Origin of the sequence: Acinetobacter entericus (genome assembly GCF_026168575.1) — a bacterium.
GTDB classification, from domain to species: domain Bacteria; phylum Pseudomonadota; class Gammaproteobacteria; order Pseudomonadales; family Moraxellaceae; genus Acinetobacter; species Acinetobacter bouvetii.
Map to the genome: position 1 here is coordinate 1 of NZ_JAPEQW010000025.1, position 48679 is coordinate 48679.

General features: G+C 39.4%; 44 protein-coding genes and 3 pseudogenes. 26 read left to right on the forward strand and 21 right to left on the reverse strand.

Going from position 1 to position 48679, the window contains the following annotated elements; all coding sequences use genetic code 11:
* The first annotated feature begins 524 nt into the window (after positions 1-524).
* The 4 genes and pseudogenes from OKC24_RS15655 to OKC24_RS15670 form a co-directional block, all read left to right on the forward strand.
* Positions 525-1034, forward strand: a complete 510-nt coding sequence (locus tag OKC24_RS15655; protein WP_067670051.1) for a cytochrome b — start codon at positions 525-527, stop codon at positions 1032-1034.
* A 19-nt stretch (positions 1035-1053) separates the two neighbouring features.
* Complete coding sequence (locus tag OKC24_RS15660; protein WP_067670053.1) at positions 1054-1938, forward strand: cation diffusion facilitator family transporter; 885 nt, start codon at positions 1054-1056, stop codon at positions 1936-1938.
* A 527-nt stretch (positions 1939-2465) separates the two neighbouring features.
* Positions 2466-3345, forward strand: a pseudogene (locus OKC24_RS15665) (IS982 family transposase).
* Between the two features lie 77 nt (positions 3346-3422).
* Positions 3423-4458: pseudogene (locus tag OKC24_RS15670) on the forward strand (beta-barrel domain-containing protein); the annotation flags it as partial.
* Between the two features lie 154 nt (positions 4459-4612).
* On the opposite strand, the gene thrS reads toward OKC24_RS15670, so the two are convergent.
* From thrS to cysS, 7 genes are all read right to left on the reverse strand, one after another.
* Positions 4613-6529 carry a threonine--tRNA ligase gene (gene thrS, locus OKC24_RS15675; RefSeq protein WP_130144973.1) on the reverse strand — a complete coding sequence of 639 codons (1917 nt, stop codon included), beginning with the start codon at positions 6527-6529 and terminating at the stop codon, positions 4613-4615.
* Between the two features lie 36 nt (positions 6530-6565).
* Complete coding sequence (locus OKC24_RS15680) at positions 6566-7921, reverse strand: dihydroorotase (protein WP_067670057.1); 1356 nt, start codon at positions 7919-7921, stop codon at positions 6566-6568.
* Positions 7911-8471, reverse strand: a complete 561-nt coding sequence (locus OKC24_RS15685; protein WP_130144971.1) for a gamma carbonic anhydrase family protein — start codon at positions 8469-8471, stop codon at positions 7911-7913. Before OKC24_RS15685 ends, OKC24_RS15680 begins: the two co-directional genes overlap by 11 nt.
* A gap of 29 nt (positions 8472-8500) precedes the next feature.
* The gene (gene hisI, locus OKC24_RS15690) at positions 8501-8920 is read right to left on the reverse strand and encodes a phosphoribosyl-AMP cyclohydrolase (RefSeq protein WP_067670086.1); all 420 of its coding nucleotides are present in this window, start codon (positions 8918-8920) and stop codon (positions 8501-8503) included.
* The gene (gene folE2 / locus OKC24_RS15695; RefSeq protein ID WP_130144969.1) at positions 8914-9819 is read right to left on the reverse strand and encodes a GTP cyclohydrolase FolE2; all 906 of its coding nucleotides are present in this window, start codon (positions 9817-9819) and stop codon (positions 8914-8916) included. The genes hisI and folE2 overlap by 7 nt, the downstream gene beginning before the upstream one ends.
* Before the next feature lie 101 nt (positions 9820-9920).
* Positions 9921-10337 carry a ferric iron uptake transcriptional regulator gene (fur, locus tag OKC24_RS15700; protein ID WP_067670062.1) on the reverse strand — a complete coding sequence of 139 codons (417 nt, stop codon included), beginning with the start codon at positions 10335-10337 and terminating at the stop codon, positions 9921-9923.
* 61 nt (positions 10338-10398) lie between these two features.
* Positions 10399-11832 (reverse strand): cysteine--tRNA ligase, encoded by a 1434-nt coding sequence (cysS, locus tag OKC24_RS15705; protein ID WP_067671817.1) that lies wholly within the window; start codon positions 11830-11832, stop codon positions 10399-10401.
* A gap of 189 nt (positions 11833-12021) precedes the next feature.
* Here cysS and OKC24_RS15710 point away from each other — a divergent pair, with 189 nt between their 5' ends.
* Genes OKC24_RS15710 through zigA form a run of 3 tightly spaced genes read left to right on the forward strand, consistent with a single transcriptional unit; the run spans position 12022 to position 14417 of the window.
* On the forward strand, positions 12022-12768 hold the full coding sequence (locus tag OKC24_RS15710; RefSeq protein WP_067671820.1) for a D-Ala-D-Ala carboxypeptidase family metallohydrolase: 747 nt from the start codon (positions 12022-12024) through the stop codon (positions 12766-12768).
* Entirely contained in the window at positions 12761-13192 is a 432-nt protein-coding gene (locus OKC24_RS15715) for a Fur family transcriptional regulator (RefSeq protein ID WP_067671823.1), read from the forward strand. The genes OKC24_RS15710 and OKC24_RS15715 overlap by 8 nt, the downstream gene beginning before the upstream one ends.
* A complete protein-coding gene (gene zigA / locus OKC24_RS15720) occupies positions 13185-14417 on the forward strand; it encodes a zinc metallochaperone GTPase ZigA (protein WP_067671826.1) in 1233 nt (410 codons plus the stop codon). Before OKC24_RS15715 ends, zigA begins: the two co-directional genes overlap by 8 nt.
* 91 nt (positions 14418-14508) lie before the next feature.
* Here the strand turns inward: zigA and OKC24_RS15725 are convergent, their stop codons facing one another.
* Positions 14509-14835: an ArsR/SmtB family transcription factor gene (locus tag OKC24_RS15725; RefSeq protein WP_067671829.1), complete on the reverse strand. Its 327-nt coding sequence runs from the start codon at positions 14833-14835 to the stop codon at positions 14509-14511.
* Positions 14836-14946: 111 nt separating this feature from the next.
* Between OKC24_RS15725 and OKC24_RS15730 the strand changes: the two genes are divergently transcribed.
* The 8 genes from OKC24_RS15730 to OKC24_RS15765 all read left to right on the forward strand — a co-directional run bounded on the left by OKC24_RS15730 (position 14947) and on the right by OKC24_RS15765 (position 19844).
* Positions 14947-15363, forward strand: coding sequence for a YeeE/YedE family protein (locus OKC24_RS15730; RefSeq protein WP_067671832.1), 417 nt, complete (start codon positions 14947-14949; stop codon positions 15361-15363).
* A complete protein-coding gene (locus tag OKC24_RS15735) occupies positions 15364-15780 on the forward strand; it encodes a DUF6691 family protein (RefSeq protein ID WP_067671835.1) in 417 nt (138 codons plus the stop codon).
* 2 nt (positions 15781-15782) lie between these two features.
* The gene (locus tag OKC24_RS15740; protein ID WP_067671838.1) at positions 15783-16655 is read left to right on the forward strand and encodes an MBL fold metallo-hydrolase; all 873 of its coding nucleotides are present in this window, start codon (positions 15783-15785) and stop codon (positions 16653-16655) included.
* Positions 16656-16720: 65 nt separating this feature from the next.
* A complete protein-coding gene (locus OKC24_RS15745; protein WP_130144965.1) occupies positions 16721-17503 on the forward strand; it encodes a sulfite exporter TauE/SafE family protein in 783 nt (260 codons plus the stop codon).
* Positions 17504-17603: 100 nt separating this feature from the next.
* The gene (locus OKC24_RS15750) at positions 17604-17999 is read left to right on the forward strand and encodes a rhodanese-like domain-containing protein (protein ID WP_004859470.1); all 396 of its coding nucleotides are present in this window, start codon (positions 17604-17606) and stop codon (positions 17997-17999) included.
* Positions 18000-18054: 55 nt separating this feature from the next.
* A complete protein-coding gene (locus tag OKC24_RS15755; protein WP_067671848.1) occupies positions 18055-18390 on the forward strand; it encodes a carboxymuconolactone decarboxylase family protein in 336 nt (111 codons plus the stop codon).
* Positions 18391-18414: 24 nt separating this feature from the next.
* Positions 18415-19035 (forward strand): methyltransferase domain-containing protein, encoded by a 621-nt coding sequence (locus tag OKC24_RS15760; RefSeq protein WP_067671851.1) that lies wholly within the window; start codon positions 18415-18417, stop codon positions 19033-19035.
* A gap of 65 nt (positions 19036-19100) precedes the next feature.
* The gene (locus OKC24_RS15765; RefSeq protein WP_111885211.1) at positions 19101-19844 is read left to right on the forward strand and encodes an SDR family NAD(P)-dependent oxidoreductase; all 744 of its coding nucleotides are present in this window, start codon (positions 19101-19103) and stop codon (positions 19842-19844) included.
* A 78-nt stretch (positions 19845-19922) separates the two neighbouring features.
* Here the strand turns inward: OKC24_RS15765 and OKC24_RS15770 are convergent, their stop codons facing one another.
* The 5 genes from OKC24_RS15770 to OKC24_RS15790 form a co-directional block, all read right to left on the reverse strand.
* Entirely contained in the window at positions 19923-20231 is a 309-nt protein-coding gene (locus OKC24_RS15770; protein ID WP_130144963.1) for a NifB/NifX family molybdenum-iron cluster-binding protein, read from the reverse strand.
* Between the two features lie 105 nt (positions 20232-20336).
* Positions 20337-20594: a helix-turn-helix domain-containing protein gene (locus OKC24_RS15775; protein WP_034586664.1), complete on the reverse strand. Its 258-nt coding sequence runs from the start codon at positions 20592-20594 to the stop codon at positions 20337-20339.
* A gap of 142 nt (positions 20595-20736) precedes the next feature.
* Positions 20737-21741 carry a cytochrome d ubiquinol oxidase subunit II gene (cydB, locus tag OKC24_RS15780; protein WP_265465994.1) on the reverse strand — a complete coding sequence of 335 codons (1005 nt, stop codon included), beginning with the start codon at positions 21739-21741 and terminating at the stop codon, positions 20737-20739.
* Positions 21738-23171 carry a cytochrome ubiquinol oxidase subunit I gene (locus OKC24_RS15785; RefSeq protein ID WP_130144959.1) on the reverse strand — a complete coding sequence of 478 codons (1434 nt, stop codon included), beginning with the start codon at positions 23169-23171 and terminating at the stop codon, positions 21738-21740. Before OKC24_RS15785 ends, cydB begins: the two co-directional genes overlap by 4 nt.
* A gap of 152 nt (positions 23172-23323) precedes the next feature.
* Positions 23324-23791, reverse strand: coding sequence for a DUF2946 family protein (locus tag OKC24_RS15790; RefSeq protein WP_067665599.1), 468 nt, complete (start codon positions 23789-23791; stop codon positions 23324-23326).
* A 460-nt stretch (positions 23792-24251) separates the two neighbouring features.
* On the opposite strand from OKC24_RS15790, the gene OKC24_RS15795 reads away from it, so the two are divergent.
* The 4 genes from OKC24_RS15795 (at position 24252) to OKC24_RS15810 (ending at position 29672) form a co-directional block, all read left to right on the forward strand.
* Positions 24252-24635 (forward strand): DUF2946 domain-containing protein, encoded by a 384-nt coding sequence (locus tag OKC24_RS15795; protein WP_130145090.1) that lies wholly within the window; start codon positions 24252-24254, stop codon positions 24633-24635.
* 72 nt (positions 24636-24707) lie between these two features.
* Positions 24708-26990, forward strand: coding sequence for a TonB-dependent receptor (locus OKC24_RS15800; protein WP_130144957.1), 2283 nt, complete (start codon positions 24708-24710; stop codon positions 26988-26990).
* A gap of 50 nt (positions 26991-27040) precedes the next feature.
* Complete coding sequence (locus OKC24_RS15805) at positions 27041-29146, forward strand: TonB-dependent receptor (protein ID WP_130144955.1); 2106 nt, start codon at positions 27041-27043, stop codon at positions 29144-29146.
* Positions 29147-29216: 70 nt separating this feature from the next.
* Positions 29217-29672, forward strand: a complete 456-nt coding sequence (locus OKC24_RS15810) for a copper resistance protein NlpE N-terminal domain-containing protein (protein WP_067665608.1) — start codon at positions 29217-29219, stop codon at positions 29670-29672.
* 47 nt (positions 29673-29719) lie between these two features.
* Here the strand turns inward: OKC24_RS15810 and OKC24_RS15815 are convergent, their stop codons facing one another.
* The 3 genes and pseudogenes from OKC24_RS15815 to OKC24_RS20075 all read right to left on the reverse strand — a co-directional run bounded on the left by OKC24_RS15815 (position 29720) and on the right by OKC24_RS20075 (position 32126).
* Complete coding sequence (locus OKC24_RS15815) at positions 29720-31057, reverse strand: PepSY-associated TM helix domain-containing protein (RefSeq protein WP_130144953.1); 1338 nt, start codon at positions 31055-31057, stop codon at positions 29720-29722.
* A gap of 367 nt (positions 31058-31424) precedes the next feature.
* Positions 31425-31907 (reverse strand): annotated as a pseudogene (locus OKC24_RS15820) (transposase family protein).
* 3 nt (positions 31908-31910) lie between these two features.
* Entirely contained in the window at positions 31911-32126 is a 216-nt protein-coding gene (locus OKC24_RS20075) for a helix-turn-helix domain-containing protein (RefSeq protein ID WP_106386913.1), read from the reverse strand.
* 246 nt (positions 32127-32372) lie between these two features.
* On the opposite strand from OKC24_RS20075, the gene OKC24_RS15825 reads away from it, so the two are divergent.
* Positions 32373-32957: a TetR/AcrR family transcriptional regulator gene (locus OKC24_RS15825; RefSeq protein ID WP_067665613.1), complete on the forward strand. Its 585-nt coding sequence runs from the start codon at positions 32373-32375 to the stop codon at positions 32955-32957.
* Positions 32958-32968: 11 nt separating this feature from the next.
* Here the strand turns inward: OKC24_RS15825 and OKC24_RS15830 are convergent, their stop codons facing one another.
* Positions 32969-33325 carry a MarR family winged helix-turn-helix transcriptional regulator gene (locus tag OKC24_RS15830; protein WP_227509759.1) on the reverse strand — a complete coding sequence of 119 codons (357 nt, stop codon included), beginning with the start codon at positions 33323-33325 and terminating at the stop codon, positions 32969-32971.
* Between the two features lie 225 nt (positions 33326-33550).
* On the opposite strand from OKC24_RS15830, the gene mhpT reads away from it, so the two are divergent.
* The 6 genes from mhpT to OKC24_RS15860 all read left to right on the forward strand — a co-directional run bounded on the left by mhpT (position 33551) and on the right by OKC24_RS15860 (position 42391).
* A complete protein-coding gene (gene mhpT, locus OKC24_RS15835) occupies positions 33551-34765 on the forward strand; it encodes a 3-(3-hydroxy-phenyl)propionate transporter MhpT (RefSeq protein ID WP_067665619.1) in 1215 nt (404 codons plus the stop codon).
* A 69-nt stretch (positions 34766-34834) separates the two neighbouring features.
* Entirely contained in the window at positions 34835-36907 is a 2073-nt protein-coding gene (locus OKC24_RS15840) for a 3-hydroxyacyl-CoA dehydrogenase NAD-binding domain-containing protein (protein ID WP_165381157.1), read from the forward strand.
* A gap of 77 nt (positions 36908-36984) precedes the next feature.
* Positions 36985-38640, forward strand: coding sequence for a long-chain-fatty-acid--CoA ligase (locus OKC24_RS15845; RefSeq protein WP_265465995.1), 1656 nt, complete (start codon positions 36985-36987; stop codon positions 38638-38640).
* Positions 38637-40427: an acyl-CoA dehydrogenase gene (locus tag OKC24_RS15850; RefSeq protein ID WP_130144947.1), complete on the forward strand. Its 1791-nt coding sequence runs from the start codon at positions 38637-38639 to the stop codon at positions 40425-40427. The genes OKC24_RS15845 and OKC24_RS15850 overlap by 4 nt, the downstream gene beginning before the upstream one ends.
* A 20-nt stretch (positions 40428-40447) precedes the next feature.
* A complete protein-coding gene (locus OKC24_RS15855) occupies positions 40448-40849 on the forward strand; it encodes a PaaI family thioesterase (RefSeq protein WP_067665630.1) in 402 nt (133 codons plus the stop codon).
* Between the two features lie 282 nt (positions 40850-41131).
* Positions 41132-42391 (forward strand): OprD family outer membrane porin, encoded by a 1260-nt coding sequence (locus OKC24_RS15860; RefSeq protein WP_130144945.1) that lies wholly within the window; start codon positions 41132-41134, stop codon positions 42389-42391.
* 1143 nt (positions 42392-43534) lie between these two features.
* Here OKC24_RS15860 and OKC24_RS15865 read toward each other — a convergent pair.
* The 4 genes from OKC24_RS15865 to OKC24_RS15880 all read right to left on the reverse strand — a co-directional run bounded on the left by OKC24_RS15865 (position 43535) and on the right by OKC24_RS15880 (position 48383).
* Positions 43535-44740: an amino acid aminotransferase gene (locus OKC24_RS15865; RefSeq protein ID WP_130146581.1), complete on the reverse strand. Its 1206-nt coding sequence runs from the start codon at positions 44738-44740 to the stop codon at positions 43535-43537.
* 35 nt (positions 44741-44775) lie between these two features.
* A complete protein-coding gene (locus OKC24_RS15870; RefSeq protein ID WP_131277160.1) occupies positions 44776-46176 on the reverse strand; it encodes an amino acid permease in 1401 nt (466 codons plus the stop codon).
* 189 nt (positions 46177-46365) lie between these two features.
* Positions 46366-47427, reverse strand: a complete 1062-nt coding sequence (gene hppD, locus OKC24_RS15875; protein ID WP_130146577.1) for a 4-hydroxyphenylpyruvate dioxygenase — start codon at positions 47425-47427, stop codon at positions 46366-46368.
* 500 nt (positions 47428-47927) lie between these two features.
* Positions 47928-48383, reverse strand: a complete 456-nt coding sequence (locus tag OKC24_RS15880; RefSeq protein WP_130146575.1) for a very short patch repair endonuclease — start codon at positions 48381-48383, stop codon at positions 47928-47930.
* Positions 48384-48679 lie beyond the last annotated feature (296 nt).

Sequence of the window (48679 nt, forward strand, 5' to 3'; positions counted from 1 at the left end):
GAGTATCACTTATAGGAGTTGTTCAAATTTCCGGATCCATCTCTAACGATTTCATGTCAGTATACCTATATAAATAGGAGGATCCTTGTCGAAGTTTGTCTCAAGCAAAAATAAATGAGGTTGGCTTATTTGAAGATAAACTTAAGTGTAGGATTTTTAAAGTTAGGATTAATGAGATATATATTTTTGTTTTAAATAGATGGAGAGGATTAGGTAGACTTTATTCCTCCATTTTTCATAAAAAAGAAAAACGGTAAGTATATTTATTTTATGAATTTTATACATAAAAGCTACATGTGAAATATTTTTCGGATTGAATGGAATAGAATCCTTAAAATTTACTCGAGTCTGATATTTATTTTATAGGGTAAGATTAATGTAATTAAGAATGATTATTTTTATTGGGTGCTGGATGGTATTTTTTAGCATTTGATTTTTTAAATATTTTAAAAAATTAATTTAAATTTAAGGTTACTTTTATAATGTAATAATATCAATTTATATTTTTGAATTTTGGGGTTGTTATGAAAAATAAATATCCTTTTCCAATAATGATTATGCATTGGATTACACTTTGCCTTGTGGTGTTGGCGTATCTCACAGGTGGAGACCCAACCGTACATCTAAAAAGCGGAGAACTCCATGTTTTCGCTGGGATATCCGTATTTTTGCTATTTTTTATCAGAATTATAATGATTTTTACTTATAGAAAAGATATTCCGCTGAACAAGCCGATGAATAAATATCAAAGAACTTTATTTTTGATGGTGAAATACACACTTTATTCATTGTTGTTTTTAATTCCTGTACTGGGCTGGGTTACTTTATCAGGTTTAACAGAGAGTTATCAGTTTTCTGGAATGAGTTTACCTCTCATAAGTAATTCATGGGATGTTGAAAAAATTGGAGAAATCCATGAATTTCTAGGTAATTCTTTCATGGTGCTGATAGGCTTTCATGCATTGGCTGCATTAATTCATCATTATGTATTTAAAGATAACGTTTTGAAAAGTATGCTTTATTTTAAAAAGTGAACCAAGAGCTTGAAAGATTATGATTGAATCAAATATTGATCTTGAGTTAAGGGCGAAAGCTGCTTCAAAGTCAACGTGGATCAGTGTTGCTGTGAATATTTTCTTATCGATTGGGCAGATATGGATTGGTCTGTTTTCTAAATCACAAGGTTTAGTTGCAGATGGTATTCATACTTTAAGTGATTTAGTTGCGGACTTTATTGTATTAGTGGCCAATCGTCATAGTCAAAAAGCACCAGATGACGTTCATCCTTATGGTTATCTTCGTTTTGAAAATGCAGCATCTTTTATACTGGGTTTAATTTTACTGTCCGTTGGGGGCGGAATGCTATGGACAGCAACCCATAAAATTCTTCATCCTGAGCAAATTTCCCAAGTTCATAGCATAGCACTTTGGGTAGCAATAACTGCATTGATCTGTAAGGAAATTTTGTTCCGCTATATGCTCTCTATTGCCAAAAAAGTAAAATCGAGTTTATTGATTGCGAATGCTTGGCACGCACGTTCAGATGCGGCATCTTCTTTTGTTGTAGCATTAGGGATTATAGGGAATCTTGCGGGATACCCAATTCTTGATCCAATCGCGGCGTTAATTGTCGGTTTGATGATTGCTAAAATGGGTTTTGACTTTAGCTGGACGGGCTTACATGATTTGATGGACAAGTCGGCAAATGAAGATGAGATTGCTGCTATTAAAGAAACCTTATTGAATAAAGAGGGGATATTGGGCTTACATCAACTCAGAACCCGTAAAATGGGTGATATGATTATTGTAGATGTTCATTTAGAAGTCAGTGGTGAGCAAAGTGTAAGAGAAGGACATAAAATTGCAGTAGATGCCAGAAATGAAGTCCTCAAAAACCATAATGTGATTGATGTGGTTACTCACATTGACCCGATATAATTTGAAAGTGGACATAAATAGGCATCAAGAATAAATAAGATTCAAGATACCTGAATTTAAAAAGATTTATTGAAAATTTCCAATGAGTTCATTTGTTTCAATTAAGCTTTGAATTCGTATTTTTTTAATCACATTTAAATAAAATTCTTTTGTATTACCTCAATATTTCAATCACATTGTTATCACGAAAAGTTTAAGCTCAATTGCTTAAAAAGTTTTCGATCAATTGGAATACTTTTCAGCACAAATTTCATTTTTAATATCCGTACATTGCCTTTTATAGCATTAGATATATGTCCTAAGAGCAACAAGTTCTAGTGTAAATTTTTACAGTGAAGAGAGCGTATGAGGTCGATTTAATTGTTAATGGTTGTGAATATAACCACAGCATTGAATTTATTCTACTTCATCATACATAGCATCATTTTCATAGGTAACCCGAATCTCAGATAAGAAATTGACTTGAAAAATAAGAGAACTAGAGCCATCAGTTGAGTTACCACACCAAACCTAAAGCTCTAGTCCTAATGTTCAATAGTACCGAATTACTCTGTGTAATCGATGATTTCTTTCTTAAATTTGAAGCAACTTATTGGAAGTTTCTCAAACAAATCCGCCACTCTTTAAGAATCAGAACTGCACAGCTGACCATCTCGGAAATTAGCTTTATTGCCATTTGGTATAAGTGTTCTCATATCAACAATTTCAAAGCATTCTTTTCATGGTTGAAACAGGATAAAAATCATTTATTTAAAAATTTACCCTACTACCAACGGATGATTCACCTCATCAATATGCATCAATATGCATCAATTGGCACTACATGCTTTACATGTCGCCTTAATGAAAGGCCAACGTAGCCAATATTTATGGGTTGATTCAACCACTTTACCTGTCTGTAAAAATCAACGCATCCAACGCCATAAATCATTAGCCAAAATTGCATCACGTGGTAAAAGTTCGATGGGCTGGTTTTATGGTTGTAAATTACATATCGCGATGAATCAATTGGGTGAAATCGCTTGTTCTGCTTTATCTAATGGACATGTGTCTGACATCAAAATGGTTGAACATTTGGTTGAAGGCTTAGAAGCAAAGCTTTATGCGGATCGTGGCTATATCAGCCAAGATTTAAAAAGCAAGTTAAAGAATCAAGGTATTGATTTAATTACCTATCATCGAAAGAATATGCGGACTGTTCAACTCTGTGAACAAGATGAATATCACTTAAAATAACGTAATAAGATAGAAACGTTATTTAGCTTATTGAAAGGTCAATACAATTTAGTGACGAGTAAAGCACGTAGTATTCATGGATTTCTAAGTGGGATTTACGTATCGTTATGCGTATATCAATTAACTCAACGAAATAAGCCAAAAATTCAAATTATGGAATCCTTGGCTTAAACAGGATTCGGGTTATTTATTGTCAAAACTTATGCACGGATTACGGCTTTCTTCTTTTGTGGATGATAGCGGAAGTTGGAGAGGTCTCAACAGGAACTGGCAAAGTTATTCCATCTTCTAAAGAGCAAGTTATTCAGTCTCTTGAAGGTGGTATCTTAACGAAGCTCTATGTGCATGAGGGCGAAATTATCGAAAAAGGGCAAATACTGGCTCCGCTTGATCCGACTCGTTTTGCATCAAATGTTGGTGAATCAGCATCCTTACTTCTTACTTCTCAAGCAACTGCAGCGCGACTACGCGCAGAAGTAAATGGGAATGCTTTAGTATTTCCAAGTGAAGTATTAAAAGAGCGTAGTTTAGTTGAGGAAGAAACAGCGCTGTATCATTCGCGTCGATCTAATTTGGAAGAATCCTTAGCTGGATTGAAGCAGGCACTTACTTTAGTTGAACAAGAGCCACAAATGACTGAGCCTTTGGTTGCGAAAGGTGCAGCAAGTGAAGTGGAAGTTTTAAGACTTAAACGTCAAGCGACTGATTTGCGCAATCAAATGAGTGATGTGCGAAACCAATATTCAGTAAAAGCTCGTGAAGAACTAGCAAAAGCAAATACAGACATTGAAACTCAGTCTCAGGTCGTAAAAGGGAAGTCGGACTCTATTTAAGTCACTAGTGAGAGGGATTGTAAAAGAAATTGATGTTATGACTATTGGTGGTGTGATTTCTCAGAATGGAAAGCTGATGACTATTGTTCCACTTGATGAAAAACTTTTGGTTGAAGCGCGTATTTCGCCTAGAGATATTGCCTTTATTCATTCTGGACAAGAAGCACTCGTAAAAATCACTGCATTTGACTATTCTATCTATGGTGGATTGAAAGGGAAAGTTTCTATTATTTCACCAGATACATTGAGAGATGAAGTTAAGCAAGATCAATTTTATTATCGAGTTTATATTCGGACTGATTCAGACAAGTTGATCAATAAAGAAGGGCAGAAGTTTAATATCACACCTGGAATGGTTGCAACGGTAGATATTAAAACAGGTGAAAAAACGGTGTTGGATTATTTAATCAAACCATTTAATAAGGCGCAAGAGGCATTAAGGGAGCGGTAATAATTATTGTTTCCTAGCATAAATTTATGATTACTAGCTCAACACAGCAAAACAAATTCCCAAGATCCATTGCAAAATAGGTTCTCAGGTTAAAAATCTTCTTTTCCTGCCGTAAATTTTTAACCTGATTATGTGTTTGATGCCACATAAGCAATCAATTCACAAAATTTGCTTGAGTCGTAAAGAAATCATGCAGATCTGTAGTCAGGATATCCCCAAAATCCTGCCCATTTTGCGCACGTATTCGAACAGATGATTGTTGCATTTCTTGCTCCCCAACAATGATCAGATAAGGTATTTTTTGTAGCGTATTTTCACGGATTTTATAGTTCAATTTTGATTGACTTAAATCTAATGTTGCCCTAAAGCCATTCTGTTTAAGTGATTCTTGGACTTGTTTGGCGTAATCATGTTGTACATCTGTAATCGGTAAAATTGCGATTTGGACAGGTGCAAGCCAAAATGGGAAGTGCCCCATATAATGCTCGATCAAAATACCAATAAAGCGCTCAAGAGATCCAAATAAAGCACGGTGCAACATCACAGGCCGTTGTTTTTCATTATTTTCATCAATGTAATGAATATCAAAACGTTCTGGTAAATTTAAATCAACCTGAATTGTTCCGCATTGCCATTCACGACCAATGGCATCTTTTAAGGTAAATTCAAGTTTAGGGCCATAAAATGCACCTTCACCGATATTTAATGTATAAGGAATATTAAGCTGTTCGAGAGATTGTTTTAGTGTATTTTCTAAGAAATCCCAAATTTCTTCCGTGCCGACACGATGATCAGGCCTTGTCGATAATTTAAGCGAAACTTCATTAAAGCCAAATTGCTCATAAATTTTATAAATGAGGGCAATTGTATTTTTACATTCAGATAAAAGCTGGCTGTTAGTACAAAAAATATGGGCGTCATCTTGGGTAAAATGACGAACACGCATTAATCCATGTAAAGATCCAGATGGCTCATAGCGATGAACTTTACCAAATTCCGCCATACGTAATGGTAAGTCACGATAACTTCTTAATTCATGTGCATATAGACAAACTGCGCCAGGACAACTCATAGGCTTAAGTGCATAACTTCGCTGATCTTCAGTGACGGTGGTAAACATATGCTGCTGATAGTTTTGCCAGTGTCCCGAAATTTCCCAAAGTTCACGATCCATGACATCGGGAGTATTAACTTCGATATAACCCGCATCATCTTGTTGCTGGCGTAAATAATCTGATAATAACTGAAATAATTTCCATCCTTTCGCGTGCCAGAACACGGCACCTGGTGCTTTATCATCAAAATGTAGTAAATCAAGTTGTTGTGCTAATTTACGATGATCTCGTTTTGCGGCTTCTTCAACTTGCTTTAAATGTTTTTTTAATTGTTTTTGGTCAGCCCAACATGTGACATAAATCCGCTGTAACATCGGTTGTGTAGCGTCGCCTTGCCAATATGCACCAGAAACATGAGTCACTTTAAAATATTCTAAAAATTCAGTATTTGGAACAAGTGGATATAAGTAAACGTCTGAGAAATCATTATTTTGATGGAAAAATAAGTCGCTTGATTTACTCGTATTTTTTAAGTATTGATACTTAAAATCCAAATCTTGCTGTTTAAAAAAATTAGCTGCTTGATCGGCTGTAATCTTTTCAGTACGAATATCTAAATGTTGTTGTACCCACTCATGCATTTTCAGTTCAATTTGTTGTAAATCATTCTGATTAAAATACGACGTATCGGCGAAATCATAATAAATACCTTGATTGGTAATTTGATATTCTACAGGTTGAGCAGCAGGGTATAACTGATAGACAGCCTGTGCCAATAAATAAGCATAGGAGTGTCGCAGTAGAATTAAATTATTGTCATCGTTCAGACTGAAAAGTTCGATGTGACAGTCATGTTGGATGACATGATGCAAATCAACGAAATGAGCATCAATTTTGGCGAGAAAAGCTTTTTTATAGCCTTGAATTTTGAAACGGGACAAGGTTTCAAAAATCGACATTGGTTGCTCAAGTTGAAGATGCTGTGTTGAACCAAGGAAATTAAGCTGGATATTCATGTAGAGTCGTCTAAATACAGGTTGGGTTATTGCAGATTAGCGGTCAATTTCTAAGGCTTGACCCTGACAGTTAAGATAAGGTTGTTGTTGGTGCCATGCGAGTTGACCAGAAATGATGGTTGTGTCCACCAGATAGCGGAACGTTTTCTCTTGGAATGGTGTCCAGCCGCAACGCATAAAATTAGTCTGTTCAGCTACTGATTGTTTTTTTTGATTTTCGCGGACGAGGACTAAATCAGCCCAATAGCCTTCGCGGATATAGCCTCGATCTTTAATACGGAATAAATCGGCAACCTGATGAGAAGATTTTCTTACCAGCGTTTCAATTGATAGTTTCTGATCTGCCACTAATTCTAATAATGCGGGTAAGGCATGCTGAACTAGCGGTAACCCTGAAGGGGCATTAAAATAAGTTTGCTGTTTTTCTTGCCAAGTATGCGGCGCATGGTCTGTGCCAATAATATCTAAACGCTCACTATTGGCGACAGCATCAATGAGGGTATGCTTGTCACTGGCAGTTTTTATTGCTGGATTACATTTAATTAAATGTCCTAAATCTGCATAATCAGACTCATCAAAAGTTAAGTGATGTATACATACTTCAGCAGTAATATGCTTTTTATCCAATGGTAAATTTTTAAATAAGCAAAGCTCTTTTGCTGTCGTCAGATGCAATACATGTAGCTGTGTACCAAATTCTTCAGCGAGTGATACGGCTAATCGAGAGCTTTCAAAACAGGCTTGTTTATCCCTAATTTTAGGATGTAAGTTTGCTGGAATATCTTCGCCATATTTATCACGATAAAACTCTTCCAGCTGTTTGATCCGGGGCGTGGATTCGCAATGTGCTAATAAAATAGTGGGCACATTAGCAAATAAGCGCTCTAAAATTTTTGGATCATCAACCAACATATTACCCGTTGATGCTCCCATAAAAACTTTCACGCCGCTAACCAATTTAGGATCAAGCGCTTCAACAATCTCTAAATTTTGTGCACTTACCCCAAAGTGAAATGCATAATTGGCTATGCTATGTTGAGCTGCAATTGCTTTTTTATCGTGTAGTGCAGTTAAGTCCAATGTAGCAGGATTGGTATTGGGCATATCCATAAAGCTGGTAATTCCACCTATTGCAGCTGCCAAAGATTCTGAGGCAAAACTCCCTTTTTGTGGTGAGCCTGGGTCGCGGAAGTGGACTTGATCATCAATCATGCCTGGGAGTAACCATGCGCCATCAGCCTCGATGCTCTTGGCATTGTGGATACCCGTTATATTAGATTGTATTTTACGAATACGGCCTTGCTGAATAAGGACATCACCGATTTGTTGCTGCCCCTCATTAACCATATTCGCATTACGTATGATTAGATTTGGGAGTTGTCTAAAATTCATTTTGTAATGCCTTATAACCTTGTACTAACTCAATATTGGTGCTCACCACACTTTCAGAAAATTCACTGATAGAAATATCGATCGGTTGGTACTGGCTTAAGTCGGTTCGGGCATTGATATAGCTCATCGCAGGGACATAAAATGATTTAGGCAAATCTCGGCCATCGACCACGGCATTGTGACGGACGGCACTATGATCACCGACCTTACAATTAAATAAGACACTGTTAAAACCAACGAATACATGATTACCAATTACACAAGGGCCATGAATAATTGAACGGTGGGCAATCGATGAATTTTTCCCAATAGTGACTTGCGCACCTGCTTTTGAATGGATAACAACGCCATCTTGAATATTCGAGTTTTCACCGATGATAATCGGTTGCATCTCACCATTTTCATCCACTTCATCTGCACGGATCACCGCATAAGGACCGACAAATACGTTAGCTTCAATAATGACTTTTCCACAAATAATTGCGGTCTGATCAATATAAGCGGTTTGGTCAATGACAGGGAGATGACCAGTTGGATTTTTACGAATCATGGTAATGTCTTCAATGTTATATAAATTAGCTAAATGATGGGCTGAGTTAAAATTGTGGCGTGTTGTGTGTTTAATCCAAGATAAAAACAACTGGGACGATTAGTGTGGCAGGCTGGTCCAGCTTGCTCGACCAAAAAAAGGATGCTGTCACCGTCACAATCAAGTCTGGCTTCAATGAGTTTTTGACGATGTCCTGAACTTTCGCCTTTTCGCCATAAGCATTTCCGCGAGCGAGACCAATAGCAAACCTGTCTTGTATTTAGGGTTTCAAGTAGTGCATCACGGTTAATCCAAGCAAGCATTAAGACATCTTTACTTTGTCCATCTTGGGCAATGGCAGTGATTAGTCCATCCTTGTTCCAGGGAATGGCATCAATAATGCTTTTCAGTTCATAACATTGCCCCATCTTTCCTTGTTCAATGTCTAGAAAAACTGTTGAACCTACCATTGCCATGATCCCTGAGCGACTGCATCGTGAGCATGTAGACTTTCAGCATGAATGACTTTGAAGTTAAATCCTGAAATACCTGAGTAGTTGACAAATGCGTGGTATAAGCGGCGTAAAGCATCTTCACAGAACATTAAATTTTGACCATTTGCTAATGCGAATGCTTGCTCATCTACGCGTTTGACAGCTGTCTGAACAGGTGTTGTCAAGGCTTGTTCTGCATGTGAAATGAATTGCCGAATTGGAATGGACTGTAAACAAGGGGCTAATTTAAAACGTAGCTGAGCAAAACTTCTTTGGCTGTGTGGAGTTGCTACAATCGCATCTGTTGTACCTAACCACGCCATAACTTCATCGGTGTTTTGTGGATTTATTTTTTTTGTATCAATGGCATCTTGAAAGCTTTTTTGAATGAGGTCACGTACTAAAGCAGCAGAACAAGGACACGTTGAGGAATAGGTGATTTCTATTGCTAATTCTGCTTCAAAAGTATGCTCACTTAACTTACAGGATAAGTTAAATGGATAACTTTTCCAGCCCGATAGTGCGCTGACTAAAGCAGGTTGTTCTAAATTAAACTCCGCTTGAATATCAAGGCGGGCTTGTTGAGAGAGCTCAGTATGGCTCGCTAAAAAATCTTGAAGCGCTTGATAAATTTTACTTAAAGTTAGGTCAGGTAGGGCATGGAGTTCCAACAGTCGAGTATACAGTCTAGACATATGAATGCCTTTAGCCTGAGGATCATCTAAGCTGACATAGGCATTCACTTTACTTGCGCACAGTGTATTTTGAATTTGAATAGGTAAGGCGATATTCTCCATTCCGACCCAATCGAGAGGATAGGCATGCATATTCAGAAAAGGTTCAGATGAGACATCTGGGAGCTGCAAGGCATTCATAATTGAAAGTATCTGTTAAATGTTATGTTATAACATAACATTTAACAGATATTGTTTCTAGTATGCTTTTGATAAGAACTGATAAATAGTCGATTTTTATTTTACTTAGTTGAATTTCTACAATATCCAAATAAGATCAGAGAATGTCCTGTGAGTTGAAAATCATGCTTTGTTGCAATATCTAGAAGTAATTTTTCAATTTCCTCATTCTTAAACTCAATGATTTGGTTTGTTTCTTGACAGACAAGATGATCGTGCGAAGTATCTTGCTTTATCTCAAATACAGCATGATTGTGATCAAAGTTATGGCGTTGAATAATACCTGCCATTTCAAATTGAGTTAAGACACGATAGACCGTTGCTAGTCCAACATCCTCATCTTGCTCCAATAGTTTTTTATAAATATCCTCCGCACTCAGATGGTGAGGAATTGAGTTTTCCAATATTTCTAAAATTTTTATTCGCGGAAGAGTGACTTTTAGTCCTGCTTTTCTCAGGTCTTGATTGCTAATCGCCATATGTGTAATCCGTATTTGATAAAGATGGGGAGGATGAATCTTAATAAGTAAACATCATTCATTATTGATTGAGTCTCCAAATTGTTTGTGTCTGGGTATCCTCTAAAAGGATGCCACTTTTAAGTAATTTCTGTCGAATTTGATCTGCTAAAGCATATTGTTTATTGCTTCGTGCTGTATTTCTTGCCAGAATCGCTTCTTGGATTTCCTGCTCGGAAAGGGGAGAATCTTGTTCACTAGCTGAGTGCTTTAATATTTTCTCAGGATCATACTGAAAAATATTTAGAATATTGCCGATCCAAAGAAGTAACTGATAATTTTTAATAACGTTTTCTTGGTTCTCTTCTTTTAAGGCTATGTTCAGCTGCTTCAATAAGTCAAAACAAACAACTAAAGCTTCTGGAGTATTAAAGTCATCGTTCATGGCTTGATTAAATTTTTGTATAAAAGGATTACTATTTAGTTCTGTTTTAATAGCATCATCTTTTGATGTGATAAAGGGTTGTGCGTGGTAAATTGCTTGATAGAATCGAGACAATACTTTTTGTGTATCTTTTAAAATATGATCAGAGAAATCAATCGGATTACGGTAATGCGAACTGATCACCAGTAAGCGAATGACTTCAGGATGATAATCCTTGAGCGCATCACGTATGGTAAGAAAATTACCTAATGATTTCGACATTTTTTCTCCATTGACATTGATGAAGCCTGTATGCAACCAGTAATTCACATATTTTTCTCCAGTTGCAGCTTCACTCTGTGCTATTTCATTTTCATGATGTGGGAAAATTAAATCACCCCCACCGCCATGAATATCGAAATGGTTGCCAAGATGACACATTGACATTGCCGAACATTCAATATGCCAACCTGGTCGACCATTTCCCCAAGGCGATTGCCAAAAAGGTTCATTGGGTTTTGAAGCTTTCCAGAGTACAAAATCAAAAGGATGACGTTTTTCTGTTTCTAAACTGACACGTTGGCTCGCACCAGCTTGCATATCTGCTAATTTTCGACCAGATAATCGTCCATAGTCAGGATAGCTTTCAACAGAAAAATAAATATCGCCATTTGATGTTTGATAGGCGTATTTTTTTTGGAATAAGGTTTGAATAATAGTTTGAATATTTTGAATAGAATCAGTTGCTTTAGGCTCTGCATCAGGAGAGAGGCAGCCTAATGTATGAAAATCTATATGCATTGCTTGAATAAAGCGATCCGTCAATTTGCCGATGGATTCGTGGTTGTCTTGTGCTTTATGAATAATCTTGTTATCGATATCCGTAATATTACGAATGTATTTTACTTTCCAGCCCTGTGATCTCAAAAAGCGAACAATAAAGTCAAAGGCGACCATGGTTCGTGCATGTCCAATATGACAATAATCATAAACGGTGATTCCACAGACATAGAGTTTGATTTCGTTTGTTATGATAGGTTTGAAGCGCTCTTTGGATCGAGTTTCAGCATTATAAACATACAAATCAGACATTGTTTTTCCCAGTTAGCGCTCTATTAATTGCACAGCAGAATCAAATCAAAAACCAATGTTCTTCTTTGAATTTGAGATAAAGAAGAACTTTTAAATATTTAAGTTATGTTATAACATTACATTATAGGTGGCAAACTTATTAAAATTGCCCATTAGGCGTTTTAAGATTCGAGATTGAAATAAGTGGCTATGAAACATTTTTTAATTATTGGTTTACTGTTCTGTCTTACAGCATGCAGTCAGAAACAAACGGGGCAATTGATTTACTCATCAAATGCTTCGGGACAACATAACAATGTAAAACGTAAATCTGTACAGCCGAAACGATCGTATCCAAAAAATGCCCCAATAGAGTATCAGCATTGGATTTCGCAACCTTCACATAAAGCTCAAGTGAATCGTTATCAAACATTTTTAAAAAAATATAATTTACTGGGTGTTGTACCTGAATTTGAACTATTTCAAACAGCACGAGATTGGCAAAACTGCCATGCATCAGAATATGAAATTCCACCGCAAGAAATTTGGAACAATATCGTACCGACTTTAAATATTTTTAAGGAATTAATTAATGACAATGTGATTGATGATTTTACAGTCACTTCTGTTTACCGTAACTCTGCCCTAAATCGCTGTGCGAAAGGAGCAGATTCTTCCAAACATGTTTTTAATGCTGCACTTGATTTTAGGATTGGTCCAGAACAGCCAATACTAGAAGAACTTACAATGATTCAGCAAACAAAAACAAATTTGTGTCAATTTTGGGTCAAAAATGGTGATCGCTTGAATATGGGACTCGGAGTCTATGCTTCTGGTCAAATTCATATTGATAGTGCTGGATATCGCACATGGGGACCCGATCATAAAAGTACCTCATCTCCCTGTATCACTCAGCTTTTGTCTAATCGAAATGATAAAGGAAATGTAGATGAGTGAATTAAAACTTAGTGCGATACAGCAAAGGGTATTAACAATTTTGCAAAATGAGCAGAAGGCAATAAGTGCTTATGCTTTATTGGAAAAGGTAAAACCTTACGGCTTGCAATCTCCAGTACAAATTTATCGTATTTTAAAAAAACTATCAGGCCATGGCTTAATACTTAGACTTGATACATTGAACAAATATTTAGCATATGAATTGAGAAATAAGAAAAATTACTTACTCGTCACAATTTGTACAGAGTGTCAGACAGTTCAAATTCTTGATTCACCTCAGTTTACTCAAGTGATTGAACAGTCACTTGTTCATCAGGATTTTAGCCCTAAGCATCATTGTTTAGAGCTATTAGGTCAATGTGCTTTATGTTTTTCCAAACGTAACAAGCCTTTTATTAAGATAAGTGAGAAAGCCAATGGATAATTCTTTAGCCACTCCAGCCAAATTACCTGTAACTGTGCTGTCGGGATTCCTCGGTGCAGGTAAGACGACGTTACTCAATCATATTTTAAATAACCGCGAAGGTCGTCGTATCGCGGTCATTGTTAATGATATGTCGGAGGTAAATATTGATGCTGCTTTAGTACGAGATGGTGGTGCAGAACTTTCCCGTACTGATGAAAAACTGGTAGAAATGAGTAATGGTTGTATCTGCTGTACTTTGCGGGAAGATTTACTGGTGGAAGTTCGTCGCCTCGCTCAAGAGTATCGTTTTGATCAATTAGTCATTGAGTCAACGGGAATTTCTGAGCCATTACCCGTAGCCGAAACTTTTACTTTTGAAGATGAAAATGGTGTGTCACTGAATGAGTTTGCACGACTTGATACCATGGTGACGGTTGTAGATGCCTTTAATTTTTTAAAAGATTACAGCTCGTATGATAGTTTGCAACAACGCGGAGAGTCGTTGGGTGAACAAGATGAGCGTACTGTGGTTGACCTATTGATTGATCAAATTGAGTTTTGTGATGTCATCATCTTAAATAAAGTAGATCTGATCAATGAGGATGATAAACAACGTTTATTTGCAATTTTAAATAAACTTAATCCACGAGCAAAAATTGAAATTTCTGAATTTGGTAAAGTCAATTTAGATAAAGTTTTAAATACAGGGCTTTTTGATTTTAACGAAGCTTCTCAAGCTCCAGGTTGGCTGAAAGAATTGCGTGGTGAACACACACCTGAAACAGAAGAATATGGGATTAAAAGTTTTGTATATCGTGCGAGACGTCCATTTCATCCACAACGTTTTTATGATTTCATCAATTCCGAATGGAAAGGTGTGGTTCGTTCGAAAGGCTATTTTTGGTTGGCTTCAAACCCTGAGTTTGCTGCTTCTTGGTCACAAGCGGGTGCAATGGCTAGACATGGTGTTGCCGGCTATTGGTGGGCAACGGTTCCTGACGAGCATTGGCCAGAGGATCAGCAAAGCCGTGATGAAATCATCAGAAATTGGGATGAGCGTACTGGGGATGCACGACAGGAAATTGTAATGATTGGAATGGATATAGATGAACAGGGTTTAATTCAACAGTTTGACCAATGTTTACTGACGGATGTGGAAATGGCCGGAGGACCTGAGCAGTGGAAGCTTATGGTTAATCCATTTCCTGAGTGGGAGAACTTAGAGCAATCTTCAGATAATTGATTTGAAAAAAAGTAACAGACTTTTTTGCTTGAAAAGTGAGCATAAGAGTCTGTTATTCCAAATGTGAAATATTTTTAGGGAGTTAACATTTCTAGTTCGAGTCCATGTCATTCATACAATATAAGCCGTATAGGGTCTGCATGATTTGTAATATTCTCATATCACTAAATTGATAAAAGATTTGTTTGCCTTCACGGCGTGTCGATACCATTTTACTTTTTCTGAGTATCGTTAGTTGTTGTGATAATGTTGGTTGGCATACCTGAGCGGTTTTTTCAATTTGTTGAACATTCAGCTCACTATCAATTAAGACACATAAAATTTTAAGACGATCAGGATTCGATAAGACTTTTAGACAATCAGTGACAAGGTTGACTTTTGAAAGATCTATTTTCATTTTTAATTCATTGGTTTTCATAAGCGTATCCTAAAAATCATCTTATTATTATACAAAAAAATAAAGTAATACTTGTATATTATTTAATTATATAATATTAATAAGTATATTGTTTGGCGTGATTTGAATTGTATGTATGACTATTTGATTTCCTTTATGGGTGGATTATTGCTAGGTGCAGCTGTAGTTGGCTACCTATATGTACATGGTCGTATTGCTGGAGTTAGTGGATTAGTTGCACAAATTCTAAACCCTCAAACGATATTTAAGACACCTGCTATTTGGTTTATGTCAGGTTTGATCATTATACCCTTCATTTATGGGCGATTTGTTCAGCCAGAAATTGAATTGAATGCCAGTCCGTTGATGATGATTATTGCTGGGCTATTAGTGGGTTTTGGGACACGCTTAGGTTCAGGCTGTACCAGCGGTCATGGCATTTGTGGGATCAGTCGCTTATCTAAACGTTCTATTCTAGCCACCATGAGTTTTATGTTCGCTGGATTTGTTACGGTTTACATGATTCGCCATGTCACAGGAGCTTTCTAAATGAAGAATTTTCTTGCTTTCATTTTCGGCGGTTTATTTTCTATAGGTTTGATGCTTTCAGGGATGTCCAATCCAGAAAAAGTTCTAAACTTCTTAGATTTGTTTGGTGATTGGGATGCGAGTCTAGCTTTCGTAATGATTGGAGCGATTATGGTTGCAATTATTCCTTTTCAAAAGGTGGTACGCAGTCAGGCACCCAAAACCGTATTTAATGAACCAATTGAATTACCAAGTAATCATAAAATTGATCCTAAACTGATCTCGGGCAGCCTTTTATTTGGTATTGGTTGGGGGATTGCTGGGATATGTCCTGCGCCTAGTTTTACCTTGATTGGTCTTGGGCATTATCAAGTTCTGTATTTTATTGTCGCGATGCTTGCAGGCGTTTTGCTTCACCGTAAGTGGACAGGAGCTTAATCATGTTAAATTCCCCTGTTGTAAAAGATTTTTTTCACGAAGATACGAATACTTTCAGTTACGTGGTGAGTGATCCCGCTACCAAGTCATGTGCAATTATTGACAGTGTACTGGACTATGATGCTGCATCAGCCACAACATCTACCACACATGCCGATCAGATCATTACCTATGTCAAAGCGCAGGGTTTAACAGTCGGGTGGATTTTAGAAACTCATGTTCATGCCGATCATTTAACTGCTGCACAATATCTCAAAACCAAATTAGGCGGAAAAATCGCCATGAGCCAGAGAATTGCTGTAGTACAAGAGACCTTTTCTGCGATCTATCATTTGGATATCAAACAGTGGAATACCCAACAATTATTTGATTACCTGTTTGATGATCATGAGCAATTTCTAATTGGTTCAATCGAAGCATATAACATTCCCACCCCAGGACATACGCCTGCTTGCCTGAGTTATGTCATCGGTGATGCCGTGTTTGTGGGTGATACCTTATTCATGCCAGATTATGGAACAGCGCGCTGTGATTTCCCGAAGGGAAGCGCATCAATACTTTTTGATTCAATACAAAGTTTGTATCAACTGCCTGAGAAAACACATGTATTTCTCTGCCATGATTATTTGCCAGAAAAGCGCGATACCTATATGTGTGAAACGGATATTCAGACTCAAAAAAATCAGAATATCCATATTCACGACGGCACGACCAAAGATGATTTTGTTGAAATGCGTAATAAGCGCGATGCGGGTTTAAGTATGCCCAAACTGATTTTACCTTCGATACAGATCAATATGAAAGCAGGACAATTCCCTGAACCCGAAGAGAATGGTGTTTCTTATTTAAAACTTCCACTGAATTACTTCAAATAGGCAAATTTTAAGATTAAACAACAAGTTTTGTTTAATTGGTTTGGTAATAGAGGGGGGCAGTAGCGATGTGGATGCTAATACTTGAAGGACTGACCATCGGTGGTTTGCTTGGGTTAACCGGTGCTGGTGGTGGCATTCTGGCCGTACCCGCACTGATGGCAAGTCAAGGGTGGACGGTCGCACAAGCTGCACCTGTTGGCTTGCTTGCAGTCACTTTATCTGCCTTGGTTGGAACATTTGAAGGCTTATTTAAGAAGATAGTACGCTATCGGGCTGCGCTTTGGATTGCACTGATCAGCATTCCTTCAGCACGTTATGGTGTGCATCTGGGAGGAATAATTTCTCCTGTATGGCTTACCTTAGCATTCAGTTTAGTCATGCTCGTGGTTGCTTACCGGATTTTTTTTAAAAAAGTGAATGACCATACAGGTGTGCTGTGTAAAGTTAACCAAACAACTGGTCGTCTGATTTGGAACATGAAAACTGCATTGTCTCTCGGCGCCATTGGTGTCGTGGCAGGTTTATTGACTGGTTTGCTTGGGGTAGGTGGGGGATTCGTGATTGTTCCAGCACTGAGTAAAGTAACTGATCTTGATATGCGCAGTATTGTTGCGACCTCGTTGATGATTATTTTCCTGATAGGTGGTGTCAGCATTTCAGCTCATATTTTAGATGGTTTTCAATACCCCGTTTCGGTCACGCTGACTTTCGTTTTAGCTTGCATGGCTGGGATGTTGATTGGTCGAAGTTTGATGCCTTTAGTTAAGAATAGTCAAATCCAAAAGGTTTTTGCCATAACTGTCATAAGCGTAGCATTTTATTTAATTTCTACAGTCATCATAACTTAATACAAGCAAGAGATTAGAGCCAAATTTAAAAACTGCATTTTAAAGACATGAATATTTAATCAGAGACCAGATTTCTAAAGATCGGAAGAGGTAAAGAGTAATGAAAACAGCAGAACAATTAATTTCAATGGCAAAAAACCGAATTCAAGAAGTGACGGTCGCAGACTTACTTGAAGCCATGAAAAACCATAAAACCATTCTGATTGATGTTCGGGAACCAGATGAATTTCAGGCGGCAGCGATAGACCGAGCCGTGAATTATCCTCGTGGTGTTTTAGAAATGAGAATTCACCAGCATCCTGTGGCGAGCCATCATTGCGATACCTTGCAAGCACTAGAACATCTTAAAGATCAGCCGATTTATTTGATTTGTGGGACGGGTGGCCGATCAGCTCTGGCTACAGATACTTTACAGAATATGGGATTTACTCAGGTGAAATCTGTTCAGGGTGGATTCCAAGCATGGCTAGAGCAGGGTTATCCAGTAGAGAAATAACTAGATTTCTATTTTAAGTCTAACTTAAGTTTATGGACATTCAAGTGAGAAAATCATGAAGTACAAAGAATTAACTCAAAATATTTCAGGCAGTTTAAAGACATTAGCGCAGGATTCTCCTGATTTAATGAAAAGTTTTAATCAATTGTCACAAGTTGCAATGCGAGATGGTGTTATTGATCCTAAAATAAAAGAACTGATTGCCTTAGCGATTGGTGTTGCAGCACGATGTGATGGATGTATCGGTTTTCATGTCAGAACCCTAGTCAAAATGGGAATGACATTGCAAGAATTAGAGGAAGTGCTTGGTGTTGCAGTTTATATGGGGGGCGGTCCTTCATTGATGTATGCCGCTAATGCATTGGAAGCATTTAAAGAATTCACAGCTTAATTTTTTCAATCATTGGGAAACGATATGAATCAGCACTGGGATAATCTTTATTCGCAAACACAGGATCTGTATGGCATTTCGCCCAATCATTTTATTCAACAGATAGCAGATCAGGTTCCAATTGTGGGAAAAACTCTTGCTATAGCAGAGGGTGAGGGGAGGAATATCCTTTATTTGGCTAATAAAGCGAAACAGCAAAATGATTCATTTTCAGCAGAAATATGGGATTACTCAAAAGTTGCTTTGCAACACTTATCTGCAAAAGCCCAACAAGCTGGTTTTGACTTCACACTTAGAAATATTGATCTCAATGATGTCGAATGGCCAAGAGAGTGTTATCAAAATGTGATGTGTGTGTATGGGCATTTTGACGAAAATACTCAATTCAATGTTCTCACTGGGATACGTCAAGCATTGACAAACAATGGCTGGTTTATTGGAGAGCTTTATTCTAAAGAGCAGATTGATTATCAAACCGGTGGTCCGAAAGATATTAACTATTTGTACGATCCAATGTCGTTTCTTTCAGTATTTAAAAATGATCATCTTTATCATTTTTATGTGGGAGAACAAGAACGTCATGAAGGCAAGTTACATAACGGAAAATGTCATGTAGTTCAATTTGCAATTCAAGTGCAGAAATAGGGTCTAAAACGTTTCAAGCACGAGTATGGCTCACATGCTCATTTTATAAAAAAGAGAGGTTTACGATGTCAACACGTTTTAATAATAAAGTGGCTTTAGTTACAGGTGCAGGTTCGGGTATTGGGCGAAGTACAGCGCTGCTTCTTGCTCAACAAGGGGCAAAAGTTGTTGTTTCAGATATTAATCTTGATGCGGCTGAGAAAGTTGCAGCTGAAATTATAGCTGCTGGCGGCCATGCTGTTGCTAATAAAACAGATACATCTCATCCAGAAGAAATGAAGCAAGCTGTTGAGTTTGCCGTGGAAAGCTTTGGGGCTCTGCATTTAGCATTTAATAATGCGGGTATTTTAGGTGAAGTCAATCCGATTGCTGAGTTGAGTATTGACGCTTGGCGTAGAGTCATCGATATTAATTTGAATGCTGTTTTCTATGGGCTGCATTATCAGATTCCAGCAATACTTAAGTCAGGTGGTGGAGCAATTGTTAATACCGCATCAATCTTAGGTTTAGTCGGGACAAAGAACATTTCAGGATATGTTGCAGCGAAGCATGGTGTGACTGGTCTAACAAAGACTGCTTCATTAGAGTATGCTGATCAAGGTATACGTATTAATTCCGTTCACCCTGGTTATATCCAAACCCCATTAATTGGAGAATTTGAGGAATCAGAATTAGTGAAACTTCATCCAGTTGGTCGATTGGGTAAGCCAGAAGAAGTTGCTCAGGTAGTGGCTTTTCTATTATCTGATGAAGCTTCATTTGTGACCGGCAGTCAATATACTGTTGATGGTTCTTATACTTCACAATAATAAATTAAATAAGAAAACCCTGCATCTGCAGGGTTTTCTTATTTTGTTCATGATAAATTACAGCTTCTATCCAGACTTTTATTTGGTTGAAATTAAACTGCAGATAAATTGTTCTGGTTCAATTTCTGCTGTTACCATGACATGAACACCAATATTTCTGAGTTTTTCTCGTAATCGATCGCCCATTCCCGTAGTTACGAATATATCCATAGGCAGCAGTTTTTCGAGTACTTCACCAGACTGGGAAAAGGATTGCTCCTTTTCAACTTCAATAAGTTGCTTGTCAGTCACTTCTCCATCTTTTAATTCATATTTCCAGAATTTCCGACATTTTCCCGCATGGGGAGTAATATGACGTCGGTTTTGTGATGTAATAACAATTATCATAAATATTTCTCCAAACCGATACGACCACTTTTTATGGTCATGTATCGGTTCATAATGATTTATAAGTTACTAATAAAAGCTATTCACAAATCTAGCTAATTGTTTTCAAGCAAGATTTTCCAATACAAACTGAGGTGACTTTATAAACAATTTTATTAAAGCTTGCGCCGAACTTGAAGGATGCCGAACACCTCTTTCCCAACTTTCTAGCGTTCTTGGAGATATGCCAAGTTTAGATGCTAATTGTTGTTGAGAGATATTCATTTTTTTGCGAGCTCTAATGATTTCCTGAGCTAATGTTAAATTAACGATATATGGGAAGTCATGATTAAAATTCACATGGTGCTGTTGAAGTAGATGCATAATATCCTCTTCTTTCCAAGTACCTAATAAGCAAGTTGAAGTAAGAATCTAAAGCTCATAGCAATAACCAATAAACTTAAGAAACCGGCTAGCCATAACAAGATGAACCATTGAAATTTAGATAATTTCATTAGGAATTCCTTTAATGATAACCTTCATCCCCAACACGAACTTTATCTCTAAATACCCAGTATGAAAGGGCGGTATAGACAAGTATGATTGGAATCAAGATCAGTGCCCCAATCAGTGCGAAAAGCTGGCTATTGGCAGGTGCAGCAGCATCCCAAATGGTAATTGAGGGCGGGATAATGTAAGGAAAAATACTGATACAGAATCCTGTGTAAGCCAGAAATACGAGTCCTAAGGTATATAAAAAGGGCATAGCTTGATTTTGCTTGATACATGAGCGCACCGCTAAAATGGTACAAACTAGAACAAGCAAAGGGACTGGGCTAAAATAAATCAATTGAGTGGGATTAAACCAGCGCTCAGCAATTTGTGGATGTGCGATTGGCGTATAGATACTGACAGCAATGAAAATAACCAACAAGCTAATCAAAAGCTTGGGCATTAATTTATACATATGCTTTTGTAGTACGTCATCAGTCTTCATGATGAGCCAACCACATCCCAATGCTGCATAAACGACTACAACACCCAAACCTGTAAGTAATGAAAAAGGTGTTAACCAGTCAAAGCCACCACCAGCGTAGCGATTATCAACAATATCAATACCCTGAATATAAGCTCCTAAGATTACCCCTTGTAAGAAACTGGCAACAATAGAGCCCCAAATAAATGCATTATCCCAAATGTACTTTGTTCGATTGGCTTTGAAACGGAACTCAAAAGCCACGCCTCTAAAAATCAAAGCTATTACCATCAAGATGATAGGTAAATATAAGGCTGACAGAACCGCTGAATAGACAATAGGGAAAGCCGCAAAAAGACCAGCACCACCTAAAACCATCCATGTCTCATTACCATCCCAAACAGGGGCAACGGTGTTCATCATGACATCACGTTCTTGCTGATTTTTAATAAAGGGGAATAAAATCCCGATACCTAAATCAAAGCCATCAAGTACAACGTAAATAAAAACACCAACTGTAATAATGACAATCCAGATTAAAGATAAATCAATCATGAAGATGCTCCTTGATCCTGATCATCAATTTTTTCATCAATGGCGCTCAGAGGTCGCATTGGTGTTTTGAAATGGCCAACACCTCCAATTTCTTCTGGTGCGTTATGTAAAAACTCAGGTCCTTTATGCATGAGTTTGAGCATGTAATAAATGCCCACACCAAAGACAATGAAATACACGATCACAAAAATAATCAGAGTTAATCCAACCTGTTCCGCCGAAACAGGAGAAAGGGCATCTTTAGTCCTCATAACGCCATAGATAATCCATGGCTGACGTCCTACTTCTGTGGTGAACCAACCTGCGAGTAAGGCGATGAAGCCTGAAGGGCCCATCAGGATTGCAAAGCGATGAAACCACTTACTCTCATAGAGGCTGCCTTTTTTTCTGAGCCATAGGGCAGTGACTGCAAGGAAGAGCATAAGCATACCTAGCCCAACCATGATACGGAAACTCCAAAATACTATTGTTGAATTTGGGCGATCTTCAGGCGAAAAGTCTTTTAATCCTTTCACCGTCCCATTCATGGAGTGGGTCAGAATTAGGCTTCCTAAATGTGGAATTGTAATCGCATATTTCGTGCGTTCTTCTTGCATATCAGGAATACCAAATAAATATAAGGGCATCCCATGATCATGGTTCGTTTCCCAATGGCCTTCCATAGCAGCAAGTTTGGCTGGTTGATGTTTTAGGGTATTTAAACCATGGGCATCACCTATAAAAATTTGGAGGGGAGCTAAAATGAGGATTAACCAAAGTGCCATAGAAAATGATGTTTTGACTAATGCATCTCTACGGCCTTTGAGTAAGTGCCAAGCAGCAGTAGCAGCAACAAGTAGAGCTGCCACTAAAAAGGCTGCAAGTGCCATATGGAATAAGCGATAGATAAAGGACGGGTTAAAAACAATAGCAAACCAATCTTGAGGTACTACAATTCCATTTTCAATGGTGAAGCCTTGAGGTGTCTGCATCCAACTGTTTGAAGACAAAATCCAGAACATTGAAATACATGTACCGATGGCGACCATCAATGTGGCAAAAAAGTGTGCTTTTTTGCCGACTCGACCCCATCCAAAAAGCATGATGCCTAAAAATCCAGCCTCTAAGAAGAAAGCACTTAGAACTTCGTAGCTCAGTAGTGGGCCTGTTATTCCTCCTGCAAATCGAGAAAACTCACTCCAGTTTGTACCAAACTGATAGCTCATCACGACACCAGAAACGACACCCATGCCGAATGATAATGCAAATACTTTCACCCAGAATTTGAATAAATCATGATAAATAGAATCGTTTGTTCTAAGCCATCGCCATTCCAAAACAGCAAGAAAACTTGCCAGTCCAATAGAAATCGCAGGGAAAATAATATGAAATGACACCGTGAATGCAAACTGAATACGTGCTAACTCAAGTGCCGTAAATCCTAAGGTCATAGCAACTCTCCACATCCGAAGCGTGCTCTAGATTGCATATGCTCTGATATGAGTGTGCCTACACAGATACGTGCATTTTTTAATAGTAAAAACATAGCGATTAGTCTCTTCAACTAATTAAATTTTAAAACAATAAGGAATTGCCAATAAATTTAGACAGCAAAAGAGACAGGAGGGGCTCGACCTTGAGGGATCAGAAATAATTGTTTTAAAAGAAAAAAGATATGAAAGAAAGCTTCTTTAAAAGCTAATAACCGAACTTGAATTCTCACGACTACTTCTTTAACACCCATGCCTGGTAGTGGAACGACATGTGCGTAAACTACACAGTACTGACATTGATGATTTGCATCGTGATGATGGCTAGATGAAGCTTTTTGTTTGAGATATGCATGATTAAGCTTTTCAGTATCATGATTAGCTAAACCCAACTCTTGATGAGAGTGATTATGCGTAGAATGATGTGAGCTATGCTCATGGTGAGAAGTATCTAATTGAAGTGCATGGACAATAGTTTCACAGACAGGAGAAATTTGATATTTCTCTGGAAGTAAAGGCTGTAGAAAAACAGCAATCTGTAACAAGATTGCAGAGAGTGCTAGCAATCTTCCTAAAACCATGATCACTTAGATGGTCTCAATTATCCAAGTAAGGAAAATGGATTGTAGCAGAATATATATTTATTAAAAGTACATTGTATTAAATTGAAAGACTTAGATTTTTATTTAATTTTGTCTACTTAAAGTATTTTAAAAATAGATTATTTGAAATTAAGTATTTGATTTTAATCTGAATTAATTCAGATTAAAATCGTGCATGATTAATTTTGCTTTTAAAAAATAATGATTAAAATTTATAAAGTAAAGTAGGTGAGAGTATTTTCCCTACATTGTAGGGGTATTTATTACACATTCGATTATTATCTAAATCTTTGTGCTTTAAGATTTTCTATTTTTTTAAATTGAATTATTTCATCAGTTTTACTCATTAGATATCTTAAAGTAATAATGGTATTGTAAATTATGATTTTACAATTTATGTGTTGAATTGAGAGCTGCATTTGTCCTTGCGATAGTTGCGATGTTGTTGCAAATAACCGTTTTTATGCAACCTTTACTACCAGAGAAATTTCAATTCTCACTGGTATGCGTAACTATTTCCGATTTAAAAGCTCAGATACAAAATCAAGAACTACAGCATCAGCATGTATCATACCATCACGATGTTGATGCTATTAAATTAGAAACCGCAAAAACTGCACATCATCATCAGTTGGATCATCAATGTATGTTCTGTACTGCATATGGTCATTTGGTCGCAAATTTAGAGATTGATCTAAACCCCATTTTAGATCGTATTCAAATTCGTTTACTGTCTTTTCAGAAAGCATTTAAACATGTCTATTTTGTACTCCAGCGACTTTTTCTAACGCCTCAGGGGCGTGCACCTCCTTTATTTGCTTAGATTCCAACCTCTTATGTAAATGGAACATTGATGAAATGTTCCAATGGAAACTTATGCTTAAAAGGAATTGAAATGCCTCAATTCAAATTGAACCCTTATTTAAAAGGGAATCATTCTATTGTTTCGCCTCAAGTAACAGGGCTTAAACACAATCAAGCCTTAATTGATTTAGTACATCGTTCTGTTGTTGCACTATCAATTTGTGGTTTTGGTTTACAACTAAGCTATGCTCAAGATAGCTCAGCGCAATCTATGCAATTGCCTGTTTTAGTGATTGAAGCTCAAAAACAAAGTGCTGTTGACCCACTCCAGTTGAAACAAGTTAACTCAACGGGGAGTCGCTTAGGATTAACAGCTCAAGAAACCCCTGCAACAGTACAAACCATTACTCAAGAAGACTTACAAGAAAAAGGCTTAAGAACGGTTAAAGAGGCATTTGGCAATGTGACAGGTGCGACTGTAGGTAATGTGCCGGGTAACCCAGCTGTGCTTACGATGCGTGGTTTTTCTGGTAATGCCAACACGGTATTGCAGGATGGCGTTCGTGTGGGGGCTTCTACCTTCGTAACAAGGGATTTAGATGTTTGGAAGTATGAAAAGATTGAGGTTTTAAAAGGACCATCATCCGTACTTTTTGGTGAAGGTGCTTTAGGCGGTGCAGTTAATTTAGTCACACGAAAACCTAATTTAGAAAAGAAAACTGTGGAAGGGCTGCTTAACTATGGCAGTTTTAATACGGTAAGAGCCGCTATTGGTGGGAATCTGCCGATAGATGATGAGTTGGCTATTCGCTCTGATGTAAGTTATTTAAAATCAGATAGTCTGTATGATATTGATGATCAAGAAACGACTAAATTCGGTGCGGCAGTGAGTCTGCTGTATAAGCCTAATGATGATTTATCAATGCTGTTTTCAGCAAATTTTGATCATGACAAAGAAACTTCAAGCTATAACGGCTCACCGTTAGTTTCAGCTTCGACAGCTAAAAATCCTAGTCACATCGTAGATAATCCTTATGGTCTAGTCGTGGATAAGACAACAAGGCATAAAAATTATAATCCAGACAGTGGTGAGTTAAGTGCTGACACAACGACTCTCTCTTGGTCGACGGATTATCGCCTTTCACCATCATGGACGTTCAATAATATTGCAACGTATTACCACGCAGATCGAAAATTCTATCTATCCCCAGAACAAAATTTTGACAGCCAAACGGGGCTATTCAAACGGACAGTTCAGCGTTGGAGCCATGATCATGATGTATGGAGTAATCGCTTTAGTTTCGGTCATGATCAATTGATTGCAGGGAAGTATCGTAATCGACTAAGCGTAGGCTCTGAATACAGCTATACCGATTTTAGTAGTCCCCGACCAAGTGGAAACCTAAATGCTGTAGATCCGTATCATCCGAATGTTGGAGAGATGCCTACCAGTGATTGGGCGGGATGGACGAGTTACAATAAATTTTCAACTCAAATTAAGAATTGGTCTGTTTTTGCAGAGGATGCTTTTAACATAACGCCAGATTGGCTTGTTGTCGGTGGGGCACGCTATGAACGTCTTGATGTAGAGCGAACAATTGATAACATCCTAACCGATAGTCAGCAGCAATTTAATCCTACTTTTAACCCATTCTCTTGGCGTATAGGCAGTGTTTATAATCTAACGCCAGATACCCAACTATACGGTCAATATAGTACAGCGGTTACCCCCGTTTCTTCTTTACTTGTGATCTCGACAGCGAATGGAAGTTTCGATCTATCAAAAGGGAAATCGGCTGAACTTGGTTTTAAGTCGAGTGTATTAGACGGCAAGCTGGACATGATTGGTTCAGTTTACTGGATTGAATTAAATGATATTTTAACTCGTGATCCGAACAATATTAATTTAACTGTTCAGGGAGGACAGCAGGTCTCTAAAGGTGCTGAATTTACAGCCTCTGCTGCGATTACACCGCAGTTAAAAGCGAGCTTAGGTTTGGCTTGGGTTGATGCAGAATACAAGAAATTAATAGAAGCGGGCGGTGCGAATCGTTCAGGCAATCAGCCGATTAATGTTCCCGAAAAAGTTGCCAATGCTTCATTAAGTTACCAGTTTAGTACTTTACCAATTACGGTGAGTGGATTTGCAAAATATGCGAGTGGTTTCTACACAGATACAGCGAATACATATTTCGTAGATGGCCATACGACGTACGATACGTCCTTAGCATATGACCTAAAAAATATGACTTTTACACTATGGGGCCGAAACCTGACCGATGAATTTTATGGTGAGTATTCAGGCTACTCCGCGAAGCAAATTTATATTGGTGCACCAAGAAGTGTCGAACTCGGCGTCACATTTAAATTTTAAGCACCAGATTTCATAACCCTATATCAGCATATACACATTCAGAGTCACTTATGTCTAAATTTTTATTTAATCCACTGACGTGGAGTATTTTACTTGTTCAACTTTCAACCCACGCTGTGTCGGCCGAAAATGAATCTGCTTCAAATCAAATTGTAGCTCAACTGCCGAGTATCACGATTACTGCAGAAAAACAGGATGAAAGACATAGTTCTTCACAAGCGATTACGCAGTTCAATCATGACCTGTTAGAAGTACCGTTTACTAAATCACATGTATCAGCACAAGATATCCAAAATCATAATGTTCAGCGTATCAGTGATGCGCTTTCGTTTGTAAATGGTGTGGTTTATCAAGACAGTTATGGCGGAGGTTTTTGGGACAATTACTCATTTCGCGGATTTAGTACCGATCCGAATATGGGTACGATTTACATGCGTAATGGTTTGAGCTCTGTGAGTGGTATCCATACCGCACGAGATATGGTGAACATTCAAGCGATTGATTTCTTGAAAGGCCCCATGGCCGCGATGTATGGGCAAGGTGCGGTAGGCGGGATTATGAATATCACCACTAAGCAACCTGAATGGGAGAAAAAAAGTGATTTAAGTCTGAGCGGAAGTACGCTTGAAGAATATCGAGCTGCCTTAGATACCACGGGTGCGATTAATCAGGATTTGGCCTATCGCCTTGGACTAGCCTATGAGAATAATCAAAGCTTCCGTGATCATGTTGATAATCAGCATTATTACATTGCACCACAATTAGCATGGAAAATTTCAGAGCAAACCCAGTTAAATCTTGATACTGAGTTCTCAGAGTCTAAAGGCGTTTTTGATCGTGGCGTACCGATGGTGAATGGGAAACTTCCTGTCAATAATAAAACCTTTTTAGGTGAGCCTAGCGATGGTGATATTGAGATTAAAGATCAAATGTATCAACTGCGTTTAAACCATGAATTTAATGAGGATTGGAACAATACAACAGCAATCACTTACAGTCATGGTGAACGTGCAGGTACATCAACCGAAATTTCGTCCATTGCATCAGATGGAAGAACGGCAAATCGCTTCCGTCGCTCCCGTCAATTTGAGACAGACACGACCAACTTTCAATCTATCTTAAGAGGTAAGTTTGATACTGGGGTAATCAGACATGAACTGGTTACAAATGTCGAAGCAGGTCATTACACCATTGATCAAGCGCAAAGAAGAAATGCAGAAGGAACGAATAGTCCGATAGATATTTATAATCCTATTTATGGTCAAAACCTTCTTCCATTAACTCGAATAAGTAAAGATATGAAAGAAACCCAAACTATGATGGGTGTAAATCTTCAGGATCAAATTTTTTTAAATGAGCAATGGAATATTTTGCTTGGTGGTCGTTTCAATCGCTTAGAACAGCAGATTGAAAATCATCTAACGGCAAAATTAGCTAAACAGACATTTACACCATTCACACCACGTGCAGGGATTAATTATCAGCCGACTGAGCAGTTGTCTTTCTACAGTAACTGGGGGAAGGCATTTGAACTGAATACAGGGTTGAATAAGGACAATGAACTGTATGAACCAGAGAAAACAGAAAGTTGGGAAGTCGGTGGTAAATATAAATTTTTACCGCAAAGTTGGTTCGGTCTAACGTATTTTGATATGGAAAAACAACATCTGCTCACTGAAGGCATTACTGATAGCTATGTAGATAGCGGAAGAGTGCAAAGCCGTGGTGTTGAGTTAGAACTACAACATCAATTCACTGACAAGCTACGTGTTAATGCTAACTATACTTATACAGATGCTGAAATTGTAGAAAGTGAAGTTGAGGATAAGGGCGCAAGGCTTAAAAATATTCCTAAACATACGGCAAACTTAAGTGCTGACTATCAATTTGACCTTGCAGGACATGATGCTGGCTTGGTTGGCAATATTAATTACTACGGTAAACGCAGTGCAAATTATATTGATAATGGAACCAGTCTTCCTGATTTTACTGTCGTTAATATTGGTGGCTATGTGCAGCTACGACCAGACCTACGTGCGCAACTGAATATTGATAATCTTTTTGATCAAGATTACTACGTCGCAAGCTATACAAACTATTGGGTGCAGGTGGGTGAACCGCTCAAAGCAACACTTAGCCTAAATTGGAAATTCTAGTCTGTGGAGTCAGGAGGGACAGTGTCACAAGATGTGACCGCTCCTTCATAGTTGCTAAGAGATATCGTTTATGAAAAATACATTATTATGTTCTTTTGTTTTTGCTAGTTTGTGCCTCGGATGTAGTCAATCTGAACCTAACCCTAAATCGAGAGAAGCTTCGACCAAATCCATAAAAGTTATTGATCCTGAATTACAGAAATGGGTAGGCCAATATAAAGGAATTTTACCTTGTGCAGCATGTACTTCTTTCTGTGAAGGGTGCGAAGGTATGACTGTCGATTTAGATGTTAAGGAAAACCAGACATTTAAATTGGTTAGAACCAGTAATAGTGGACACAATAAACCCGAAGTACACGAAGGACAATTTGTGTTTACTGATAACGGGAAACTTAAAATTCAGCTCAATGGCATATCTGAGCGGAATACAGTTTTATGGCAGCAGGGTTCTGTGGAAGTTCTTGATGCCAAGACTGGTCTACCTTTCGAAGCCTATTTAGATTTTGAATTAACGAGAAGAGTTTAATGAATAGCTCCCACTTTCATATAAAAAGTAGGAGCTTAAATGGTCTGTTAAGCTTTTTTCTCTTTAACGCCACTAATAAAGATAGCGACTAATGCTACAACTAGACTTAAACCAAATAAAGGCAGTAGTAGCCCAAGAATAATCAATATAGTTCCTAGAGTAAGTCTTTGAAGCGTTTTTGCACTTTTCCATGTACTTAAGAACAAATTTGAAAACTGTATTGTCGTCTGTTTGAGGCCTGTTCTTTTGTACCAAGCTAAATATGCATAAAGAATCATTACACATAGTGCTAGTGAGTAAATAATGAGTATCAACTGGTTTATCCAACCAAATAAAATTCCAATGTGGGCATCAACTCCCCAGCGTGTCAATTTAGCTATTAATGGATAGTCATCAAAATAAAGCTGATCAATTACGCTGTGATTTGAAACGTCAATTGCAATGCTATCTGCTTGAGTAGGCCAACTGCGTTGAATCTCAGAAATACTCCATACTTGATCTTTTTCTAAAGGTGGTTTTATTTGTACCTGAGAAGCATCTATTCCATGCTTTCTAGCGAGATCTAAAGCTATGTCGAAATCACCAGAAGTGACTTGTACTGAAGCATGATTATGTACCATTGAATGATCTTCATGGTGCATAACCATTTTTGATGTAGGTTCGGCTTTGATAGATGTTGATAGAACAGGTGTTTGCCAACTTAGCGCTTGGCGAAATATTCGAATATTTTCACCCGCATATTCAGACCATGTTAAGCCAGTAACTGCTACAAAAAGTAGTAATGGGAAAAAAATTAAGCCGATAGTGCTGTGTTTTTGAATATATTTATTATGCTTGATTTGGTTCTTCTCAGATGCTTTTCGGCGTTTATACCATTGGTAAAAGCCAGTAAATATCAAGACAGCTAACCAACTTGCTGCAAGTTCACTATAAAATCTTCCCCAGCTTCCTAGCAATAAATCTCGATGTAAGTGATCTAGTTTAGTTCTAAACGGAAGTAAACCACTTGTGCCATATACAGCTAATTGACCTTTTACTTCAAGTGTATATGGGTCAATGAAGATGGCTTCATTTTGCCACCCTGATTCAGGATCTGAAAAAATAATCCTTGTAGTCTGATTTTCTGTTGGTGATGGACGTACTTCAGTTATTTGCGCAGTAGGAGATAAAAATTGTCTAGCTTTCTCAATTTGCTTGCTGAGAGACTGTGTTTTTGAATCGTTATGTTCGATGTATAAAATATCTTTATAAATAATTTTTTCAATTTGTGGGGTAGCAGCATAAAAAAAACCAGTTAGGGCCGCGATAAAGATAAACGGGGCAATAAGAATACCAGCATACGCATGTAGTAAGCGAACTAAAGTTTGCCAAAGATGAAAGTTCATTCTGGAACAATAACAAATTATAAGTGTAAAACCTTACTAGAATTTAAAGCATATATATATCCTTTTTTTGAACAAAAAATATTTTCTTAGACTTTTTTGCACAAATATTTAGAAACTAGCTCTGTCCTAAACTATTTAGATTCAAGTGACAACTTAGGTGTGAGATTAACTTAATTCATTGAATATATTTAGGACTGTTACACACTTTAGTTTACAGTCTCTTTTATACATTCCTGATGGTTTTGGAGCGTTATCCAAGAGTTTGGATATTTCCTTGTATCTTTTTCTATTTGGCTTATGCCTTCTGATTAAATGGGTCTGATTGGGTATGCAAGTAATACAGGATTCTATAGACTTCTTTCATAAATTATTTTTTACTCAGTTCTATATTGTAGATTCCAGCAATTAGATTAAACCTTAACTCCAGTCTTTTACCTCGATTCCGATAACGCCCAACAAGAATCTTAAAGGAATTGAGCTTGCCAAATACATGCTCAATTCCTATTCTTCTTTTATTAATTTCTCGGTTGTAAATTTTGAGTCTAGGATTCAATTTACAGCATCTTTTGGCTTTTAACGGCAATAAGCTATTCGCAAAAAAAGCATAGATTCCTTGATAGCCTTTATCTGCAAGAATAAAAGCGCCCGCAGGAATTTGATTTAAGTTACGTTTGAATAGCTCAAAATCATGCATAGCACTATGACGACTACATAAACTCAAAATTTTCCGGGTTTTGTCGTGAATGATCATCTATACTTTAAAGGTATGTGCCTTTTTCTTGCCGCTGTAGCTTTTCTTCTGTTTTTTAGGTCTTTGGATCGGAATTTCTGTGGCATCTACAATCGCCACATTCTAGTGTATGCTTTCAGCTTCAGGTAATTTTTTCGGTAAATTAAACAAATTAGACTGAATTAGGCAGTCTTCAATATGACGTGAAATTCGGGATACCGCTGGCTCTGAAACATCATAACTTGTAGCAACGTGAAATAAGATTCGGTATTTACGCCAATAGCTGAGACACAGTAAGGCCTGATCTTCAATACAAAGTTTGGTCGGTCTACCATTCATTGGGATCTACTTTTTCATGTATTCAATGATTAAATCAAAGGTTGACCATGAGATACCTGTCTATCGCTTAAACAGGGTTTCAGGAAGATTTCTAAAGTCGAGATATTTCATAGGGTGATTATGCTTGAAAAGCCTAAAGTTATTCTAAATACAGATTGTATCATCAATCTTGCTTGACAAAATCCTGCATGGTTATTCATTATATATTTATATCATATTTATTGATTCATATTGAGTTGAAATTCTATGACCCTCACACGCCACCAAAAAATCTTTTTACAAAAGCAAAAGATATTGGAGGTAACGGAACAGCTCTTACTGGAAAATAATCAGGATATTGTTGTTGGTGACTTGGCTACAGCTCTCGATATTGCCAAGGGTACGATTTACAAGTATTTCCATAGTAAAAATCAGTTGTATCTAGAATTGTTGATCATGAATGAACAGCGGTTGCTGGATATTGCGAAAAATGATCAAGCGGATGTGAAAAAAAGTATTACAACTTATATGCTTTATCATTTAGAAAATGCTAATAGAACCGTTTTATTTCACAATATTGAAGAACAGATTACTAGTCAAGAACGGGGACTAAAGAACAAATTTGAACAGCTCTATGCAATACGAGAGCAACGTATTTTAGAGGTAAAGGATATTACTCTTGAGTTTCTAAAATCCTGTGGTAGTTCAATTGCTGTGCGCGATTATTTGTCCTATGTCTGGACCATTACTCATGGTGCCTGCTTACTATTAAGCTCCACTTATTATCAAAAATCGGTGGGTGGGCGCACTGATTTAATGAACTTCTATATCAAGCAGGCGTTGAATTTATAAATGGTTACTGATTAATCTTCTGGCCATTTTAATTCTAAAATCCGTCGTAGTTCCTGAACATTTTCAACCCCAATATACTGCTTAAGTTCTTCTTCTGCTTTATTAATTTCAGCAATAGCAACAGTAGCCATTTTCTGTCCTTCCTGACTGAGCTGTACCATTTTGACTCTTTTATCATTTGGGCTGTCGAGTAATTCCAAAAAACCTGAATGAATGCCTTCATTGACCAGCTGATGTACTGCCTGTCGGGAGATTTTTAATCTGCGTGCCAGTTCAGACATGGGCACAGGGGCATTCCCTAAATAGCTATATAGCCGTGCCATCGACGGGGTGATATAGCCATAGCCGTTCTTTTCAGCATTCTGCATTAAATGTTCTTCAATCCACTCAAGGCGGGTGCGTAGCAATACTCTTAGTGATTTCACAATTTTTTTACGTTAAAAAACCTTTGATCAATATAACAAAAATTTCAGTTTTGTGACTGCTAATACCTTTGGCTAATTTAAATAAACGTCAAGTTTGCTTGACAATATATTCAAATCAAATTAATTTGTTTTTGCTAGGACAGCAAAACAAAAAAAAGGGTACGTTGCATGGAACAACAAAATACACAGCGTAATGCTGTAATGACGATCTTGATCTGTTTCCTCATTGCATTTATTGAGGGAATTGATTTGCAGTCTGCAGGAGTTGCAGCTGCAGGTGTAGGAGCACACTTTGGTCTGGACAAACCGGCTTTAGGCTTATTTTTCAGTGCTGCGATTCTAGGTTTATTACCAGGTGGCCTGGTGGGTGGACGTCTAGGAGATCGTATAGGCCGTAAAAAAGTCCTGATTATTTCCGTTACATTATTTGGCTTATTTTCAATTTTGACTGCATCGGTCAGTTCATATTCCGGTCTGTTATTCGCACGTTTTATGACTGGTGTCGGCTTGGGTGCTGCCTTGCCGAACTTGGTGGCATTGGCTTCTGAAGCAGTCAGTGAAAAAGCACGGGGTCGTGCCATTTCTCTCATGTATTGTGGCATGCCAATTGGTGGAATTGCCGTATCTTTATTGGCCAGCAGTGCACTGGCAAGCGACTGGAAAGTGATTTTCTATGTGGGTGGTGTACTGCCTTTACTGGTGATTCCACTGATGATGTGGTTTTTACCTGAATCACGTGCTTTCTTGGCAACCCAGCAAGCAGATGCACAAATTGAAAAAGCCAAATTCAGCGATTTATTTAACGCATTTTTCCGCCTGCCTACGCTGCTGCTTTGGGTAGGCTACTTTTTCACCATGATGGTGGTGTACATGCTGTTGAACTGGCTGCCGTCTTTATTGATGGAACTGGGTTTTCAAAAACAGCAAGCGACCATGGTGCAGATGTTCTTCTCGGTAGGCGCCTTCATTGGAACAATTGTACTTGGTGTACTGGTTGACCGCTGGAAAATGAAAAACGTCATTCTATTGATGTATAGCGGCATTGTTATAGGTCTGGTAGCACTCAACAGCTTTGAAACAGTCACTGGAATGTACTTTGCCGGGGCACTCGTGGGCTGTTTCACGATCGGCGGTCAAATGGTGCTATATGCCTTGGGTAGTCAGGTTTATCCAACCCAAATGCGCGGTACAGGTGTAGGTACAGCCATGACAGTTGGACGTTTTGGTGCGATGGCAGGACCTGCAGTTGCAGGACAGTTTTTAGCAATGGGCAACGGTGCAACAGGTCTGATTGCCACCTGTATTCCAGGCATCATCATTGCTGCAGTTCTGATTCTCATTTTACTGGGCACCATGCAAAAACGTGCCCAAGCACAAGCATAAAACCCACGATACAGTATTGAGTATGGACTTGGTGCTGCAGTTTTTTAAACGAATATATGGAAGATGAGCATGAGTTCTGTAAATCAAATTCTGATTGAAAAACAAGGTAAAGTTGGCATTGTCAATTTTCAAACAGATAAATTAAATGTGCTCTTGCATTCACTGCGCGCAGATTTGTATCAAGCGATCCAACAATTGTTGGCAGATGCAGAGGTTGAATCAATCGTCCTGGCAGGTTCAAACAAGGCATTTAGTGCAGGTGCAGATATTGCCGAGTTTTCTGCAGGGACTTATCTCAATTTTCCATCATTGCACGATTTAGTTCATTTAATTTCAGATGCCGCGAAACCTGTAACAGCTGCAATTTCAGGCACCGCACTAGGTGGTGGATTAGAACTGGCTTTGGCTTGCCATCACCGCGCTGTTCATGCAAAAGCGCATTTAGCATTGCCAGAAGTTCATTTGGGTTTACTGCAGGGTGCAGCGGGCACACAGCTGTTACCGCGTTATATCGGTGTGGAAACCGCTTTGGACGCTATTTTAACGGGCAAGCCACTGAAGCTCAGTGCTTTAAAAGATTCCGCTTTGCTGGATGTTCTGACTGATGCTGATGTAAAACAGGCAGCAATTGAATTTGCATCAGCACTCGGTACGCAGCCAGTTCATATTAAACATCAACGTATTCAGTCAACAGATGCACTTAATGACCTGCTGCAGCAAAAACGTGAAGCAGCAGGCAACAAGCCGCAGCATATTGTGCAACATGCGATTATTAATGCGGTGCAAGCAGCTATGGACTTGGACTTTGAAGCAGGTTTTGCTCAAGAACAACAACTATTTCAGCAGCTGACTTCAAGTGATATTTCTAAAAGCTTGCGACATGCTTTTTTTGCAGAGCGTGAAGCCAAACATATTCCCAATTTAGATGCTGCTACAGCGGCAAAAGCCATTGAACGTGTAGCTGTGATTGGTGCAGGTACTATGGGTAGCGGTATCGCGATTTGCTTCTTGCAGGCAGGTTATCCAGTCACGCTCATTGAAAACCAGCAAGTGGGTTTAGACCGCGGTTTAGCGTTGATCGCTAAACACTTTGCAGGACAAGTGGCAAAAGGTCGTTTGATTGAAGAAACAGCCGCCGCCATTCAAGCGAACTTACAGACCAGCTTGGAATACAGTGCATTGGCGCAAGTCGATTTAGCAGTAGAAGCAGTTTTTGAAGATTGGGATGTGAAAACAACAGTATTACAGCAGATGGATCAGCATTTGCCAGCGCATGCGGTTTTGGCCAGCAATACTTCGACTTTAGACCTGAATCAATTGTCACAGCAAACCTCACGTCCTGAATCTGTGGTTGGTCTGCATTTCTTTAGTCCTGCGCAAATTATGCCACTTCTCGAAATTGTCCGTACAGACAGCACCGATCAAGCCACTTTAAAAACGGCTTTAGACATAGGCAAACGTCTGAAAAAAACCGCTGTGGTGGCTGGTGTTTGTGATGGCTTTATTGGCAACCGTATGCTGAATGCCTATTTACGTATTGCTGGGCTTTTGATTGATGCAGGTGCATCGCCGTATCAAATTGACCGCGCTTTGGAAAATTGGGGTATGGCGATGGGGCCATTCCGCATGTGTGACATGGCGGGTAATGACATTGATTACATGATTCGTAAGCATCAGTTGAAGCTTAATCCAACAAAGAAATTCTCAGGTTTTGCAGATCAGCTATTTGAGCTGAAACGTTTTGGACAAAAAACACAAAAGGGTTGGTATGACTACAGTCAAGGCAACCGCCGCGGAGATGTAGACGCAGAAGTGATTGCTTTAATTGATGCCTATCGTGCTGAACAAGGTATTACTGCAAAAGCATTTAGTGATGAAGAAATCGTGGCACGTTGCATCTATGCCTTAGCCAACGAAGGATTCCGCTTACTCGAAGAAGGCATTGCTTTACGTCAGTCAGACATCGATGTGGTGTATTTGGCGGGTTATGGCTTCCCGCGCTGGCGTGGCGGTCCTATGTTCTATGCACAGCAGACTGGTTCTGATGTCATGACGGCTTCTATGCAGCAATTTGCACAAGACCCATATACCGATGCAGATTTTTGGCAGGTTCCAGCGTTGCTGGCGCAGGCTGCAGCTTAAACGTTGCGTGCATAGAACAGAATTAAAAGGATTTGGTGGCCCAGCAGAGTGAATCACTGGGCACAGAGGATAGAAAAATGAGCACATTACATTTCAATCATTGGCCGCGTCATTTATCACAAAATTTATCGTACCCACAAACGGGGCTGTATGAGCATTTGACGACCAATGCACAGCGCTATCCAGATAAAGTGGCGGTGAACTATTACGGCAGCCAAGTGAACTATGCAGAGCTGAATGAACGTGTAGAGCGTTTCGCTGGCTATTTACAGCAGCAGACAAATGTTCAGGCAGGCGATCGTGTTGTGATCAGCATGCAGAACAGTGTCTCATTCATTATTGCCTACTATGCCATTTTGCGTTGCGATGCAGTAGCGGTTCCTGTCAATCCAATGAACAAAGCTTTGGAATTGGAATGGTATGTATCCGATACAGAGTCGAAAGTTGCAGTGGTCGGTTCAGAATTAGTGAGCGAATTTGAAACCTTGTTGGGCAAAACCTGTTTAGGAAAAATTATTGCAGCGCGTTATGCAGACGATTTATTTACCTCAACAGAATTTGTGATTCCAGAAACGGTTTTGCAGGCGCCTGTAGTAGAAGAAACTACGCAAGTGGTGAATCTGCAAACAGCATTGCAGCATGCGCCTATTTGCACTCAAGCAGTACGTTCAGGCGAAGACTTAGCTGTGGTGTTGTATACATCAGGCACCACAGCACATCCCAAGGGCTGCATGCTGAGTCATCGTGCTTTAGTGGCGCAAATTTTGACGCAAATCAACTGGAGTCCTTGGAATAACACCGCAAAAGTATTGTCGGTTACGCCATTTTTCCATGTCACTGGCATGATCAATGCCATGTGCTTGCCCATTTGGCTGGGTGCAACCACTTATCTTATGACCCGCTGGGACCGCCTTTGTGCAGCGCAAGTGGTCGATATGCATGGCTTAACGCATTGGTGCTGTATTCCAACCATGGTGGTGGATCTGCTCGCAATGCCAAATGTGAATAAATTCAATTTTAAATCGTTCACTCATGTCTATGGTGGCGGCACAGGTATGCCGCATGCCATTGCGCAAGATTTTGAGACCTTAACAGGAATCGAATTTATTGAAGGCTGGGGCATGACCGAAATGGCGGCGGGTGTGCATCTTAATCCTTATGGCCGCGGAAAGCGCCAATGTTTGGGTGTACCGCTGTTTGATGTAGACACTCGCGTGATTGACCCAGAAACAAGTGCAGAGCTAGGCATTCGCCAAAACGGCGAGATCATTTCGACCAGCCCATGTTTGTTCAGCGGTTACTGGAAAAACCCAGAAGCGACAGAAGCTTCATTTATTGAACATGACGGCAAGCGCTTCTTTAAAACGGGCGATGTTGGCTATTTTGATGAAGAAGGCTACTTCTTTATGGCAGACCGCTTAAAACGCATGATCAATGTGTCGGGCTATAAAGTTTGGCCATCCGAAGTAGAAAGCATTCTGTACCAAAATGAAAAGATTTTAGAAAACTGCATTATCCCATGCAATAAAAATGACCGTGGCGAAAGTGTAAAAGCCATTGTGGTGTTAAAAGCCAATCAAATGATGACTGAAGACGAATTAAGACAGTGGTGCCGAGACAATATGTCGGCCTACAAAGTGCCGAAAGTGGTGGAGTTTGTAAATGAACTGCCAAAAACAGCAAGCGGAAAAATTAACTGGCGTTTACTGCAAGACAAGGAAATGAGCGCATGAATAGCTACAAAGCCCCTCTCAAAGATCTAAGCTTTATCTTCAACCATCTTTTAGATCAAGAGCAATTGGCTCAGCTTCCGGGTTTAGAAGACTTAGGTGTAGATCTGTACGAATCTATTTTAGATGAAGCAGGTAAATTTGCCACCAATGTGCTTGATCCGATCAATGCCAGCGGTGACCGTGAAGGTTTAAAAATTGCCGATGGTGTAGTTACGACACCGAAAGGTTTTAAAGAAGCGTATGCGCAGTACACGCAAGCAGGCTGGAACAATATTTCCTTAGAGCTTGAGTTTGGCGGTCAAGGCTTACCTTATATTTTATCGACTGCGGTCAATGAAATCATGATGTCTGCGAACAAGTCCTTTGTGATGTGCTCAGGTTTGACCATTGGCGCGATTGAAGCGATCAGCCATGCAGGTTCAGATGAACTGAAGCAAAAGTATTTGCCAAAACTGGTATCAGGCGAATGGGGCGGTACCATGAACCTGACTGAGCCGGGTGCGGGTTCAGATGTCGGTGCGTTAAAAACCAAAGCCATTGATCAAGGAGATGGTACTTACCGCATTCATGGTCAAAAAATCTTTATCACTTTTGGTGAGCATGATTTTACCGACAACATCATTCACTTAGTGTTGGCACGTCTGCCTGATGCACCTGAAGGTGTGCGCGGTATTTCGCTATTCCTAGTACCAAAATTCATGGTCAATGATGATGGTTCATTGGGTGAGCGCAATGATCTGCGCTGCGTATCCATTGAACATAAGCTCGGCATTCATGCCAGCCCAACCTGTGTGATGGCCTATGGTGATAACGAAGGTGCACAGGGTTATTTAGTTGGCGAGAAAAACAAAGGCCTTATGGCGATGTTCGTGATGATGAACATGGCGCGTTTAACTGTAGGCATGGAAGGTGTTGCTTTAACCGAACGTTCTTACCAAGCGGCGCTTGATTATGCGCGTGAGCGTTTACAGGGCGTAGACGCTGAAACTGGGCAATCAGTTGCGATTATTGAACATGCAGATGTACGCCGTCAGCTGTTGCAAATGAAATCTAATGTAGAAGCCATGCGTGCGCTGTCGTTATTTATTGCGCAAGCGCAGGACATTAGCTTCCGCCATGCAGATGCAGAGGTATGTCAGCACAATCAGGGTTTAGTGGATTTACTGATTCCAGTCTTTAAAGCATGGGCGACTGAAACAGCATTAAAAACCACAACCACAGGCATTCAAGTGCATGGCGGCTTGGGCTTTATTGAAGAAACGGGTGTAGCGCAATATTTGCGTGATGCCGTGATCAGCGTGATCTATGAAGGTACAACGGCTATTCAAGCAGCCGACTTAGTGGGCCGTAAAGTGGTGAAAGATCAGGGCAAAAACTTAGGCGTACTGATTGGCTTAATGAAGCAAACTTTAGCTCAAGCAGAAGCCAATGCAGATCTGGCGGATATTGCCTTTGAGCTGAAATATGCCATTGAACTGCTGGAACAGCATAGCCGCGCAATTGCAGGGCAGTTTATGCAGTCAACTAAGCAGGCGCTTTCGGTTTCTGTACCGTACTTAATGCTGACGGGTTTAGTGACAGGTGCATGGCAATTGGCGCAAAGCGCTGTCAAAGCATCTGAGCTTTTGGCCGCAGGCGATAGCAACGTCAACTTCTTAAAAGGCAAAATTGAAACGGCACGTTTCTATCACAAAGCGGTATTACCAGAAATCCGTGGGTTGGCTTATACGGTGAGCAATACAGGCAGTGTTATTACAGGTTTTGATAACGCCTATTTTGGTGAATAAGTTTTGGAGAATAAGACCTAATGGCCTTTGATTTAAAAGCATGTATTGACAGTTTACAGCCCCCAGCAATTCATACTTTTCTTGGCGGAAAGATTGAAAGCATTCAGCAGGATGAATGGCAAGCGGTGATCAGCTATCAGCCGCGTCCTGAATTTGCCAATCCAATGGGCCAGCTGCAAGGCGGCATGCTGTGTTCCATGCTGGACGATGCTATGGGGTTATTTGCTATGCTGGCGCAAGAAGGTGCTCCTACAGTCACAGTGATGATGAATATTTCATTCTTAAGACCTTGTCAGCTGGAACAGGTCGAAGTGCAGGTATCTTTTGTCCGTCAAGGCCGCCGCTTTTCAAATATTGAAGCTGTGGCTTATCAGCACGCTAAAGCCGTGGCAAAGGCAACAGCAGCATTTACACCTGTGTAAAGGGTAAATAGCCAAATACAGACCATGATCTTTGCCTGCTTCCGATGTGGGCAAAGAGTAACTATATCGCTTTACAGATTTTTTTTTAATGCTTAGGCATGTATGAATGAATGGCATCAGGATGATGCATCGGGGAAGCAGGGAGAATCATTTGAAAGCACGTATGACTTAAAGATCATGAATTAGCAGCTGTCTAAAACAGCACACCATCTCAGGTATCAACTTAAATTTCTATTGGCATTTGCCAATGGAACAGGGAACTTTTGTCTAAGGATTTTGAACATGAAAAAAACAGTATTGGCTGCACTGTGCACATTAACATTTGCCTCAAACAGTGTCTGGGCGGACTTTATAGACGACAGCAGTGTTGCTGTGACGGCGCGTAACTTTTATTTAGACCGTAATTTTACCGATCCAGAAGTGAAGCAATCTGCTGCCCGTCAATGGTCACAAGGTTTTATTTTAAATGCTAAGTCAGGTTATACCGATGGCCCAGTTGGCCTAGGTGTAGATCTGTATGCAGGTGCAGGTTTTAACCTATGGGGCAAAGAAGGTTATCAAGGCACCTCATTAATGTCTGTAGATAAAAATGGCGATCCAGCTGATTCTTTTGGCAAAATTGGCCTAACCGCAAAAGCTAAAGTGTCACAAACTGAAATTAAGGCGGGAACACTATTTCCCAACACACCTGTTTTAGTCGGTTCTCCAGCACGTTTACTTCCGCAAATCTACCGTGGTGTAGCACTAGAATCAAAAGATTTAGAAAACTTCAAACTAGAAGCGGGTTATGTAGACCGTGTGACGCATCGTGATTCGACCAACTGGGAGAAAACCAAACTTTCAGGCGCGAACATGAAATATCCTTCAGTAGAAACGTCTGGCTTGCATTATGCGGGCGGCTATTACTACTTTAACCCTGAACGTGTGGTTGGGTTATTTTATGGCAATCTGCATGAGGTCTATGATCAATATACGCTGTGGGTGAAAAACACGTATCATTTTGATGACCGTTATAGCGTATTTAATGACTTCCGTTATTTCCGTACAGTCGATGAAGGTGCAGCTTTAGCCGGTAATATTGATAATCATCACGGCAATATGATTGTAGGCGTCGGTATTGATAACCATAAAATCAGCGGCGGCTATATTCATAACTCGGGCGATACAGGCTTTCCTTACTTAAGCGGCGGCGAAGCGAATACCTTTATTGACTCTTGGGCGAGCGACTTTTTAAACCCAAATGAAAAAGCGTGGTCCATCCGCTATGACTACGACTTTAAAGATCAACTGCCAGGTTTGAAATTGATGACGCGCTATACCAAAGGCTCAGATATTCATCTTGAAAATTTAAAACCGGGTCAGGAGCTGGAAGAGCGAAAATTTGGTATTGAACTGAGCTATCAGCTGCAAAGCACACCGTTAAAGGGTTTGTTTATCCGCTTGCGTCATGAAGACTACAAAAATGATTTCGGCCCAATGGCGACCTTTAAAACAGCCAAAGAGCAACGTGTGAATATTGACTATACGTGGAAGTTTAAATAAAAGGGCTTTATAAACTGCATTAGTAATGTAGTGGCATCATTAAAGAATGGCAGATTAAATGCGTTATATGAATGGACGATTGATTTGCCATTTTTTTTAAGTACTTAGATTAGCATTTGAAGTGCAACAGCATGTTCTTGGAATAATCTACTTAAAGTAGATAAAATTAAAAAAGATGATATCTAGGTTAACATCGTAGAATTATCCAATAAGTTGGTTTTGATCAAAGTTGAATCTTTAATTAATTACAATTGATTTTTAACGGTATTTAATACGGTATATTTGATTCTATAAAAAATAATTTATATTCAAAACAATGTGTTATTAAATATTTCTTGTGCGCGCTGAGTGCTCCATTGTTGGTGGTTATTAAAATTTACATATTCCATGCTCATAAATAAACTTTGCTTCATGATGAATCAAAGTTGACAAGGTGATTTGATTTATAATAGAAAATGCAATCAATGATACAAAGACTTTTAACATCGTACTAGTTGATAGGGCTTATAAGCGCTTTTAAAGATTTAAACAGTCAATGCTGATCTAATTTTATTTTTAAACATAATCTAATCGCTTCAGTTGTGCTCATAAATGATATATGAAAATACGAAATATAAAAAAGCAATGTTATTACATATTATTTTATCTTAAAATTATGCATGTTAAGATCAGTAACTAAATTCAAATTCAATTGATAGCTTTGAATTAAACTAGTTTGGTGTCTTAAGACACTAAATCGAAAATGGGTAAAAATTAGGTACAGCTTTTTTATTGCCTTGTTTCCGCCGCATTTGATTTACTTGTTAATTTTCAAATTAGATTCATCAGCTCGGCTCCAAGAGCTTTTTCCTTGACAGTATTAATCAAATGAATGAATTGAACGCAGTGAACTGCCGAAAGCGGCTAAAAAGTTAAATCGAAAAATTTGGAATATATGGCCGGTGAGCATCAACGATGTTGGGGCAATATCACGATGTGCTGCATTATATTTTATAGGGCAATGCCTCTCAGGCAGCAAACTGAATGCAATGTTGAAGTCCGGTTAATGTAATTTTTGCTCATGCCGCTGTAAAGTGAAATGCCCGCGGCTGCGGGCACTTTACTTTAAGTCTTTTAAATATAGCAATAATTCAAACGCAGTCTTTAAGCCGTGGCTTGAATGACGTTGGCGATCGAATCTGCTACATAATCAATATTGTTTAAATTTAAACCCGCCACGCACATGCGCCCGCTGCGCACTAAATAAATGCCGTACTGATCTTTCAGCTGATCCACTTGAGCCGCGGTTAAACCGGTATAGCTGAACATGCCTTGCTGTTTCAGCAAATAGTCAAAATTATGTTCAGGCAGCGCTAAGCGCAATTTACTGCTGAGCAATTCACGCATATGAATGATCCGCTCGCGCATTTCATTCAATTCAGTCTGCCATAAGGTTTTCAGTTCAGGCGTATTCAAGACATTTTCAACTAAAAGAGCGCCTGTTGTGGCTGGGCTGGAGTAAATGCGGCGCACAGTGGCTTTCAGCTGGCCTAAAACTTTTTGTGCAGTGTCTGCATCATCGCAGACAAAGGTTAAACCGCCTACGCGTTCGCCATACAGGGAAAAGATTTTAGAAAATGAATTGCTGACAATAAAGTTCAGGCCGGATTGATCCAGTGCGCGGATGGCGTAGGCATCCTGCTCTAAGCCTTGACCAAAGCCCTGATATGCGATATCCAAAAATGGAATTAAATCCTGCTGTTTTAATACTTTAATGACTTGATCCCATTCAGCTGGCGTTAAATCCGCGCCTGTCGGGTTATGGCAGCAGGGGTGCAGCAGTACAATGCTTTTTGCAGGGAGCGTGCGGAGGGTGTCCAGCATGGCCGGCAAATTTACGCCATTCGTCTTTTCATCAAAGTATGGGTAAAAGTGAGATGCAATGCCTGCGCCATTAAAAATCGCAATATGGTTTTCCCACGTCGGCTGGCTGACCCAAACATCAGACTGAGGAAAGTATTTTTTCAGAAAATCTGCACCGACTTTCAGTGCGCCTGAACCGCCCAGCGTTTGAATCGTGACTGCACGGCCATCACGGCGGGCTGGGCTGCCTTCGCCTAGCACTAATGCTTGCGTTGCCTGGTTATAAGGCTTTAAGCCATCCATTGGCAAATACAGCTTAACCTTGTCATTGCCTGCTTCAATATTTTTATAAGCGGCTTGGACAGATTTTAACTGCGGCACAATATTACTTTCGTTGTAATACAGCCCAATACTTAAATTAACTTTTTGAGTCCGTTCATCTTTCACAAAGTCTTCCATCAAGGAAAGAATTGGATCACCTGCATAAGCATCTACATGTTGAAACATGGTTTAACCTTCTTTTTCGTGTTTGCGCGCCGTCGTTATAAAAGACGGACATTATCCTTGGACAGTATTGCATGATCAGCGGTTTTTTTCTTTTGAAAGAAATAGGCAATCAGCAAAATTGAAATCCAGATGGGAATCATCCATACCGCAATCCGCATATCCGGTGTCAGGCTCATAATCAATAAAATGCCGCACATAAAGGCAATGCACAAATAATTGCTTAGCGGATAGGCAATGCTGGGAAACAGCGTCGGCGTATTTGTCGCAATCATGCGCTGTTTAAACTTCAGGTGCGTATACGAGATCACCACCCAGTTAATGACGATAGCCGCGACCACCAGCATCATCAGCAGGCTGAAGGCTTTTTCTGGAAATAAGTAATTGATCAGTACGCAGAGCAGGGTAAAAAATGCAGAGGCCATCACCGCATTTACAGGAATGCCGCGGTCATTAATTTTGCTGAAAAGCTTAGGCGCATTGCCTTGTTCTGCTAAACCCAGCAGCATGCGGCTGGTGCAGTAATTGGTGCTGTTATAGACAGAAACTGCAGCGGTCAGCACGACAAAGTTCAGCACCGTTGCTGCGGTTTGGCTGCCTAATGAATCAAAAATCAGCACAAAAGGACTGCCGCCTTGCGCCATTTGATTCCATGGGTACAGCGATAAAATAATCACTAGGCTCAAAATATAAAACAGCAGTACGCGGTAGACAATTTGGTTAATGGCTTTGGGTAAAGTGGTTTTTGGATTATCGGTTTCTGCAGCGGCAATGCCAACCAGTTCAATCCCGCCAAAGGCAAACATAATCATGGCCATCGCCATTACAAGGCCCATGACGCCATTCGGGAAAAAGCCGCCCAAGGCCCACAAATTGCTTAAATTGGAGCTTGCGGCACCGTTGCCGCTGGCCAGCAAGTAACTGCCGAATGCAATCATGGCAATAATCGCGATGACCTTAATAATCGCGAGCCAAAACTCCATTTCGCCAAACAGCTTTACATTGAGCAGGTTAATGACATTAATAAAAATGAAAAAGCCTAAAGCCGAGACCCAGGTCGGAATATCGGGCCACCAGTAATGAATATATAGGCCAATCGCGCTGAGCTCAGCCATGCAGACCAAAATATTCAGCACCCAATAGTTCCAGCCCGACATAAAGCCAGCAAATTTGCCCCAATATTTATAAGCAAAGTGGCTGAATGAACCGCTGACCGGTTCTTCAACAATCATTTCGCCTAATTGGCGCATCATTAAAAAAGCGATCAGGCCTGCAATGGCATAGCCGAGAATGACCGAAGGGCCCGCCAGTTTGATCGTTTGCGCAATGCCAAGGAATAAACCGGTGCCGATTGAACCGCCTAAAGCAATCAGCTGAATGTGGCGGCTGCTTAAACCTTTTTTCAGGTTTCCTTGTTGATGTTGAGGTGTTTGAGGCATTTGCTTCCATCATCCGTGTCGTGATCGTACTCTATCATTGAATGTCCGTATTCTTATTGTTTTGCTTGGGCCATCAGAGCAGTATCGTAATTTTTTGAAGATCATGCTCATAAAAAGAGCATTGCCTAGGCGTGGTTTGATTAAATGCCTAGGCAAGCCGCAGCATGGCTTTACAGTGCATACCTAAAATCAAGCATTGGAAATATCCAGTACGCCGCGCTTAATTTGGTCGCGTTCAATTGATTCAAACAAGGCTTTGAAATTGCCCTCGCCAAAACCGTCATCATCTTTGCGCTGAATAAATTCAAAAAAGACTGGGCCAAGCATATTTTCAGAGAAAATCTGAAGCAGCAGGCGGTGATTGCCATCTTTTGTATTGCCGTCCAGCAAGATGCCGCGTTTTTGCAGATCTTCTGTCGGTTCGCCGTGATTTGGCAGGCGTTCCGGCAGCATGTCGTAATAGGTGCTAGGCGGCGGTGTCATAAATTTAGCGCCCAATGCTTTCAGCTTGTCCCAAGTGCCAAGCAGGTCATCAGTAATAAATGCGATATGCTGAATGCCTTCACCATTGAATTCACTTAAGAATTCTGCAATTTGCCCATTGCCTTTGTCGGAGTCTTCGTTCAGCGGGATACGGATTTTACCGTCTGGCGCAGTCAGCGCTTTAGAGGTTAGGCCGGTATATTCACCCTTAATGTCAAAGTAGCGGATTTCTTGAAAATTAAAGATTTTCTCGTAGAAATTGGCCCAATAGTCCATACGGCCTTTATAAACATTATGGGTCAAATGATCGATTTCTTTGAGGCCAGTTCCAGCGGGGTGCGGATCTTGGCCTTCAGTAAAGATAAAATCACTTTCATAAATATCACGGTCAACCAAGAAAATAGGGGAACCGCCAATACCTTTAATGGCTGGAATGTTTAATTCCATTGGGCCGATTTTGCTGTAAATCGGTTCTGCGCCTAATTCAACGGCCTTATTGAATGCTTTCGCTGCATCTTTAGTTCTGAATCCCATTGCGCAGGCAGAAGGGCCGTGCTCTTTGTAAAAAAATGCCGCATAGGATTCAGGCTGATAATTCAAAATGATGTTGATATTGCCCTGACGCCATAAATACACATTTTTAGATTTATGCTTTGCGACTTTGCTGAAGCCGATGGTTTGAAAAATGGCATCCAGTTCACCGTCTTGAGAGACAAACTCAATAAATTCAAATCCGCAGAGTTCTAAAGGATTTGCTAACTCATTCATAAAACGTCCTCATTTTTTTCAGGCAATCCTATTGCCGTATTTAAGTTTGTTGTATAGCGCAAATGGACGTGCATATTTATGATATCTAACTAATTTTTATGACAATTCCATTTGCCTAAGTTTAATTTTCCGAACTTGCTGAAAGCAATTTCATGAAACATATTTGATAAAATCAATCTGTTGTTTCATCATAAAGCGGTGATAAAATTATTCAATACATAAATTAATTACGCAATTCGTAATAAGTGTATTTTATTGAGATGTGTATAATATAAAGTAATGAAATTAATAACAAAAAGTTTTAATTTTTAGAACAAGTTTGTGCTTTTATTAATTGTTAAGTTTTGTAAGTAAATTCAGTGCTGAATTTCTTGCAGCGCAAGGGCAGCTGCGTAAAATAAGTTGGATGCGCGCGTGCATGCGGGATATTAAGCGCCATGAAGCGAAATTGGTTTTTGACCATCTTAAAGTTGCAATGCGCTAGAATATACTGCTGTAATTTAAAGTTCTAAAGACTTGTTGTCCGCATCCAGCAGCCATTTCTGGAAATGCATTAAAGACCATTCAAAGTCTGCTGTATTGCGCGTTGCGCATTCCCACCAAATACAGACTTTCCAGCCAGCCTGCAGCAGCTGCAAGGTATGGGCCGTATCCCGTTCAACATTTTTAAGGATCTTCGGCTGCCAATAGTCCAAATTGCTTTTGGGCCAATGAAAATATTTGCAGTCATGCCGATGCCAAAAGCAGCCGTGTACAAAAATGACGGTATTGTACTTTTTCAGCACAATATCCGGCTTGCCTGCTAAGCCTTTATCATGCAGGCGGTAACGGTAGCCCAAATGATGCAGCGCTTTACGAATCCGAATTTCAGGCTTGGTATTTTTAGAATGGATGGCGGCCATGTTTTCCGACCGGGTCAGCGGTTTTTTCTCAGCTTTTTTTGCTTTGGCGGACATGATTGCATTCCTTTCTTTAGCCGGTTCAGTTGGCGGATGGTGAAAGTCAGAGAATTAGTGCCGTGCCTGCTTGAATCTTCTTGCTCATCTGTCAATTTACCGCATTTCTGCCGTCTTCAGTTCTGTATTTGCATAGCGCTAAGCAGGGCATGCATACAGGTTTTAGCATGTGCTGAAAACTTAGCACTTTGGGTGCGGATGAACCAGGCTCCGCATGGGAGTGGATAATGCAAGACGGTTTCATATTGTATTGGCTTTGTTGCACAAACCTATCGTTAAGGGCTTATTCCACAATA

What these genes read in the sequence shown, in the direction of transcription:
- OKC24_RS15685 (WP_130144971.1), bottom strand. Translation starts at nt 8,471, where the DNA reads ATGATTCGTAAAAATCCAACTGGTCATCTCCCTGTCATTGACCAAACC.
- OKC24_RS15725 (WP_067671829.1), bottom strand. Translation starts at nt 14,835, where the DNA reads ATGAAAACCAATGAATTAAAAATGAAAATAGATCTTTCAAAAGTCAAC.
- OKC24_RS15750 (WP_004859470.1), top strand. Translation starts at nt 17,604, where the DNA reads ATGAAAACAGCAGAACAATTAATTTCAATGGCAAAAAACCGAATTCAA.
- OKC24_RS15770 (WP_130144963.1), bottom strand. Translation starts at nt 20,231, where the DNA reads ATGATAATTGTTATTACATCACAAAACCGACGTCATATTACTCCCCAT.
- OKC24_RS15745 (WP_130144965.1), top strand. Translation starts at nt 16,721, where the DNA reads ATGTGGATGCTAATACTTGAAGGACTGACCATCGGTGGTTTGCTTGGG.
- folE2 (WP_130144969.1), bottom strand. Translation starts at nt 9,819, where the DNA reads ATGAATGCCTTGCAGCTCCCAGATGTCTCATCTGAACCTTTTCTGAAT.
- fur (WP_067670062.1), bottom strand. Translation starts at nt 10,337, where the DNA reads ATGGCGATTAGCAATCAAGACCTGAGAAAAGCAGGACTAAAAGTCACT.
- OKC24_RS15655 (WP_067670051.1), top strand. Translation starts at nt 525, where the DNA reads ATGAAAAATAAATATCCTTTTCCAATAATGATTATGCATTGGATTACA.
- OKC24_RS15735 (WP_067671835.1), top strand. Translation starts at nt 15,364, where the DNA reads ATGAAGAATTTTCTTGCTTTCATTTTCGGCGGTTTATTTTCTATAGGT.
- cysS (WP_067671817.1), bottom strand. Translation starts at nt 11,832, where the DNA reads ATGTCTGATTTGTATGTTTATAATGCTGAAACTCGATCCAAAGAGCGC.
- OKC24_RS15740 (WP_067671838.1), top strand. Translation starts at nt 15,783, where the DNA reads ATGTTAAATTCCCCTGTTGTAAAAGATTTTTTTCACGAAGATACGAAT.
- hppD (WP_130146577.1), bottom strand. Translation starts at nt 47,427, where the DNA reads ATGAATGAGTTAGCAAATCCTTTAGAACTCTGCGGATTTGAATTTATT.
- OKC24_RS15765 (WP_111885211.1), top strand. Translation starts at nt 19,101, where the DNA reads ATGTCAACACGTTTTAATAATAAAGTGGCTTTAGTTACAGGTGCAGGT.
- OKC24_RS15860 (WP_130144945.1), top strand. Translation starts at nt 41,132, where the DNA reads ATGAAAAAAACAGTATTGGCTGCACTGTGCACATTAACATTTGCCTCA.
- OKC24_RS15715 (WP_067671823.1), top strand. Translation starts at nt 12,761, where the DNA reads ATGAGTGAATTAAAACTTAGTGCGATACAGCAAAGGGTATTAACAATT.
- OKC24_RS15810 (WP_067665608.1), top strand. Translation starts at nt 29,217, where the DNA reads ATGAAAAATACATTATTATGTTCTTTTGTTTTTGCTAGTTTGTGCCTC.
- mhpT (WP_067665619.1), top strand. Translation starts at nt 33,551, where the DNA reads ATGGAACAACAAAATACACAGCGTAATGCTGTAATGACGATCTTGATC.
- OKC24_RS15730 (WP_067671832.1), top strand. Translation starts at nt 14,947, where the DNA reads ATGTATGACTATTTGATTTCCTTTATGGGTGGATTATTGCTAGGTGCA.
- OKC24_RS20075 (WP_106386913.1), bottom strand. Translation starts at nt 32,126, where the DNA reads ATGAATGGTAGACCGACCAAACTTTGTATTGAAGATCAGGCCTTACTG.
- thrS (WP_130144973.1), bottom strand. Translation starts at nt 6,529, where the DNA reads ATGAATATCCAGCTTAATTTCCTTGGTTCAACACAGCATCTTCAACTT.
- OKC24_RS15710 (WP_067671820.1), top strand. Translation starts at nt 12,022, where the DNA reads ATGAAACATTTTTTAATTATTGGTTTACTGTTCTGTCTTACAGCATGC.
- OKC24_RS15755 (WP_067671848.1), top strand. Translation starts at nt 18,055, where the DNA reads ATGAAGTACAAAGAATTAACTCAAAATATTTCAGGCAGTTTAAAGACA.
- OKC24_RS15805 (WP_130144955.1), top strand. Translation starts at nt 27,041, where the DNA reads ATGTCTAAATTTTTATTTAATCCACTGACGTGGAGTATTTTACTTGTT.
- OKC24_RS15795 (WP_130145090.1), top strand. Translation starts at nt 24,252, where the DNA reads ATGTTGTTGCAAATAACCGTTTTTATGCAACCTTTACTACCAGAGAAA.
- OKC24_RS15865 (WP_130146581.1), bottom strand. Translation starts at nt 44,740, where the DNA reads ATGTTTCAACATGTAGATGCTTATGCAGGTGATCCAATTCTTTCCTTG.
- OKC24_RS15660 (WP_067670053.1), top strand. Translation starts at nt 1,054, where the DNA reads ATGATTGAATCAAATATTGATCTTGAGTTAAGGGCGAAAGCTGCTTCA.
- zigA (WP_067671826.1), top strand. Translation starts at nt 13,185, where the DNA reads ATGGATAATTCTTTAGCCACTCCAGCCAAATTACCTGTAACTGTGCTG.
- OKC24_RS15845 (WP_265465995.1), top strand. Translation starts at nt 36,985, where the DNA reads ATGAGCACATTACATTTCAATCATTGGCCGCGTCATTTATCACAAAAT.
- OKC24_RS15775 (WP_034586664.1), bottom strand. Translation starts at nt 20,594, where the DNA reads ATGCATCTACTTCAACAGCACCATGTGAATTTTAATCATGACTTCCCA.
- OKC24_RS15680 (WP_067670057.1), bottom strand. Translation starts at nt 7,921, where the DNA reads ATGAATTTTAGACAACTCCCAAATCTAATCATACGTAATGCGAATATG.
- OKC24_RS15840 (WP_165381157.1), top strand. Translation starts at nt 34,835, where the DNA reads ATGAGTTCTGTAAATCAAATTCTGATTGAAAAACAAGGTAAAGTTGGC.
- OKC24_RS15800 (WP_130144957.1), top strand. Translation starts at nt 24,708, where the DNA reads ATGCCTCAATTCAAATTGAACCCTTATTTAAAAGGGAATCATTCTATT.
- OKC24_RS15880 (WP_130146575.1), bottom strand. Translation starts at nt 48,383, where the DNA reads ATGTCCGCCAAAGCAAAAAAAGCTGAGAAAAAACCGCTGACCCGGTCG.
- OKC24_RS15855 (WP_067665630.1), top strand. Translation starts at nt 40,448, where the DNA reads ATGGCCTTTGATTTAAAAGCATGTATTGACAGTTTACAGCCCCCAGCA.
- OKC24_RS15825 (WP_067665613.1), top strand. Translation starts at nt 32,373, where the DNA reads ATGACCCTCACACGCCACCAAAAAATCTTTTTACAAAAGCAAAAGATA.
- OKC24_RS15870 (WP_131277160.1), bottom strand. Translation starts at nt 46,176, where the DNA reads ATGCCTCAAACACCTCAACATCAACAAGGAAACCTGAAAAAAGGTTTA.
- cydB (WP_265465994.1), bottom strand. Translation starts at nt 21,741, where the DNA reads ATGATTGATTTATCTTTAATCTGGATTGTCATTATTACAGTTGGTGTT.
- hisI (WP_067670086.1), bottom strand. Translation starts at nt 8,920, where the DNA reads ATGGTAGGTTCAACAGTTTTTCTAGACATTGAACAAGGAAAGATGGGG.
- OKC24_RS15760 (WP_067671851.1), top strand. Translation starts at nt 18,415, where the DNA reads ATGAATCAGCACTGGGATAATCTTTATTCGCAAACACAGGATCTGTAT.
- OKC24_RS15790 (WP_067665599.1), bottom strand. Translation starts at nt 23,791, where the DNA reads ATGGTTTTAGGAAGATTGCTAGCACTCTCTGCAATCTTGTTACAGATT.
- OKC24_RS15850 (WP_130144947.1), top strand. Translation starts at nt 38,637, where the DNA reads ATGAATAGCTACAAAGCCCCTCTCAAAGATCTAAGCTTTATCTTCAAC.
- OKC24_RS15815 (WP_130144953.1), bottom strand. Translation starts at nt 31,057, where the DNA reads ATGAACTTTCATCTTTGGCAAACTTTAGTTCGCTTACTACATGCGTAT.
- OKC24_RS15785 (WP_130144959.1), bottom strand. Translation starts at nt 23,171, where the DNA reads ATGACCTTAGGATTTACGGCACTTGAGTTAGCACGTATTCAGTTTGCA.
- OKC24_RS15830 (WP_227509759.1), bottom strand. Translation starts at nt 33,325, where the DNA reads ATGCAGAATGCTGAAAAGAACGGCTATGGCTATATCACCCCGTCGATG.